Here is a 57,671-nt window from a genome sequence, read left to right on the forward strand (position 1 = left end):
GAGCACGACCTCAATACCCTGGTCAGCAAACGCCAGGCGGTGGATATGCTGCTCGGCGAAGCGCTGCAGATCTACAAGTCGCCTGCCAAGATCTCCCACGCCGGTTTTACCGCCAAGATGCCGAGCAATATGGAGCTGGTGACCGAGCGGCTGCTGGCCGCCTACCAGCTTGAACCCTACCGCACCGACCTGCTCATCTCGGCGGCCAACGCCCAGATCTACAACGGCAACCTGAGCCGCGCCATCACCTTGCTGGAGCAGGCGCAGGCCGTCGCCCCCGATGATCTCGACATCAACAGCTATCTCGCCATCTGGCAGCTGGTGAAGGGTAACAAGGAGGCTTCCCGCAGCTATCTGGCGAAAGTGGCGGATCGCAACAGTGGCCGCGCTGCCGATCTGGAGGAGATCATCGCCCGGGTGCAGCGGATCATCGCCGCCCCGCTGCAGACCGAACTGACCGAGGATCAGGTCAAGGCCAGCAGGGAGGGCAAACGCGCCATCGTCACTCTGGGCTACGCCCTCAATCCCGACGGCAGCATGGACAAGATCCTGCTGGGCCGTCTGCAAACCACCCTTGAGCTGGCCAAAGCCGACCCGGAAGCGCTGCTCATCCTGACTGGCGGCATGCCCCAGAACCGCCAGACCGAGGGCAAGCTGATGGCCGACTGGCTGGCCAACCACGGCATCGATCGCAGCCGCCTGATTGAAGAGAACTACGCCACCAGCACGGTGGATAACGCCCTCTACAGCGCCTATGCCCTCGCCCGCCACCAGATTGACTATGCGGTGCTGGTAAGCTCCGCTAGCCATGTACGCCGCGGTCAAACGGTGCTGGAAATCGCCTGCGACCAGATTGGCCCGGCCAACATCAAGGTGGCGAGCGTCAGCTACCCCGACAAACCCCTCGAGGAGCTGGCCACCCCGAGCGAGAGCGAGCTGCTCGGCATCTACCGCGACGCCCTGCGCACCTACGGCATGTGGAGCTACCGCTCCGCCCCGCTGATCGAGCGTTGATCGGCCATCAACACGAAAAAGAGAGGGAGGCGCGATGCCTCCCTCTCTTTTATTGACCGATGATTGGCCAAGCCTCGCCCGTTAGCTGACGATAAAGCCCTGTGAGGGGGCCGCTTTGGGATCGTCACCGAAGCGGTTTGGCCCCTGCTGGCCATTGCAAACCATAAAGTAGATAAGCACCAGGGTGCCGATAATGGGGATGAGCCCGAGCAGCAGCCACCAAGCGCTGCGGTCGGTATCGTGCAGACGACGGGCCGCCACCGCCAGCGATGGCAGCAGCACCGCCAGCGAATAGATGGAGCTTATCAGCTCATTGTCGCCGCCGATCAGCTTGTCCACCATGCCGAGCAGCAACATGACGATGACGTTGCACAGCACGAACATCCAGTATTCGGTGCGACGGGCCCGCCCGCTGAATACCGCATATTGCTTGAGGACCGAGATATACCAGTTCATTGCGCCTCCAGACTGTTTTCAAAAACAAGTAGTTGCAGATCCGAACCGAGCTTAGCGCGATCAGTGTCCGGCGTCGATCACCAGCAGCTCCAGATCCTGGCGACTGACCCGCTTGCTGTCCACCTTCACATAGAGCGAACGTTCCTTCCGTGCCAGCAGTACATCGTTCACCCCGTCGCAGGCTCGGAGTTTCTGCTCCAGTGCAGGGCTCGCCTCCACCCCTTCCGGTAACAGGATGCGCAGACTGCTCACATAGGGGGGCTCCTGCATGGTAAGGCTGACCCCGAGCCAGACAAGGGCCAGCGCAGAGCAGCCGCCAAACACCAGGGCGCCACCACCCAGACTGTAGAGCAGGCCCCCCAGGCTGCCACCGATAGCCACTCCGATAAACTGGCTGGTGGAGTAGATCCCCATGGCCGTACCCTTGTAACCCGGTGGCGACTCCTTGCTGATCAGGGATGGCAGCAACGCCTCCATCACGTTGAAGCCGATGAAGAAGAGCTGCAGGCCGGCGAGCAGGCCCCACAGCTGCAGGCCAGCCTGCCACAGCACCACTTCGGCGCTGAACATCACCAGCACGCAGATCTGGAACACCAACTTCATCTTTCTGCGCGTCTCGGCATAGATGATGAAGGGTACAACGCTGACGAAGGCAATCAGCATGGTGACCAGATAAGCCTGCCACTGGCTGTCCCGAGGCAGACCCGCTTGCTCCAGCAGCGGCGGCAACGCCACGAAGCTCGACATCAACAGGGTATGCACGCACAAAATGCCGAGATTGAGTTTGAGCAGGCGCGGATTGGTCAGCACAGTGCGCATCCCGCCCCTGACCATGCCGGACTCGCGATTGAGCAGATGAGTTGTCGGTGTCGGCACCAGCCAGAGGGTGACGGCAATGCCCCCCAGCGCCAGCAGGGCGATGAGCCAGAACAGGCCGGAGAGTCCCAGCGCATGAGTGATGAGGGGGCCGGTCACCATGGCGATGGCGAAGGTGATGCCAAAGCTCACCCCGATGAAGGCCATCGCCTTGGTGCGGTTCTGCTCGCGGGTGAGATCCGACAAGAGCGCCATCACGGCGGCCGAGATGGCGCCGCTGCCCTGCAGGGCGCGGCCGAGGATCACCCCCCAGATGGAGTGGGTCAGCGCCGCGATCACGCTGCCGAGGGCAAACATCAGCAGGCCGCCGACGATGAGGGGCTTGCGGCCCACCTTGTCGGAGAGCAGACCGAACGGGATCTGGAACAGCGCCTGGGTCATGCCGTAGATGCCGATGGCCAGGCCGATGAGCGCCTCGGAGGCCCCCGCCAGCGACATGCCGTAGGTGGTCAGCACCGGCAGCACCATAAACATGCCGAGCATGCGCAACGAGAAGACGGAGCCGAGCGCCCAGGTGGCACGGCGCTCGCCCCTCGTCATGGTGAAATCATTCATGATGGCCTCGATAGGTCAGGGAAAAGGAAGACTCAAGGGGTGGCCGACACGCGCCATGCCACACCCGACAGAGGGGAAAAGTACCCGATGGGCGGCCCCATAATAACAGAGCCGGGGAGGTTCCCGGCTCTGGATCTCATGCAATCGGAAGCAACGCACACTATCGGAGCAACATGCTCACCAGCGCCACAGGCTCGGCCTCTGGCTGGAAGTCTACCGACATCATGACACTCAGACAGGTAATGGTGACGATGGAAAACATAAACAGCTTGCGCGCCCAGAGAGCATCATCAACCAGCTGTTTGTAACCCGACAGCGCCATCCCCAGCCACCAGACACTCACCGCAGTGGCCACCACCAGATACTTGTAGCCGGCGTAACCGCCGAGGAACAGCATCAGGGTCGGCACCATAAAGGCCAGGATGTAGAGGGTAATGTGGTGCTTGGCCACCGAAATTCCCTTCACCACCGGCAACACCGGAATGTTGGCCGCCTGATAATCCTTGAAGCGGAAAATGGCGATCGCATAGGAGTGCGGCATCTGCCACAGGCTGAAGATCGCCAGCAGGATCAAGGCCCCCGAGTCGAACTGACCGCTCACCGCACAGTAGCCGATGACCGGCGGCGCGGCGCCGGAGAGGCTGCCCACCAGGGTGCCGTAGACCGAGTGACGCTTCATGTAGAGGCTGTAGACCCCCACATAGACAATGAAGCCCAGCACCGCCAGCAGAGCAGCCAACGGATTGGCCGCCCAATAGAGCAGTGCAATGCCCGCCATGCCAAGCGCGGTGGCGTACCAGAGCGATACGCCGGGGGCGATCAGCCCCTTCACCAGAGCACGGTTCTTAGTGCGCTCCATGATGCAGTCGATATCCCGGTCGATGTAGTTGTTGAACACGCAACCGGAGGCCACCACCAGCGAAACACCCACCATGGTCAGCATGAACAGGGGCAGGTCCAGGCTTCCTTTTGAAGCCAGCAGAAATCCCCCGATCACCGAGATGAGGTTGCCGAAGATGATGCCCGGCTTGGTCACTTGCAGGTATTGCTTCATCATTGCCAGCCTGCTCAGTGGACCATCATGTTGATGTTGAGGTTGTACATGATCCACAGGGAACCCACGACCACGATGGCAATGATGAGCACGGTAAAGACCAGTGCCACCAGGTTCCAGCGCTCCTCGGACGAGGTGTTCATGTGCAGGAAGTAGACCAGATGGACAAAGATCTGCACCACCGCCATGCCAACCACGGTGGCCAGCACGGTTCCGTGGGAGGCGGAGCCATCCATCACCATCCAGAACGGGATCGCGGTCAGAATGACTGACAGCACGAAGCCGGTCAGATAGCTCTTGGCGCTGCCGTGGCTGGCGCCGTGATTGTCAACGGAATGACTCATTTACATTGCCCCCATCAGATAGACCACGGTAAAGACGCAGATCCACACCACGTCGAGGAAGTGCCAGAACAGGCTCAGGCACATCAGGCGGGAGCGGTTGCGATCGGTCAGCCCCTTCTTGCTCACCAGCACCATCATCACGATGATCCAGATAAGGCCGCTGGTCACGTGGATACCGTGGGTACCGACCAGGGTGAAGAAGGCGGAGAGGAAGGCGCTGCGATCCGGGCCATAGCCCTCGGCGATCAGGTGATGGAATTCGTAGATCTCCATCGCGATAAAGCCGGCCCCCAGCACGAAGGTCACCAGCAACCAGCCGTTGACGGCGGATAGCTGGTTCTTGTTCATCGCCAGCATGGCAAAACCGAAGGTGATGCTGCTAAAGAGCAGCAGCATGGTTTCGCCAAACACGAACGGCAGCTCGAAGATATCCTTGCCGCTCGGGCCGCCGGCGGTGCCGTTGACCAGGACTGCATAGGTTGCAAACAGGCATGCAAACAGGATGCAGTCACTCATCAGGTAGATCCAGAAACCGAATACCTTGTTGGCACCGGCATCGTGGTGCCCATGATCATGGGCACCGTCGTGAGTGTGATGTAGAACGTCGGTCGCCATTGCTTCACGCCACCTTGTTGATATTTTCAAAATGCTGACGCTCGATCCGCTCGATCTCGTCAACCTGCACGTAGTAATCCACGTCGTCGTTGAAGCTGTGGATGATCCAGCTCGCAATCATGCCGATGAAGCCGGCGATGGCCATCCACCAGATGTGCCAGACCATGGCAAAACCAAACACGGTGGCAAAGCCTGCGATGATGACCCCTGCCCCGGTGTTCTTGGGCATATGGATCGGGTCGTAGTGCTCGGGCTGCTGATAGGCAGAACCGTCCTGCTTGGCTTCCCAGAAGGCATCCAGTCCCTTGATCTTCGGCTCGATGGCGAAGTTGTAGAAGGGCGGCGGGGAAGAGGTTGCCCACTCCAGGGTACGGCCACCCCAGGGGTCACCGGTCAGATCGCGGTTCTGCTCGCGGTCACGGATGCTGACCACCAGCTGGATCACCTGACACAGAACCCCCACGGCAATCAGCGCGGCACCACAGGCAGCCACCACCAGCCAGCCATGGAACTGGGGATCCAGATGCTGGCTGACGCGACGGGTCATGCCCATGAAGCCCAGCACGTAGAGCGGCATGAAGGCGACGAAGAAGCCGACAATCCAGAACCAGAAGGCGCGCTTGCCCCAGACATCGTTGAGCTTGAAGCCGAACGCTTTCGGGAACCAGTAGGTGATACCGGCGAAGCAGCCAAACACCACGCCGCCGATGATGACGTTGTGGAAGTGGGCGATCAGGAACAGGCTGTTGTGCAGCACGAAGTTGGCCGCCGGTACCGAGAGCAGTACCCCGGTCATGCCGCCGATGCTGAAGGTGATAATGAAGCCGACGGTCCACAACATGGGCGAGGTGAACTCGATGCGACCGCGGTACATGGTGAACAGCCAGTTGAAGATCTTCACCCCGGTCGGGATGGAGATGATCATGGTGGTGATGCCGAAGAAGGCATTCACGTTGGCGCCGGAACCCATGGTGAAGAAGTGGTGCAGCCAGACGATAAAGGAGAGCACGGTAATGGCGACGGTCGCCCACACCAGCGAGGTATAACCGAACAGCTTCTTCTTGCTGAAGGTGGCCACCACTTCGGAGAAGATCCCGAACACCGGCAGCACCAGAATGTACACCTCGGGGTGACCCCAGGCCCAGATCAGGTTGATGTACATCATCATGTTGCCACCCATGTCATTGGTAAAGAAATGGGTGCCTAGGTAACGGTCGGCGGTGAGCAGGGCCACCGTGACGGTCAGGATCGGGAAGGAGGCGATGATCAGCACGTTGGAGCACAAAGCCGTCCAGGTGAACACCGGCAGACGCATCATGGTCATGCCAGGAGCGCGCATCTTGATGATGGTGGCGAAGAAGTTGACGCCGGTCAGCAAGGTGCCCAGACCCGATATCTGCAGACTCCAGATCCAGTAATCAACCCCGACCCCCGGGCTGTACTCCAGCCCAGAGAGGGGCGGATAGGCCAGCCAGCCGGTCTGGGCGAATTCACCGACCCCGAGGGAGATGTTGATCAACACCACGGCAGCGGCGGTGAACCAGAAGCTGATGTTGTTGAGGAAGGGAAAAGCCACATCACGGGCACCGATCTGCAGCGGCACGACGATATTCATCAGACCGATCACCAGTGGCATCGCCACGAAGAAGATCATGATGACCCCGTGGGCGGTGAAGATCTGGTCGTAGTGATGCGGCGGTAAAATGCCGTCACCACCAGCCGAAGCCATCACCTGCTGGGTACGCATCATCACAGCGTCGGCGAAGCCGCGCAGCATCATGACCATACCCAGGATCAGATACATGACCCCAAGACGCTTGTGGTCGACCGAGGTAAGCCACTCTTTCCACAGATATTGCCACTTGCCGAAATAGGTGATCAGGCCGGCAACGGCCAGCCCCCCCAAAATGATACCGGCTACCGTCACCATGATGATGGGTTCATGGAACGGAATGGCATCGAGTGTTAATTTTCCAAACATCGGTTATTCCTCGGATCCTGCTTGCACAGCCTTGTTATCCAACGGCGCGTTCATATGTCCGGCATGCTCCTTCTGCCCGTCATGCGCCATAGCGGCATGGTCCATCTGCATATGTGCCATGTCATCGTGATTCATGGCGGCGCCATGCTCTGAGGGGGCTTTATGGGTCATCCCCTTGTGCTCGCCATGCCCCATGTCACCCATAAACTTGTTGATCAGCTTGACGAAAAGGGCCGGATCGGCACTTGAGAAATACTCTACCGGGTGGTTTTCGCTCTTCTTGGCCAGCGCATTGAACTCATCCATGGTGATCAGCATCTTGGGAGAGGCCTTGACTTTGGCAACCCAGGCATCAAAACCGGCCTGATCCTGCGTAGCAATCGCCTTGAACTTCATGCCCGAGAAACCGGCTCCGCTATAACTGCTGGAGATACCGTCATACGCGCCTGCTTCATTGGCAATGAGATGCAACTTGGTCTGCATACCGGCCATGGCATAAATTTGCCCGCCCAGCTTGGGAATGAAGAAGGAGTTCATGACAGTGTCTGAAGTCACCCGGAAATTGACGGGGGTATTGACCGGGAATGCTAATTCATTGACCGAGGCAATCCCTAATTCTGGGTAGACAAACAGCCATTTCCAGTCGAGGGAAATAACATCAATCTGGATCGGCTTCACCGTGGACTCCAGCGGCTTGTAGGGATCCAGTTCGTGGGAAGTTTTCCAGGTAATGGTTGCCAGAATGACGATGATAATAACTGGTACGGTCCAGACAACCGCCTCAATTTTATTGGAGTGAGACCAATCCGGAGTATATTTGGCATTGGTATTTGATGCCCGGTATTTACGAGCAAAGACCACCGCCATAATAATCACAGGGATCACCACAATTAACATCAGCCCCAAGGCGGTTAATATCAGTGATTTCTGTTCCAGACCAATCTGCCCTTTGGGATTCATCAAGGCCATGTCGCAGCCGGTCAGCAAGCTGGCCGATGCGATCAACAGCAAAGCACCCAAGCCCCTCTTTAATTCAAAAGGTCTCATGCAGTGTCCTTATGGTCGCAAGGCTAAAGTTGTAAAAACGGGCAACATTGTGATCAGAACCGGAACATGTAAACAACATGGAAAATTAATCTTAAGATTGTGCCAAACTTGGCCTCAGCATGTGAAAAATGTTAATTTTGCATCCGTATCACTATTAATGGCGCCTTTTCCCATAATTAATCAATGACACTCTCTTCTCAATTTATAATTGGACAGGGAGCATTATCTCGCCAACTAACCTTACATAGCATATGGGTATATATGACGAAAAATTAATCCTCCAGCATGAATAATAAACACCTGTCGACTTTGATGATCTGCGACAATTTGAACTCATCATCATTTACGTAATTAAACGCGACGAACAGAACACAGCACGATATTTTTTAGCTGGATTGTTTTTTAACAATTCGAACCCAAACAGATATGTCACTCCATACTCGTTTGATCAATCTGTTTAATAAGTTATTATCAACCCATATAGACGCCATAAAAATATGGCGGTAGGTTGCGTCCTCTTGCTGCTGGCCAGCTACCCTACTCTGTACTTTTCCATTTTTCATACAGCAGGTATTGCCATGAGTATTACACGCAGAGATTTTCTCAACGGCGTTGCCATCACCATTGCGGCAGGCGTCGCCCCCATCAATCTGCTCAAGGCTGCCGAAGGCGGCAGCACGCTGGCGGATAAAACCCTGGCCTACCCGCCCGCCCTCACCGGCCTGCGCGGCAACCACCCGGGCTCTTTCGAACCGGCCCACAGCATCGCCCGTGACGGCAAGCACTATGATTTTGCCAATATTCCCCTTGAGGGGGAGTACGATCTGGTGATCGTCGGCGCCGGGATCAGCGGTCTGGCCGCCGCCTGCTTCTATCAGCAACTGCTCGGCGCGGATAAGAAGATCCTGCTACTCGACAACCACGATGACTTCGGCGGCCACGCCAAGCGCAACGAGTTCACCACCCCCGATGGCCTGCGTCTGGGTTACGGCGGCAGTGAATCCCTGCAATCACCGCGTTCGGTCTACAGCCCGGTAGCGCTCGGGCTGCTCAAGGCGCTGGAGGTCAACATCGACGAGCTGGCCGCCGGTTTCCAGCAGACCTTCTATCCGGATCTGGGGCTGAGCCGCGGCGTTTATTTCGACGAGAAGCACTTTGGCGTCAACAAGATAGTGAACGGGGATCCGGGCCACAACGTAGCGGATGACATCCCCCGCGATCGCCTGAACGGCCGGCCACTGGCAGAGTTTATCGGTGACTTCCCCCTCGATGATGCCGACAAGGCCGCCCTATTGGCCCTGCACGAATCAAAAATCGACTACCTGAGCGGCATGACCCGCGAGCAGCAGGACGAGTGGGTGACCCGCAACAGCTACACCACCTTCCTGCGCGATAAAGTGGGTCTCAGCGAGCGGGCGATCACTTACTTCCAGCAGCGCACCAACGACTTCCAGGCAGTCGGCATCGACGCCACCGCCTGCGCCGATGCGCGTCTGTGCGCCTTGCCGGGGTTCGACGGCCTCAATCTGACGCCGCTGGATGCCGAGGAGCAGGCGGAGCTGGACGATCCCTACATCTTCCACTTCCCCGATGGCAACGCCGGTCTCACCCGCCTGATGGTACGCAAGCTCATTCCGCAGGTGGCGCCGGGTCACACCATGCAGGATGTGGTGCTGGCCAAGTTTGACTACAGCAAGCTCGACCTGCCGGAGCACAAGGTGCAACTGCGCCTTGGCAGCACGGCGTTGCAGGCCAAAAACGTGCGCCTCACCGACGGCAAGCTGGCGGTGGATGTCACCTACATCAAGGAGGGGAAACTGTACCGGGTGCGGGCCAAGCAGTCGATCATGGCTGGCTACAACATGATGATCCCCTACATGGTGCCCGAGATGCCGGAGCCCCAGAAGGAGGCGCTGCGCCAGAACGCCAAGGCGCCGCTGGTCTACACCAAGGTGGTGATCAAGAACTGGCAAGCCTTCGTCAAGCTGGGGGTACACGAGGTCTACTCCCCGGCAGCCCCCTACAGCCGGGTCAAGCTCGACTATCCGGTCAGCATGGGTGGCTACGAGCATCCCAAGAGCCCGGATCAGCCGATGTGCCTGCACATGGTCTATGTGCCGACCCTGCCGGGCAGCGGCCTCTCGGCCCGCGAGCAGTCCCGCAAGGGGCGCGCCATGATCCTCGGCATGCCGTTCGAGCAGCATGAACAGATGATCCGCGAGCAGTTGCAGGGGATGCTCGGCAGCGCCGGTTTCAACCATGAGCAAGATATCCTCGCCATCACGGTCAACCGCTGGTCTCACGGTTACTCCTATGTCACCAACACCCTGTTTGATGACGAAGCGCAGTGCGAAAAATGGATTGAACTGGGTCGCCAGCCGATCGGCAACATCACCATCGCCAACTCGGATGCAGGCTGGAGCCCCTACGCCCACGCCGCCATCGACGAAGCGTGGCGCGCCGTCAACGAGCTGGTTGCCATGAGCAAGGGAGGTGCCCAATGAGCCGCGCCCTGTCACTGACCGCCAGCGCCCTGCTGCTGGCCCTGCCCGCCCTTGCCGCCAACGCAGCCCCCGCCATGTCTGCGGGGGAATACGTGGCCAAGCTGGGCGATTGCGCCGCCTGTCACACCAGCGAAACCAGCAAGCCGCTGGCGGGTGGCAAAGGGTTCCCGACCCCCATCGGCACCGTATTTGCCACCAACATCACCCCCGACAAGACCCACGGTATCGGCAACTACAGCCTGCCGGAGTTCATCAAGGTGATGCGTGAAGGGGTGGCCCGCGATGGTCATCGCCTCTATCCGGCCATGCCCTACACCGCCTACGCCAAGATGAGCGATAAGGATCTCGAAGATCTCTATCACTACCTGATGAAGGAGGTACAGCCGCTGGCCATCGCCAACAAGGAGAGCGACATCCCCTGGCCCCTCAACATGCGCTGGCCGCTGATGGGCTGGAACTGGGTCTATCACGATGACAGCCGCTTCACCCCGGTCGCAGGCAAGAGCGAAGAGTGGAACCGCGGCGCCTATCTGGTGCAGGGTGCCGGTCACTGCGGCAGCTGCCACACCCCACGCGGATTGGGGATGCAGGAGAAAGCGCTGACCGAGGCGGATCCCGTCTACCTGAGCGGTGCGGCGCTGGATGGCTGGTATGCCCCCGACATTCGTGGCAGCCGTTACAGCAAGCAGGCGCTGATCGATCTGCTGAAAACCGGCCGCAGCCAACATGAAGCGGTCGCGGGCCCCATGGGGGAAGTGATCACTCACAGCAGTCAGTATTTCAGCGACGCCGATCTGGCCAGCATCGCCACCTATCTGACCGATCTGAAAGATGAGCCGATGGCGGAGAAAGGGGCCCGCGCCTACGCCAGTGCCAGCGGCAAGGCGGACTACGCCATGTACTGCTCCACCTGTCACGGGGTCAACGGCCAGGGCAATGACCACGTCATCCCCTCGCTGGTGAACAACCGCACCGTGCTGGCGAGCGATCCGTCAAGCCTGATCAATGTGCTGCTGCACGGCGCCGAAACACCGGTCACCCACGGCCATCTGGGTTACCACATGCCGGGCTATGGCTGGACCATGGATGACGAGCGGCTCGCCGAGCTGGTCAACGCCCTGCGCGCTTCCTGGGGCAATGAAGGCACCGCCGTCAAGGCGGCGGCGGTCAAGGCCCAGCGCGAGCTGCACGGCAAGGAGTAAGGGCGGTCAGCTCTCTCTTGGCCAAGTGCCATAAAAACGGGCCTCCACTGGAGGCCCGTTTGCTATTGATGAACCAGGTTCCGGTACTTATCCCTTGCGGGATTTTGGCCCCGGCAGTGGCGCCGTTGGCTGGCGGTAATCGCCATAGGGGAAGATATTGCGAAACCGCTGGGCCACCGGCTCGGGGATGGATCGGGAGAAGATCAGCTTGACGCCATCGCCATCGCGCTGCCCCACAATGCGACCGCGCACCGTGTCGTGGCGCAGGATCTGCTTGGCATGCTCAATAAAAGCGGGTGACACCTTGCCCTGCTTGACCACTACCTTGCCGGGGGCAAGGCGGATCTCGAACAGGGCGCCATGCCCCAGCTTCATCAACCACCAGATCAGCACAATCGCTACGATCAAGGAAATCCAGGCCATCTTCATCCCTCCCAAGCTCTTGATATAAGGCAGTATAAGCGGCCGTGCGCTCCGATTGTTTGGCGCCGATCACAGCCCCCGCGTCAGCGCAATAGCGCCCCTTTGCTCAGCAATCCTTGCCCCAGCCCACCAGCGTCTCGCGATAGAGCGCCAGCAAGGCTTCATCGCGCACCGCCACCCCGACCTGCTGCGGACGATATGCTGCCCAGTCATCGTGGGAGTGGCGCTTGCCATCGAACTTTTGCAGGGTGTGGCCGATGGCCGGGCCGCTGGTGATCACCCGCACCGGCCCCTCGCGCAGGGTAAAGAGGGTCGGGTCGATGACATAGGCGATGGCGGATGGATCGTGAACGTGGCAACCGGAGAGCCCCAGCTTCTCGGAGTAGAAGCGCAGGTAGAAGCGGCTGACATCCCACAGGAAACGGCCCGGCTCCCCCGCCTTGTCCCTGAGTTCATCCAGATAGGCGCTGCTGAAAAAGCTCTGCTGGGTCACGTCCAGCCCGATGATCACCACCGGCCAGTCGGCGGTAAAGACCCGGTCGGCGGCATCGGGATCGTCGTGGATATTGGCCTCGGCATAGGGGGTCACGTTGCCGCGATGGCCGTTGACGCCAAAGGCGCCGCCCATCACTACCACCTGTTTCACCAGAGAGACAATCTCGGGCGCCTGTTGTAGCGCCAGCGCCAGATTGGTGAGCGGGCCGATAGTGACCAGGGTGATCTCCCCCGGCGCGGCTTTCACCGCCTCGACAATATATTGCCAGGCGGGGCGAGGATCCGGAGCGATAGTCACCTCCCCCGCCTCCATGTCGCCAAAGCCGCTCGGGCCGTGGACTATGGTGGTGGGGCCGACCGGCTCGCGCAGCAGCGGCGCAGCTGCGCCTTTGGCCACATCCGCCTTCATGCCGTACTTCTGCTTGAGCCAGAGGGCGTTGCGGGTGCCATTGTCGATGGTGGCGTTACCAAAAACAGTGGTGATGGCGAGCAGCTCGATGGCGGGGTGGGCCTCGGCAAACAGGATGGCCATGGCATCGTCGATACCCGGGTCGGTATCCAGAATGATTTTATGGGTCATGAGAAATTCCTACGGTGACAAACCCTGCGACAAAAGGGAGAGTCTACCCGGCTGACGGTCTCGTATCCCGGCATGGGATCACAGAGCGGGCCTTTGCTCCCGGCAGCGGGGGCGCTGCTGGCGACAATCTGCACAAAGAACGGCGCGGCCCTGTTGCCAGCGCCGCGCTCTTTATCATTGTTCATTATCTGCTATCTGGCACCGATCTGCCTGACTACGCCCCTCAGTGCTTGCGATGCCAGCGCGGTGAGGTCGCCTTCTCCCCCCAGGGGGTGACGCAGGGGAGCAGCGCCCCTTCAATCACCATCTCGCTGCCTGCCAGCGCTTCGGCGATCTTCTGGTGCAGCACCCGCAGTACCTTGCCCTCGTGCTCGGCCAGAGAGTGGCCCGCGGCAAAGAACTCCGGCTGATATTGCAGTGCCAGCTTCTGGGCGAATTCGTAGGTGTTGAAGCAATCCGGCATCCGCTCAACCACATCTTCAAGCCGGGCCAACAAGCTGTTCAGTTCCCTGGTCATAGTGCTCTCTCCGTATAGGTTAATAACCAAAAACTACCCCTTATTGGATAAGTCACCAACGAGCAAACCACAAAAGTGTGGGGAGACACACAGTTCTCTCTTGCGTCCGGCTCGCGGTGAACGGCAGACAGCTTGCCAGCTTTACATTCCGGTAACAAACAGCTAGATTTAGACCGACTAATCAGTCGGTCATTTTTCATGCGGAGAACAACATGGGTGCGGCGCAGCTTCAACACACTCCTGAGGATATCCTCGCCATCAAATTGTCCCTGCCGGATCAGCTGGCGCGGCTCAAGCGGGCGAGTCTGGCTCACCCCATGCCAACCCTGGCCGAGCGCCGGGCGCAGCTGACCAAACTCAAGCAGGCGTTGCTCGCCCACAAGGGGCCGCTGTGCAAGGCGCTGGCGGCAGATTATGGTCAGCGCAGCCACTACGACAGCCTGATCGCCGATGTGCTGCCCTGCATCATGCAGATCAACTACACCCAGAAGCGGCTCAAGCGCTGGATGCAGCCCCACCGCCGTCACACCGGCCTGCTGCTGGCCCCCGCCAAAGTAGAGGTGCACTTCCAGCCACTCGGGGTGGTCGGCATTATCGTGCCGTGGAACTTTCCGGTGATGCTGAGCCTCGGCCCCCTCATCACCGCCATCGCGGCGGGCAACCGGGCGATGCTGAAACTCTCCGAGTTCACCCCCCATACCAATGCCGTGCTGCGCACCATGCTCACCAGCGTATTTGACGAAAACGAGATCGCCATCATAGAGGGGGATGCCCAGATGGCGGCGGCATTCAGCTCACTGCCGTTCGATCACCTGCTCTTTACCGGCTCCACCATGGTGGGCAAGCTGGTGATGGCCGCCGCCGCGCCCCAGCTCACCCCCCTCACCCTTGAGCTGGGTGGCAAGAGCCCTTGTCTCATCGCCCCCGACATGCCGGTCGCCACCGCGGTCGAGCGGATGATCTTCGGCAAGAGCCTCAACGCCGGACAGATCTGCGTCGCCCCCGACTATGTGCTGCTGCCCCGCAGCGAGGTGGATAACTTTATCGCCGCCTATCGCCGCCACTTCAGCAAGCTCTACCCGCAGGGGCTCAATAGTGCTGACTACGGCGCCATCATCAACGACCGCCAGTATCAACGTCTCGTCAGCTGGCTGGATGAAGCCGAGCAGGCGGGTGCCCAGCTCCACCCCTGTGGCAGCCCGGCCCGCGACGACCAGCGTCGCCTGCTGGTGCCCCACCTGCTGACCGGGGTGCCGAGTCAGTGTCAGGTGATGCAGCAGGAGATCTTTGGCCCGCTGCTGCCGCTCATCCCCTACGACACCCTGGAGGAGGCGCTCGCCTATGTGGCTGAGCGGCCCCGCCCGCTGGCCCTCTATCTGATGAGCTTTGACCCCGAGTTGCAGGCGCGAGTGACCCGGGAGACCCACTCCGGCGGCATGGCCATTAACGAGAGCCTGTTTCAGGTGGCGGCCGACGATGTGCCGTTTGGCGGCATCGGCGCCTCCGGCATGGGCCACTACCACGGCCACGAGGGGTTTCTTACCTTCTCCAAGGCAAAAACCGTGCTGACCCGCGGCAAGTTCACCACCGGCTCCCTGATCCATCCCCCCTACCACAGCTGGATCCAGAAGCTGATGATGGCCTTCTTCCTGCGCTGATGGAGATGACCATGAACCAGGCTATCCCGCAGCCACAAAACATGACCGACAAGCGCCGCCAGATCCTGGATGCCGCCCTCGCCCTCTGCGCCGAAGATGGCCTGCAGGGGGCCGCCACCGCCCGTATCGCCAAGGCGGCCGGGGTGGCCAACGGCACTCTGTTCCACCACTTTCCGAGCAAGGAGGCGCTGATCCTCGCCCTCTATCAGGATGTGAAAACCCGGATGGGGAGCGCCATCCATGAAGCAGATCCCACCCTGCCGCTGTACGACCAGACCCGCCACTACTGGCAGCTGGCGATGGAGTGGATGCAGGCTAACCCCAATGAGCTCAAATTCGTGCTGGGCTTCTTTCACTCCCCGCTGCTGGCCAGACCGGCCCGCAGCCAGATCCTGAACGATGCCCTGCGCTTTCTGCCTGCCCTGCTGGCAAAGGGGCAGGCCAGCGGCGAGCTGATGCAGGCTCCCGCACCACTGTTGCTGGAGGTGTGTCAGGGCCAGTTCCTCGCCTGCGCATCACTGTTTGTCGATCAACCGGAGCTGGGACAGGACGACTACTGGCAAGCCAGTGCCTTTGCCCTCTTCTGGTCAGCCATCTCAGGAGCCAATCCCCATGCGCCTTTCCATACCAACATGGACGTTTGAATCTGCGGCAGCCCTTGGCCGCCGCCTCTGGATCACCACACTGCTCTGGGTGGTGGGTCGTACCCTCTGCCGCGCCGCCCGCACCGACGAGGCAGTACGCCGTGAATTGGCACCGTTGCCGGACGGGTTGGCTATTCGCCTCGAAGTGGGCGGCATCGGCTACGCCATGAACATGCACAAGCAGGGGGGCCGCTGGTATCCCAGCGCGCCAGTCGCCCCCCATGCCACCATCCATCCGCTGCGGGTGCGCTTCAAGCACCCCAATATCGCCTTTCGCGCCCTGAGCTTTCGGCTCGGGGTCAATCAGGCATTTGGCGAAAACCGGCTGCTGGTGGAGGGGGATCTGACCGTTGCCATGCATCTGGTGCGGGGACTTGAGCAGTTGCAGTCCCTGATCCTGCCCGCCTTTATCGCGCGGCCGCTGCTGCGCCACTATCCCGCCCCGACCAACAAGCTTGGCCGGGCCTGCAACATCTATCTGGGTCTGGTGACCGGCTAACGCGCAAGGAGCCTTGAAATGAGCCGCTATTACGATTTTTTCTGCCCGGTCAAACTGCTGGCCGGTGAACAGGCGCTGGAGCAGCTGGCCAGCGAGCTGGCCAGCCTGGGTGCCCATCGCCCGCTGCTGCTGACCGACAAGGGGGTCAATGCCACCGGCCTTGCCACCCTGCTGGCCAATGTGCTGGCCGAGGGGGAGCTGCCGGTTGCCGCCATCTGGGACGAGATCCCGGCCGACTCTTCCACCGCCGTGGTGGAGCGGATCGCCAAACGCTATCGCGAGCTCGACTGCGACAGTCTGGTGGCGCTGGGGGGCGGCTCGGTCATCGACACCGCCAAGGCAGTCAACATTCTCACTTCCATGGGGGGGGATCATCTGCTCGACTACTCGGGCGCCGGTTGCCTGACCCGTCCCCTCAAGCCGCTGGCGGTGGTGCCCACCACGGCGGGCACAGGATCAGAAGTGACATTGGTTGCAGTGATCAAGGATGAGGCGAGCGGGCGCAAGGTGCCCTTCACCTCCCCCTTCCTGCTGCCCCAGCTGGCGGTGTTAGACCCGCGCCTGACCCAGGGGCTGCCCCTCAATATCACCGCCGCCACCGCCATGGACGCCATGACCCACGCCATCGAGGCCTTTATCGGTACCGCCAAGAACCCGGTGAGCGATGCGCTGGCCCTGATGGCAGTGGAGAAGATCGCCAGCGCCCTGCCGCAAATCATCCACGACCCGCAAAACAAACAGCTGCGGCTGCAACTGGCGGAAGGCTCCACGCTGGCTGGCATGGCTTTTTCCAACTCCATGGTGGGGCTGGTGCACGCCCTCGGTCACAGTCTGGGAGCCCGCTGCCATCTGCCCCACGGGCTGTGCATGAACCTCTTTTTGCCGACCGTGCTCGACTACAACCGCCCCGAGGTGGATAGCGAGCTGGCCCGGCTGCTGTTGCCGCTGGTGGGGGCAGAGCGCTTTGCCGCCACCCCGGCCCATCAGCGGGCGGAGGCGACCATCACAGCCATTCGCTCCCTGCGCGACACCTTGTGGCAAGCGGTCAAGCTGCCGCGCACCATGAGCGAGGCTGGGGTAAGCGATCGCTCGCTACTGACCGAGATCCGCGATCTGGCGGTCAACGACGGTGCCCTGCTGTTCAATCGCAAGGACGCCGACCGTGAGCAGTTACTCACCCTGCTGGAGCGAGCCTGGGTCTGATCCCTCCCCTTTGCCAGCACTCTTGTGCTGACACTAACGCGGTGCCCGACTCACCATCGGGCACCTTGATCTACATCGCGATATCGATGCGCCCTCTGTCAAAGGGGGATGATATTGACCACGGGCTCTCATTATCTGTTCTATACCTTGGCTAACAGTTATGTTGTGCCGAGAGACCCAACTTTATGCCAGAGGTGCCCACCATGAGCGACATCATCCATCAGGCCAACCAGCAGCAGTTCATCTGTATGGTGGAGGGTAAAGAGTCGAGACTGCGCTACCGGCGGCTCGATGCCAAGACCATCGACGCCTACAGCACCTTCGTGCCCCCCGAGCTGCGGGTGCAGGGGATTGCCGATCAGCTGGCGCGTGCCTTCTTCAACTGGACTCAGGCGGAGGGGCTCACTATAGTGCCGAGCTGCCGCTACATTGATGTCTGGTTACGCCGCAATGCCAACAACTGAACCTCTGAGCTCCGCCCTCGAACAGCAATTCCAAGCCAAAACAGAAGCCCTGCTGCGGGCCGATCCGCAGCGGATGGCCTGCCTGCAAGCCGCGGCCGAGCTCAATCTGCCCGACTGGGCGCTGGGAGCAGGCTTTATCCGCAACCTCATCTGGGATCACCTTCACCACAAGGCGGAGCCCACCCCGCTCAACGATATCGACCTTATCTATCTCGACAAAACCGATCCGCAAGGGCTGGCCGAGACGGCGCATGAAGCCTGGCTGGCAAAGCGGCTGCCAGATCAGCAGTGGGAAGTGCGCAATCAGGCCCGCATGCACACGCGGCAGCTGGTAACGCCGTTTGCCAGCAGCCTTGAGGCGCTGAGCCACTGGGTCGAAGTGCCCACCTGCATCGGCGTGCGCCTCACCCGAGATGGCGAGTTCGAGTGGCTTGCCCCCTACGGCTTTACCATCAACTGGTCGCTGCAAGTGAGTGCCAACCCCAGATGTCGTCAGGACAAACAGATTTTTACCCAGCGCATCAAGGAGAAACGCTGGCAGGCTATCTGGCCTGACCTTCAGGTAAACTGGCCATAACCTGATTGCAATCTTTCGATAACCTTGGGCACACTAGGGGAAAAGCTGGTTGTAACTCAATGGGTTAAATAATGCGCGACTTCTTCTCTCTCGAACGCTGGCTACCGGGCCTCGCCGCCCTGCTGCATTACCAGCGCGCCTGGTTGATGCCAGATCTTCGCGCCGGACTCTCGGTGGCGGCAGTGGCGCTGCCCGTCGCCATCGCCTATGCCGAGCTTGCCGGGGTAGGTGCCATCGTCGGTCTCTACTCCTGCATCCTGCCCATGCTGGTCTACGCCCTGTTTGGTACCTCCCGCCAGCTGATTGTCGGCCCCGATGCCGCCACCTGTGCGGTCATCGCCGCCGTGGTGACGCCGCTGGCCGCAGGCGACCCAACCCGTCACTGGCAACTGGTGATGACCATGACCGCCATGACCGGCTTCTGGTGCCTGATTGCCAGCCGCTTCAAGCTGGGGGTGCTGGCGGACTTTCTCTCCCGCCCCATCCTGATGGGGCTGCTCAATGGTGTGGCCATCACCATCATGGTGGGCCAGCTCTCCAAGATCTTCGGCTTCACTTTCAGCGAACGTTACCTCATCGAGCGGATCGCCAGCGGGGCTACCTATATTACCCAAACCCATCTGCCGACCCTGGCCATGAGTCTGGTGGCTCTGCTCACCCTGCTGCTGGCCAAGCGCTACAAACCGGCATGGCCCTCCTCCATGGTAGCCATGGTGGTGACCGCTGCGCTGGTGTGGGGCTTTAATCTCGGCCAGTTTGATATCGCCACCCTGGGGACGGTGGGCTCCGGCCTGCCCGCCTTCCAGATGCCGGAATTTCCCCCCGGTCTGATGCGGGAGCTGGTGCTGCCCGCCCTTAACCTGGCCATGGTGAGCTTCGTCTCCATGATGCTGACCGCTCGCAGCTTTGCAGCCAAAAACGGTTACGAAATCGACGCGGACAAGGAGTTTCGGGCCCTCGGTATGGCGAACCTCGCCTCCGCAGTCTCCCAGGGTTTTGCCATCAGCGGCGCGGATTCGCGCACTGCGGTCAACGACGCCAACGGCGGCAAGAGCCAGCTGGTCTCCATCATTGCTGCGGCGGTGATCGCCCTTATCACCTTCTATCTGACGGCGCCGCTCAAATACATTCCCACCGCCGCCCTCGGGGTGGTGCTGGTGATGGCCTCTCTGTCGCTCACCGATTTTCGCGGTCTCTGGGCCCTGCGCCACTCCGATCGCTCCGCCTTCTGGCTGGCGCTGATCACCTTTATCAGCGTGCTCACCATGGGGGTGATCCCCGGGATCACCCTCGCCGTGTTGTTGGGCTTGTTCCAGTTCCTGCGTAATGTGATGCGCCCCACCGACCAGCTGCTCGGCATGGATGACGAGGGGGTAGTACGTACCCTGGGGGACAACGAACAGGCCAAGGCGATCCCGGGTATTCTGGTCTATCGCTTCAACTCGCCGCTCACCTACTTCAATGCCCCCTATTTCAAGCGGCGGGTGCTGGCCCTGCTGGTGCAGGATCCCCGAGCCCCCAAGTGTCTGGTGATCGATGCGGTCGCCTGCTTCACCCATCAGGACATCAGCGTGATGAGCATGGTGGGGGAGCTGCACAAAGATCTGAAACGGCGCGGCATCCATATGGTGATGGCGGGTCGCCACGGCCAGATGACCCACTGGCTAAAGCAGGCGGGTGTGCGGGTGGACGATGAGGGGATCATCCTCTGCCCCGATATGTATCAGGCGCTTCGCCTGACCCGCTGCTACCGCGAGCCGGTGTTCAAGGATGATGCGGTGGTGGAGAGCACCACAGATGCCATCCGCTCCAACTGGCCGCAGGATGATGCCCTGCCCGACTCGGCGCGCCTCACCCTGCCAAGCGAACAGGAGGCGGGCGCCACGCCTGCCTGACCCCTTGCTCTGCACCCCTGGCCGGTGCAATCCTGCACAAGGATTGCACCGGCCTTGGCCTTGGTGTTAAATGCGCCCCCAGAGGGCACTCCCCCGTGCCCTCCCAGCTGTTGGACGTGCCATGCAATCTCAATCCCATGCAGGCCCGGGCACGCTATTTGCGCTGACCTGGCCACTCTTTATCGATCTCGCCCTGCACTTTCTGACCGGCGCCCTCAACACCTTCATGGTGGGTCACGTCTCCTATCAGGGAGTGGCGTCGCTGGCGGTCGGCAATCAGGTGTTCGATCTCGCCATCACATTGTTCAGCTTCGTCAGCATCGGTACCAGCGTGGTGATCACCCAGTATCTGGGGGCAGGCGATCGGGAGAAGAGTCGGGTGGTGATCCACACCGCTATCGGCTTCAACCTGCTGATCGGTCTGGTAGCGGCCATTGGCGTGATGGCGGGGGCCAGCACCATGCTGGCGCTGATGAACCTGCCTGCCAACCTGATGAGCGACGGGACGCTTTACTTGCAGATCATCGGTCTCTGCCTGTTGCCGGAGGCCGCGGCCCTCTGTCTGGCGGCGACCCTGCGCGCTCACGGCCACACCCGTCAGGCGATGTATGTGACCCTGATCGTCAACCTCATCACCTTCGTCGGCAACCTGCTGCTGCTCTACGGCTGGTTCGGCCTGCCCCAGCTTGGCGTCGCCGGTGTCGCCATCAGCACGGTCGCGGGCCGACTGGTCGGCGTGGTGCTGCTGGTGTGGCTGGTAGCCCGCAAGACCGGCATTCGACTGGTGGTGCGCGATATCGTCCACCCCAGCCGGGAGATGCTCGGCAAGGTACTCCATATCGGACTGCCGGCGGCGGGGGAGAACCTCTCCTGGATGCTGCAGTTTATGGTGGTGACAGCCTTTGTCGGACTGCTGGGGGACAAGGCGCTGGCGACCCAATCCTACTTCTTCCAGATCTGCCTGTTTATCCTGCTGTTTGGCCTATCCATCGGCCTTGGCAACGAGATCATCATCGGCCATCTGGCGGGAGCAAGACAGTTCGATCGCGCCTATCAGCAGCTGCTCAAGAGCCTCAAGCTGGGGCTGGCGGTCACCTGCGTCATCGCCGTGGCGGCGGCCCTCAACGGCCGCACCATCATCAGCCTCTTTACCGATGATGCCGACATCATCACCCAGGTGGCGCAACTGTTTCTTATCAGCCTTATCCTCGAGCCCGGCCGCACCTTCAATCTGGTGGTGATCAACGCCCTGCGGGCCACCGGGGATGCCCGTTTCCCCCTCTACATGGCGTTGCTCTCCATGTGGGGAATTGCCGTGCCACTATCCTATTTCCTCGGTATCATGCAGGGTTATGGACTGGTCGGTATCTGGCTGGCGCTGGCCTGCGACGAGTGGGTGCGCGGTCTGGCTATGTTCTGGCGCTGGCGCAGTCGTCGCTGGCAAAACAAAATTCTTGTTGAAACAAAAGCGGAATCACAATGAAGAAGATAGGACTCTTGCTGGCTGCCATCCTGCTCAGCCCCCTGGCCATGGCACAAACTGCCCCTGCCGCTCCCAAGGCTCAAGCCACCCAGACCTGGTATGTGGCCCCCATCGCCATCGATGAAACCAGCGACGCCCAGAAGGCGCTGACCAAGGACTTCATGGCCCAGATGATCAAGACCATCAAGATCAACGAGTACCAGACCGGCAAGGCGGTGGGCAACACCAAAAAGCCCAAGTGGCTGATCCGCACCAAGCTGATCCCCGCCAGCAACGAGCCGCTGGTCGGCAAGAAGCACCCGCAAGGTCTCACCTACGGCAAGGGCAATCCAACCCAGGAGATCGTCGGCGAGCTGTTGATGAACGGCACCCTGGTGGCCCACATCGGCCAGGGCTGGCGCGAGCCTATCGTCCCGGGCACGCCGGTGGCCGAAAAGCTCTCCATCGCCAACTATCGCTACGCCATCGGGGATCAGGCCAAGTCGGCGGATCTGGAGGAGCTGGCGGCCCAGATTGGCTTTGAGGCGGGCAAGGTGATCCACCGCGACGGCAAGCCGCTGCCCGAGAAGAAAAAGAAAAAAGAGCAGGCGGATGAAGATAAAGAGTAACGTTGCCTGCATCCATAAAAAGGGGCCACTCGGCCCCTTTTTTGATCCTGCACCCTCACGCCAACCCTGCCCCTGTTGTGACTTGTCGCACAGTTTGGCTCACCATTCAGATTGACAAATCACTTATCTTGTTTTGATTCAACAAGTTATAAATATCCCGCCGAATACCCCAAATCATTGCCCCCAAATCCGATCAGGATCACATTTATCCCCGGCACTAAGGGGTAGCTTTGGTCTTACAGGCACAATCAAACGAAACCAAGGAGGCTCCATTACATGTTCCCAGAGTACAGAGAACTCATCTCGAAACTGAAGAGCAGTGATGTCCATTTCCAGAAGAAGTTTGACTTGCACAACGACCTGGATGCGGAGATTAGAAAGTTGGAAAAGCATCACGCCAGCGACTATAGCGCCGAGGTGAGAGATCTGAAAAAACAGAAACTCAAACTGAAAGAGGAGATATACGACATCCTCAAACAACATCCACAATAGATGCCTCGAAGAATATGCGGATAAGCAATTTATCCCCCAGCCCGGCCCACGCGCCGGGCTTTTTGTTGTTTCAGTCAATTAGTTGACACCCGAGCCTACCGATCTTGCCGGTAGTTTGTTACATTTTTCCCTTGGAATTCAGGGAATAACGGTGATGATAACATGAGCAGAAAACGATCTTTTTATCATCTCTTGCTGCTTTGCCTGTTCGTATTGAGCCACCCCCTGCAGGCTCAGGAGCCTGAACTGGAGCTGTGGCACTCCCAGCAAGCCGGTTACGTGATCGACGACGTGATCGCCCGTTTCAATCAGGAGGGGAACCACAGAGTGCGGGTCACCCAGATTGAGCCGGGCAAGATCAAGGCGGATCTCCTGCTGGCGGCTCAGGCCAGGGGGCTGCCCGACCTGATGCTGATCCCCTCCGATTTTATCGGCCTCTATCGCCAGATGACCCTCGCCCCCCTCCCGGCCGAGTGGTTTTCCCCCGCGCTAATGGCCAGTGCCTTGCGTTATGTCACCCTGGATCGGCAACGCTGGGGCATGCCCATGATGCAGGGCAACCATCTGATGCTGTTTTACAACAAGGCGCTGGTCTCGACTCCGGTGACCCAATGGCAGCAACTGACTGCTATCACCCCGGTCCTCAAGGCCAAGGGGGTCTACCCCGTCAGCTGGCCCTATCACGACATGTACTACTTCGCCGCCTTTTTACACACCTTTGGCGGCTCGCCGGTGACCGAAGGGCGCATCACCCTCGACAACCCGGCCATGGTGCAGGCACTGGAGGCCTACCGCACCGTCGCCAGCGAACAGTGGGTCGATCCCGAGTGCGACTATGACACCGCCCTCGCCCGCTTCAATGAGGGCAAGAGCGCCTACCTCATCAATGGGGACTGGGCGTTCAATGATCTGGTGAAGAACATGGGGGAAAAGCTGGGCGTCGCCCTGCTGCCCCGCTGGCAAAGCCATCCCATGCACTCCATGAGCGGCGCCTACGTGATGGGAGCCTCCCGCTGGGCGATGGACGATGAGGATCGGCAACCCGTCATCAAGGCATTGATGGCCTTTATCCAGCGTCAGGATATTCAGCAGTCCATCTATCATCAGGGGGCGCTGCTGCCGGTCAATCAGCAGGCTTTTACCGCCATCAGCCGCCGTCCCACGCCTCAGGAAAAAGTGCTGCTGGAACAGTTCACCCTCAGTACCCCCATGCCCTCCGACAGCGCCATGTCCATCGCCTGGCAAGCGATGGAGAAAGGGTTCGAGCGCTTTAAAGAGGGGATCAGTGCCGCCGACACCGCCCGCTATATGCAGCAGCTGGCCGATCAGCAGTACCGGCAGGTCAAAACACCATGAAACATCGTACCTTTCGGCTCGGCCCCACGCTCATCGTCATCCTGTTCACCGTTGCCCTGCTGCCTGCGCTGCTGGTGAGCGGCATATTGCTGGCTCGTCAGCACCAGATCATTGCTCAGAGCGAACAATCCCAGCTGGAACGGGCCCTCACCAGCATGACCCGTGAGGCACGCTTTCGCAGCGAGCTGATCGGCACCCAGCTTCAGCAACTCAGCAACGACCGGGTGCTCAATCAGGCACTCGAGAATTTTCTCTTCTCCAGTCATGCCCGGCTGGCGCTGGCTACCTTCATCAAGTCCAACAGTTTACTGACCTCGGCCTACCTAATCGATGATCAGGGTCGGGTAGTGGAGTACATCAACGGCCGGGCCTCCCACCTTGAATCGAGCAACCTGATGCCACAGCTGATGGCCTGGAGCAAGACGCGGGAAGCCAAACAGGGTAAACATCTGCTGATGCCTGTGGATGATCCCCTGCTGATCGGCGATATGGAGCAGGACCGCAGCGGCGGACTGGCGCTGGTGGCCCCCATCTATCGCAATCACCAGCGTGCTGGCGTGATGCAGACCCCTTCCGGCTTCGTGATGGCTATCCTCCCCTGGCGACAGATGGCCCAGCTGCTGGAACCCTATCTCAAGGGGAGCGAGTATCTGGTCATTTCACAAGGAGATACCCCTCTCTACGAGGGCTCACATGACAACACCAGAGACATGGATGACCGGGTCCCCAGCCAGATGGCGCAGCTCTTGACCATCGGCTGGCCACAACTTGCAGAGATGATTACCCCCACCATCACCCTCTACAGCTACAGCGATGACAGGGTTAGCGAGCTGAACAAATCCCAGCAGCTGCTCACCATCAGCATCGCCGTCATGTTGCTGCTGGTGGCCATCGGCTGTGTCTGGCTTACCCGCTGGCTCACCCGACCGCTGCGCTCGCTGGCCGCGCTGGTGCGCAGCTATGGCAAGGGCAACTACCAGCAACGGCAGGCACCGCTGCGCTTTGTGGAGTACGACGAGGTGCGCCAGTTGCTGCAGGAGATGGCCAGCACCATCTCGGATCAGGTGCGGGCGCTCTATCAACAAAATGAACAGCTGCAACAGGCCAATAGCGAGAAAGAGGCCTTCAACCAGCGGCTGCTCGGCTTCAACGACGAACTGGAGCAAGAGGTCGCCTCACAAACGACCGCCCTGCGCTCTGCCCTGAGCCGGGAGGAGCGCAGCCGCCATATCCTGCAATCCTGGTTGCAGTTCGGTCTGCACCAGCAGCTGGATATCGATATTGCCGAGCTGGCCAGCTCCGCCCTGCTGCAGCTCTCGCAGCTCTATCCCGGTCACCGCTGGGGGCTGGTGATCCGCCGCGATGGCCAGCCTCACTACTCCCTGACCCAGGGGGTCGATTCCCCCTTGCGGGATGCCCTGCAGGAGAAACTGGCTCAACTGATGGATGAGGAGGTCAAACACTCCGAATGCCAGTGGGATAACGCACTCTGGAAGATCATGACCCTGCCCGGCAGCCAAAGCGGCGTGCTGTTTGGCTATCTGATGGTGAGCGCCGAAGGGCTGGAGTCCGAAGACAGGGCCATCTTGCGGCTGTTTGCCAAGCAGTTGGCGGTGGGCATCGAGGGGCGCCTCTTCACCGACGAGCTGGCGCGGGTCGCCCGCACCGACAACCTCACCGGGCTGCCCAACCGGCAGGCGTTCGAAGAGGCCTTCCACCACTATCAAGCAGTGCTGGCGCGCCATCCGGAGCGTCACCTCGCCCTCTTCATGCTCGACCTCAACGGCCTCAAGCGCACCAACGACCAGTATGGGCACGAGGCGGGCGACGCCCTGCTGATCCAGATGGCTCGCCAACTGCGCACCCTCTGCCGTCAGGATGAGAAGATTTTCCGTATCGGCGGCGACGAGTTCGTCCTGCTGGCGGAGGCGGATCACCTCGCCAGCCAGCAGCTGGCAGGCAGGTTGGAGGCAAGCCAGCAGCACGCCATCGTGCAGCATGGGGAGCACAGCTTCCCGCTGCGTTTTGCCATCGGCTGGAGCAGCAGCGACCAGACCCCGCTGGCGGAGCTGAGCCGGGTGGCTGACGACGCCATGTATGCCAATAAGGCGCGCTTCTATCAGGGGCAGCGATAAAAAGCGGAGGTCTGCGGCGTTGGCGAGCCTTTCGCCAACGCCCTGATCAGCTCGCAAAAATGGCGCGCAACGCTAGACGCGGCGCGGACCATGACTAAGATAGGGGCTCTTGATGTCTCGATTTGGAAGGGAGTAGGAAATGGAGTTAGTACTTGGCCCGCTGGAAGCCCGCGTCATCGGCTGTCTGATTGAAAAAGAGATCTGCACCCCGGATCAATATCCCCTCTCCCTTAATGCATTGGTCAACGCCTGCAACCAGAAGAGCAACCGCGAGCCGGTGCTGGAGCTCTCCGAGCTAGATATCCGCGCCGTGGTGGACGAGCTGATCCGCAAGCGGCTGGTGGTCAACACTGCAGGCTTCAACGCCCGGGTGCCCCGCTACCAGCACAGGTTCTGCAACACCGAATTTGGCGAGCTGAAATTCAGTGCCCAGGAGCTCGGCATCGTATGCGAACTGCTGCTGCGCGGCCCGCAAACCCCGGGGGAGCTGCGCTCGCGCACCAACCGCCTCTGCAGCTTCGATGATGTCACCGAAGTGGATGCGGTGCTGACCCAGCTCATCGAACGTGGCCCCTACGTGGTCAAGCTGCCGCGCGAGCCGGGCAAGCGCGAATCCCGCTACGCCCACCTGTTTAGCGGCGAAGTGGATATTCAGGCGATGATGGATGCCGCTCCCGCCGCGGCCTATGCCTCCCCTGCCGCCGACCGTCTGAGCGAGCTGGAGCAGGAGGTAAACGAGCTCAAGAGCCGTCTCGCCGCCATGGAAGCGCGGCTGGCTGCGCTGGATGGTCAGGGCTGATCGCCTTTACCATCACCCATCTCTATCAGGGAGCCGGGGCTGATGTCCCCGGCTCCCTGCGTTTTTTTATCGTGAGGAAGTGCCCGTGATCACCCTGATTAAAGAGTCTGACCACCAGAAGATGCCCTGGAAAAACCAGCAGGGCACCACCAGCCAGATCCTCATCTCCCCCAAGGGGAGCAGCCTTGCCAAACTCGACTTTGACTATCGACTGAGCTCGGCACCCATCAAGAGCGCGGGCCCCTTCTCCCCCTTTCCCGGCTATCAGCGCATTTTGCTGCCGGTGAGCGGGGCTGGCTTTGTGCTCAACGGCCACCCCTACGCCACCTTCGAGGCGGCGCATTTTAGCGGCGACGAGGAGACCCACTGCGAGTTGCTGAAAAAAGAGGTGACCGATCTGGGGCTTATCTACCATCCGGCTCGCATCAGCGCCAACGTGCGGGTGCTGAACCTCCCCTTCCCGCTGACCCTGACCCTCGAGCCAGGGAAGACCTACCTCTGTCACCTGCTGAGCGGCCAGCTGACCTTGCAGGGCAAAGAGGTGGCCATCAACGAGACGCTGGTGGTGACCGGTGAAGAGAGCATTCACTTCGAATGCCAGAAGAAGACCGCCATCGCCTTCTTTACCCTGCAGGATGTTCTCAAATAGGATCTGCCGCGGTTAAAAATCACTCACGAATATTGAAAGTTATATATCTCGGAGTAATATGGGTCTCTCATGGCTTTTGTGATGAGAGATCCTATGCAATACACACTTGATGGATTCGAAACACCACCAGAACTCACCACTGAAGAAGAAAAAAGTAATCAACAACTACAGAAAAGAATTAGAGAGATTTTGAATGAATTTGGTTATGTTGAGGATAATAAATTAGTTAACGCCAAAACATTCAAATGCAGAGTTCCTTACGAGGATCTCTATGGGCTTAAAGCAATCAGTGCTTTTGTAATTAACCATCCAATTGATGGGTTAACTCGTATTGAGCCTCATCAGCAACAAGTTTCCGGCTCTGTAGACCGTAAATTTCCTTTCTTTTTACAAAGCGCAAACAAAGCTCCTGAACAAAATGTCATCATTTTGATTGAAGGCCAAGGCCATAAAAAAGCTGCATTTGAATGGCTAAAATCCGAGGCGAAAAAATGCGCTACCAAAAATGTCAAATGCTATGATTTGGCTGAGTTTTCACTCTGGCTCTAATTTGATTAACGTTTGGGTGCCCGCCCTCCACTATCGAGGCATGCTTGCATTGTGTCATAAGGGATATAATGCTTGGTTCGGTTGTAATAAGTCCCCCCTTTCGGATGACATATACCACTACGACTTTTCTTTACCGGAGGTTCTGCTGCCAAGGCGATGGTACACACCAAGATTAAACAACAACTGAGAACCAATTTTACTAATTGCATTTCCGTGTATCTTCCAGCGTCTTTAGAACAAAAACCTCGTCTGATGCCAGCCAATTCTGTCAGATATATAGCTCAATAGAAAAGCCGGGAAATCCCGGCTTTTCTATTGAGCCAACCGGCTCGTGCCGGTCAGCACCTTAGTTGACCTTGAAGGAGCCCTTCATCATGGCGAAGTGGCCGGGGAAGGAGCAGAAGAAGGTGAGATCCTTGCCCGCCAGACCGTCGGTCTTGAAGGTGACGCTGCTGCTCTCGCCGCCGCCGATCAGCTTGGTGTGAGCCAGCACACGAGGATCATCCTTGGGCAGATAACCGTTCTCGGCCCCGGCGCTCATCCCGGCAGTTGCCACGGTCTGATAGTCGGCGGTGCTGGCCAGCACCCAGTTGTGACCCATGGCGGTCACGGGCAGCTTGCCGGTATGGTTCAGGGTGACCGTCACCTCCTTGCAGGTGGCCGGCACGCTCATCTCTTTGAGGTTGTACTGCATGGCATCATTGCCTTCGATGACCAGTGCACACTCATCCGCCAGCACGGGGGCAGCTAGGGTACTCAGAAACAGCAGGGTAATCGCCTTTTTCATCATCTTCTCCTTTGATTGGCAATGGATGGCAACGACTTGGCGGATGCGGTGAACGCTTCGCAAAGATGCCGTCTAAATCGACCTTCATTTTACTCAATTGTCTTCAATCGGCTATGGCTTTTGGCCAAAGCTGCGGGCCAGGTCACCAGACGGTGCTCTACTCGCCACTCTCTCCCTCACGGATGGACGATACGACCCGCTCCCGCCACAGGTTCAAAACTGTTTAATTTTTTCTGCTCTTTTCCCTCCGATTGCCCCTATCAGGGCTCGCCCGGCGGGCGCCCCTTGGCTAAGCTAGCGCCCCGATATGAACCTTCTCCAGATGAGAGCGCCGGATGATTGCGATAACCCCCGTGGCGGCCCTGCGCGGCCTGCTGCTGACCCTGCTGCTGGCGCTGGCCGGCTGCCAGCCCACCCCGCCTGCCCAGACCCGTATTCAGGGCAAGACCATGGGCACCTACTATGTGGTGACCCTGAGCGATAGCTACCCCGGTGGGGAGCCCGCCCTCAAAAGTGACGTAGAAAGTTTGCTAGCCCGGATGAACAAGGAGATCTCCACCTACGATCCGGGCTCCCTCATCTCCCGTTTCAATCAGGGACCCGCCAACACCCCGTTTGCCATCCCGCCCGCCATGGCCATCATAGTCCAGCAGGGGATTGATGCCGGTAAGCTGACCGACGGCAAGCTGGATGTGACCGTGGGGCCTCTGGTCAATCTGTGGGGCTTTGGCCCGGACAAACGGCCGGTCAAGCGGCCCGATGAGGCGGCCATCGCCGCCGCCCGCCACAAGGTGGGCATCGACAAGCTGACCCTGACCCCGCAGGGGGATCACTTCCTGCTCGAAAAAACGATCCCGGATCTCTATCTCGACCTCTCCACCCTTGGCGAGGGGGCCGCCTCTGACGAGATTGCCGCCCTGCTCGACGGCAAGGGGGTACACAACTACCTGATCGAAGTGGCCGGTGCGGTGCGCAGCAAGGGCAACAACAGCAAGGGCTCGCCATGGAAAGTGGCCATCGTCGAACCCTCCGATCAGCCGGGGGCGTTTTCCGATATCGTCATCCCCAACGGTATGGCGCTCAGCACCGCAGGCAGCTATCGCAACTACTACGAGCTGGATGGCCAGCGTTACTCCCATATCATCGATCCTGCCACCGGCCAGCCGGTCACCCACAAGCTAGTCTCCGCCAGCGTGATCACCCCGACCGCGCTTGAGGCTGACGCCCTCGATACCGCGCTGATGGTGATGGGGCCCGAAGCGGGTATGGCATTTGCCAAACAGCACAAGCTGGCGGTCTATCTCATCATCAAGACCGAACAGGGGTTCAAGGCCAAGTACACGCCCCAATTCGCCCACTATCTGGCGAAGCAACCGACAGAAAAGCACTGATAAACAGAAGGCCCCGATAACGGGGCCTTCTCATTACGGTTGATGATGAACTTGTCACGGGCTATTCGATGGTCACCCGGTGAGGGGCTGGCGTTTCCACCTGCTTGGGCAGTTGCAACGTGAGGATACCGTTCTCGAACCTGGCGCTGACCTTGTCCAGCGCCACCTCGACCGGCAACTCCAGAGTGCGTGAAACACTGCCAAAATAGCGTTCACTGCGCAGTGTTCGCTCATCCTTGTTCTGGCTGTCAATCTGGCGGATCTCCGCTTTCAGCGTCACCTGTTTACCATGGATATCCACATGGATGTCCTCTTTGGCAACCCCCGGCAACTCGGCTTGCAGCACATAGTTGCCATCACTCTCCTTCAAATCCAGCCTGATCTGGCTCGGCAAGGGGTCCCCGTGCAAGGGGCGAATATAGAAGCCGGACGCCATATCGCGAAACAGGTCATCGAACAGACTGGTACGGCTTGGTAGCAAACTCATCTCTGATCCCTCCGTGATTCATGGACTGACAGAGGCAGGCCCTGATACCTGCCTGATGGGGCCTATATGTGACCGAGGCTTGTCTTTGCCCCCTCTATCAGTCTAAAAAGTGTGCCGCGTGCTGCCACCCCATCTGAGCTTTATTTGATATGGATCAACCACATCGCCCTGGCCACCAGGCACAGAGCGTGACATGGAAACTGAAAGTTGCGTGACAAAAGCACATTGATTGCCACTTGACACGCTTTGGTGGCACACTTTCTCCCATCAACCCGTAGCGCCTCGACCCAGAACAATGCAGACACCGGAAAACGCGTCAGAAAAGAAGAGCCCTGCCAAGCCACAACGCATTCTGATGGTCAATGAGCAGCGCTCGTTTCAGGTGATGATGAAGGCGATGCTGATCAATCTGGGTATCAGCAACATCACCTACTCCAATACCGCCGAGGATGCACGGCGTCGCTGCCAGAAGGGCAGCTTCGACATCTATCTCATCGATTACGATCTGGGGGTCGGCGAAAATGGCCGCCAGTTGCTGGAGAGTCTGCGTGACCAGAGCCTGATCCCGCCCCAGAGCGTGGTGATAATGGTGAGCAGCGACAGCTCCCGCGCCATGGTGCTGAGTGCGCTGGAGGCCGAGCCCGACGAGTACCTAATGAAGCCCTTCTCCCAGGAGCAGTTCTCGTTTCGCCTCAGACGCGCCCTCGCCCGGCGTCATGCCCTGGCACCGGTATTCACCGCCCTGGCCGACAACAACTTCCAGGCTCTCATTACCGCCTGTGCCGAGCGAGCCGATGCGGTGCCCCGTTTTGCCAACTACTGCCGCTGCTTGCAGGCCGATACCCACCTCAAGTTGGGTGAAGCACAGGAGGCTCGCGCCTTGATGCGCCAGCTGCTGGCCGGCCAGGAGAACAGCTGGGCCCGCCTGACGCTGGGCAAGGCGTGCAACACTCTGGGGCTCCATGAAGAGGCGGTCAGCCATCTGCAGGCGACCCTCAAAAATACCCCGCTGATGGTGGAAGCTCACCTCTGGCTGGCGGAATCCCAACTCGCCCTCGGCAATGACGAGCAGGCGCAGCAGGAGCTCAGGCGGGCGGTGGACATCTCCCCCCAGTCGGTGCAACTCTCCCGCCGACTGGCGGAGGTGTGCCTGCTGCGCCACGACTATGCCCAGGCCAAGGATGTGTTGCTGTCGCTGATCGACCTGTCCCGCAACTCCATTCACCGCACCCCCCACTATCTGGGGGCCTATATCCAGACCCTGACCCTCTACGCCCTCAACAGCAACGACAGCTACCACATCGCCAACCTGCAAAAGCAGGTCAATTCTGCCCTGTCGCGCATCCGCGATTCGCTGATGATGTCGGAGTTCAACTACCCGGTGTTCGAGCAGATCTGTCAGGCCCGGGTGCAGATTGCGCTGGGCGAGCTGCTCAAGGGCAAGAAGATGCTCTATCGCGCCAATCAGAACTGGCTTGATGAACCGGCCACCATGCCCCCCGCCCTGCTTGGCGAGACCATCCTTGCCCTCTACCAGCTCGGCGAGTTTGAATATGCCGAAAGCCTGCAAGGGCTGCTGGCGGAGGACGAAGACCGGCTGCTCACCACCTGTATTCAGGCAACCCGGGATGACAAGACGGTACTGGAGCGGCGTCAGCGCTACCAACAGCTCAACGATCTGGGGATCAAAGCCTATCAGGCCGGGGAGCTTGAACAGGCACTCGGTCACTTCCGCGAGGCCCTGCGCCGCGCGCCCGCCAATACCGGTGCCGCCCTCAACAAGATCCAGGTGTTGCTGCAACTGATGCAGAAAAACCGCAAGAGCCCGGAGTTTGGTGCCGAATGCAAGGAGACCCTGGAGGTGCTCGACGGCATCCCCCTCAACCCGGCCCAGCAGGAGCGTTTTCGCAAGCTGCGCCAGGAGTTCAACCAGTTCAGCTAAGACGCCGCCGTGCCCCCTTTTCCCCGCCTATGCTGAAACCAGTTCGGCAATGCGAGGGAAACGAAGATGGCGATGTGTCGTTATCTGGTGGCCGATGGCCGCCACTGCAGTGAAGAGGCTGGCGAGCACGATCTCTGCCACTGGCATGATCCCCACCATACCCATCAGGAAGCCCACACCGCCGAGGCGCTTGAACAGTACGTTCGCGCTGGCGGACTCTGCCACGGCCTGCAGCTGTCACGGGCCAATCTGGCGGGCCTCAATCTGGTCAACAAGGAGTCCGATCAGGGATTTTTGCTGGAGCAGTGCAACCTCTATCGCGCCAACCTGCGCGGTGGTCACCTCTACGGCCTGCGCATGAAGGGCGGCAGCCTGATGAAAGCCGATCTCAGTGATGCCAACCTCCAGTGCGCCACCCTCGATGACGTCAACCTGCTCGGCATCCGCTGGCACAACACCCGGCTCGACAACATGCAGACCGGCAAACGGGTGATGCAGGATCGCAAGGGGCGCCGCGAACGGGATCCCAAACAGGCGCGCATCTGGTTCAAGGAGGCGGAAGAGACCTACCGGGATCTACGCAAAGCCTCCGAGGCGCAGGGGATCTTCACCATGTCCGGCAACTATATCCAGCAGGAGCTCACCATGCGCCGCCTGCAACTGCCGTTCTGGTCGACCCAGCGTTTTACCTCCTGGGTGGTCGATCTCTTCTGCGGCTATGGCGAGGCCCCGATGAGGGTGGTGCTCTTCTCTCTGCTGCTCATCTTTATCTGCAGCATTTTTTACTTCTTCTGCGGCCTCAACTTCGCGGGTAACTACCTTATCTATCGACCAGAGGCGCCCCTTGAAGAGAACGCCATCTTCCTGCTCGAATGCCTCTACTACAGCGTGGTCACCTTCACCACGTTGGGGTACGGCGACTTCACTCCGGTCGGGCTCTCCAGGATCTTTGCCGCCTTCGAAGCCTTTACCGGCAGCTTCACGCTGGCGCTGTTTGTGGTGGTATTCGTCAAAAAGATGACCCGCTGACGCCTCTCCCTGCCAAGCGGGTCGGCCACTGGTGCTGACCCGCGCCCCGAACTTGCATCCACCGCCGATTCCTAGTCCAATAGCCACTTATAAAAATGACATGAGCATCCCGGACATGAAGATCATCTCTTTCAATATCAACGGCCTGCGCGCCCGCCTGCACCAGCTGCAAGCCATCATCGACAAGCACCAACCCGATGTGATCGGCCTGCAGGAGATCAAGGTACACGACGAGGCTTTCCCGCTGGCCGATGTGGAGGCCATGGGCTATCACGTGGAGTTTCACGGCCAGAAGGCCCACTATGGGGTCGCCATCATGAGCAAGCAGAAGCCGGTCAAGGTGGAGAAAGGCTTCCCCACCGATGACGAAGAGGCCCAGCGCCGGATGATCATGGCGACCTTCGAGCGCGAAGACGGCTCTCTCATCAAGGTGATGAACGGCTACTTCCCGCAGGGTGAAAGCCAGGATCACGAGACCAAGTTCCCGGCCAAGCAGAAGTTCTACGAGGATCTGCAGCACTATCTCGAAACTCATCACACGCCGGACGACCAGCTGGTGCTGATCGGGGATATGAATATCTCCCCCACCGATCTCGACATCGGCATCGGCGAAGCGAACCGCAAGCGCTGGCTGCGGGATGGCAAGTGCTCCTTCCTGCCCATCGAGCGGGAGTGGATGGAGCGCCTGAAAGGGTTCGGTCTCACCGACACCTTCCGCGCCGCCAACCCTACCGAGTGCGAGCGTTTCTCCTGGTTTGACTACCGATCCAAGGGCTTTGACGAGAATCGCGGCCTGCGCATCGACCTCATCATGGCCTCCGACGCCCTCAAGGACAGCGTGACCGAGACAGGTATCGACTATGAACTGCGCGGCATCGAGAAACCCTCCGACCACGCTCCCATCTGGGCCTGCTTCGCCTGATTGAGTGCGGGCGAGGGCTCCTCTCGCCCGCTACAATTCTCCCCCCTTTTTCCTCCTGCCTATTGTCATCGCACACACTATCCTGTCGGCAATATCGTTCTCATATGATACTCTTTACTCCATTTTTCAGCAGCAGAACGGCTTCTGTTGTGAAGAACAGAGAGAACTTTTTCGATCAAGCAGCTTGGGTTCAATATTCATGCTCTATGATTGAAAAACTTCAATAATCCAATGAGTTAATTTGTAATCATGAAGTTAATCACGTCAGCCGAAAAAAAAGGTGTGCATGATGGCCGCAATCGGGCCAACAGGAGTGAAATGATGATGGAGCCAAACACCAGAGCAGGATTATTCAAACAGGGGATGCTCGCTCTGACGCTGGCCGGTGCACTGGCCGGCTGTGGCGGGGAAACAAACCAGACGGTGCAAACCATGCCGGCCGTGCCCGTGGTAGTCAACGAGGCGACCCTGACCGATGTGCCGCTCACCACCGAGATGGTGGGCGAAACCGCCGGTTTTCGCGAGATCGATGTCCGCTCCCGGGTCAGTGGCATCCTGCTCAAGCGCACTTATGTAGAAGGCCAACCGGTTACCGCCGGCCAGCAACTGTTCCTGATCGACCCCGAGCCCTACAAGGTGGCGCTGGAGCAGGCCAAAGGCACCCTGGCCCAGGAGCAGGCCAGACTCAACAAGGCTCGCGCCGATCGGGATCGCATCATTCCCCTCTTCAAGCGCCAGGTGGTAAGCCGCAAGGACTATGACGACACCATCGCCAACTATGAAGCGGCCATCGCCAGCCATCAGGCCGCTCAGGCCAAGGTGAAGGAGGCCGAGCTCAACCTCAGCTATACCAAGGTCACTGCCCCCATCAACGGCATGGCGAGCAAGAGCTCCCAGTCCGAGGGGAGCCTTATCTCCACCAGTGGCGACAACGGCCTGCTCACTACCATCACCCAGTTTGATCCGCTCTACGTCAACTTCTCCTACTCGGAGCAGGATCGCCTCGATTTCGAGAACTCGGTCAAGAGAGGGACCATTGAAGCCAAGGACGCCACCAACTGGCGCACCCATATCCGCCTGGCCGATGGTTCTGTCTACCCACAAGCGGGCAAGCTCAACTTCTCCGACAACCGGGTCGATCCCCAGACCGGCACCATCCGTGCCCGCGCCATCTTCGATAACAAGGACGGCGTGCTGCTGCCCGGCCAGTTTGTCCGTATGACCATCGATCTGGGCACCCGCAAGAATGCCATAGTGGTGCCGCCCCGCGCTATCGTCCAGTCCCAGGCTGACCGCATGGTGATGGTGGTCGATGCCGAGAACAAGGTGATCCCCCGTCCGGTCAAACTGGGCCCGGTGGTCTCCGAGGGGGTGCTGATCGACAGCGGCCTCAATGCCGGTGACCGTTACATCGTCGAAGGCTTGATGAAGGCTCGCCCCGGCAGCGTGGTGAAACCTGTCTCTGCCGACGAGATGAAAGCCATCACCGCCAAGATGGTCAGCCACTCAGCGGCCAAGTAAGGAGCTCGTATGTTTTCCAGGTTTTTTATCGAGCGTCCCATCTTCGCCAGCGTGATTTCCATCATTATCGTGCTGGGCGGATTGGCGGCAATGCGCTCGCTTCCCATCGAGCAGTACCCCCAGATCACCCCGCCGGTGGTCTCGGTGACCGCTTTCTATCCGGGGGCCACTCCGGAGGTGATCTCCCAGACTGTCGCCGCACCGCTGGAGCAGCAGATCAACGGCGTCGAGCGGATGATCTATATGCAATCGGGTTCGGCCTCCAACGGCCAGATGAACCTCAACGTCTACTTCGAGATCGGCACAGATCCGGATCAGGCCACCATCAACGTCAACAACCGGGTATCGGCCGCCATGGCCCAGCTGCCGGAAGAGGTGAAAAAGCAGGGGGTAACGGTCAAGAAGAAATCGACCTCCATCCTGCAGGTGGTCACCCTCCAGTCGCCGAACGGCTCGTTTGATACCACCTATCTGTCAAACTATGCCCTGCTCAACATCATCGACGAGCTCAAGCGGATTCCCGGCATCGGTGATACCACTCTGTTTGGCGGTACCGACTATGCGATGCGCATCTGGTTGCGGCCGGATCGACTGGCCCAGCTCGAACTCACCCCGAGTGATGTGATTAGCGCCATCCGCGAGCAGAACACCCAGTTTGCGGCAGGCAAGATCGGCGCTCAGCCCACCTCGACCCCCATCGACTTCACCTACACGGTGCAGACCAAGGGTCGCCTTGAAGATGTGAAAGAGTTCCAGAACATCATAGTTCGCTCCATGCCCGATGGCTCCAAGATCCGGGTCCGCGATGTCGCCCGGGTCGAGCTGGGGGGCAAGGATTATGATCTGGTGGCCCGCGCCAACGGCAAACCGGCCATCGGTATCGCTACCTATCTGCAGCCCGGTGCCAACGCCGTAGCAGTCGCCGATGCGGTGCACACCACCATGGAGCGGCTCAAGGAGCGCTTTCCGCAGGATATCGAGTACCAGATCCCCTACGACACCACAGAGTTTGTGAAGATCTCCATCGAAGAGGTGGTACACACCCTGTTCGAGGCGATCGTGCTGGTGTTCGTGGTAGTCTACCTGTTCCTGCAGAACTTCCGCGCCACCCTGATCCCCTGTATCGCGGTGCCAGTGTCGCTCATCGGGACCTTCGCCGGCATGCTGGTGCTCGGTTTCTCCATCAACCTGCTGACCCTGTTCGGCATGGTGCTCGCCATCGGTATCGTGGTGGATGACGCCATCGTGGTGCTCGAGAACGTCGAGCGGATCATGAGCGAGAAGAAATGTTCGCCCAAAGAGGCTGCCATCCTCGCCATGCAGGAGGTCTCAGGTCCGGTGGTCGCCATCGTGCTGGTGCTTTGCGCCGTGTTCCTGCCGGTCGCCTTTATGGGTGGCATGACAGGGGTGATGTACAAGCAGTTCGCCATCACGGTCGCGGTCTCGGTGGCCATCTCCGGTCTGGTGGCTCTGACTCTCTCTCCGGCCTTGTGCGCCGTGTTGCTGAAAGAGGGACATCACAAACCGGCCCGTTTCTTCGTCTGGTTCAACGATAAATTTGACCAGCTGACCCGCGGCTATGTACGGGGTGTGGCCTTCCTGAACCGTCGGGTGGGGGTCGCTTTTGCCATCATCGCCGTACTGCTGCTCTCCATCTACGGTCTCTTCCTGAAAGTGCCGGGCGAGCTGGTACCGAACGAAGATCAGGGCTACCTCATCTCCGCCGTCATGCTGCCGGATGCCGCCGCCATGAGCCGGACACAGGCAGTGGCGGATCAGTTCGACAAGCTCGCCATGGCCAATCCCAATGTGAAGGATGTGATCACTTTCTCGGGCTTCGACATCCTCTCCAACGCCATCATCAGCAACAGCGGTCTCACCTTCATTACCCTGAAGGACTGGAGCGAGCGCAAGGGGACAGGCCAGGACTCCTTCGAGCTGGCCAAAACTCTGCAGGGGATGAGCCTGATGGGGCTGGCTGACGGCTTTGTTGCCTCCTTCAACCCGCCCCCCATCCAGGGAATGTCCACCACCGGCGGACTGGAAGGCTACCTGCAAAACCGGGGTTCCGGCAGTGCCCAGGAGTTTTCGGGCGAAGTACAGCGCTTCCTCGCCGCCGCCAAGGAGCGCCCCGAGTTTGCCAGTGTCACAACCACATTCCGTGCCAATGTGCCGCAGGTCTATCTCGACCTGGATCGCGAGAAAGCCAAGGCGCTGGGGCTGCCGATCAATGCGGTGTTCGACACCATGCAGGCCACCTTCGGTCAGGTCTATGTCAACGACTTCAACCAGTTTGGCCGAACCTACCGGGTACAGTTGCAGTCCGAAGCGGACTACCGCGCCAAGAAGAGCGATATCCGCAACGTCTACGTGCGCTCCAACACCGGCGAGATGATCCCGCTCAGCAGCCTGGTGACGGTCCGTGATGCCACTGGCCCCGAGCTGGTAGAGCGTTTCAACATCTTCCAGGCAGCCAAGATCATGGCACAGCCGGCACCCGGCTACAGTTCGGGTCAGGCGATCGCCGCACTGGAAGAGGTGGCCAACAGTACCCTTGGCAACGATGCCAAGCTGGAGTGGACCGGTTCCGCCTATCAGGAGAAGGCCTCTGCCGGTAGCGCAGGCATGGCGTTCGGCTTCGGTATTGTGATGATCTTCCTCATCCTGGCAGCCCAGTACGAACGCTGGAGCCTGCCGTTTGCGGTGATCACAGCCGTACCGTTCGCCCTGTTCGGCGCCCTGCTGGCCACCTGGCTGGTAGGACTCACCAACAACGTCTACTTCCAGATCGGGCTGGTGACCCTGGTGGGTCTTGCCGCCAAGAACGCCATACTGATTGTGGAGTTCGCGGTGATGAAGCACGAAGAGGGGATGAGCCTCATCGAGTCGGCACTGGAGGCGGCGCGCCTGCGTTTCCGTCCCATCGTGATGACCTCGCTGGCCTTCATCCTCGGCTGTGTGCCGCTGGTCACCTCCAGCGGCGCTGGTGCCGCAAGCCGTCACGCTCTCGGCTGGCCGGTGATCGGCGGCATGCTGGCGGCCACCTTTATCGCCATCTTCTTTATCCCGCTCTTCTTCCGCCTCATCATGAAAGGGTCGGAAAAGCGCGCCAAGCCGTAACGCTCTCCACGGGCGTTCCACCGATAACAAACTACCCCCGCCCGTGCGGGGGTATTTTTTTGTCTGCGGTGTGCTTCAATGACACACATCGAGACTTTTTTGCACAGGATCCGGATATGCTGGCTCAGCTCTGGCTCGCGACGACCTTGACGACCACTACCCTCTCCGCCTGTGGTCATCACGATTATCCCCCCTGGAACTGGCTGAGCGATGGCAAGATCATCGGCGTTTGTGCCGAAGTAGTCAGTACCCTCTATCAACGGTTGGGTTTCAATGTGGATCTCTCCTATGTGGGCCCCTGGGCCCGCTGTCAGCAGAAAGTGGCGAAAGGAGAGGTCGACATCAATATCTGTGCGCTGCGCAACGAAGAGAGAGCACACTACTCCCGCTTTACCCGAACGCCCATGGCCATCAATGACATGGCGGTGTTCGTGCGCCAACCCGGCAGCCGCTTGCTGCAGCGACGGGAGGATCTGACCGGACTGCGGGGAGCCATGATGATAGGCGTCAGCCTTGGCAGCGAAATGGATGATTTTTTGCAAGCAAATACCCGCATCTACAGGGTCAACTCCCTCAAGCAGGTATTTGGCCTGCTGGCCAGTGACCGGGTCGACTTCGTTCCCTATGGCCGCTCTTCCGGTCGCCTGTTTTTGAGCGAAAATTACCCGAGCAGCGGAATGGTTGATCTGCAGTGGCCACTGCAGCGCGGTGAGCTCTATATTTCTGTTTCACTACAATCTCCCCATCTTGGCACCCTCGAACAGCTGGAACCCATGCTGCAAGCGCCGGGCATGAGGCAGTGGATAGATCAGCTGCTGGAGAAATACAGCGACATCTATCTGCAACAACAGCGCCAGCCCTCGCCTTGACCTTCTCCCAGAAGCAAGGTTTAGAGTCTGGATACCAGATCCTGAAGGATGACCGGATTGTCACTCACCCAGCTTGCGACAAGATTGCCCTCTGCCCTGCTAGCCCGGCTATTGCTGGCGCTGCTGCTCGTGTGCAATCTGACTCTCTGCATCAGCTGGCATGGTTCTCCCCTCTCCTCCGAGACGACCCAAAGCAGCCCCCTGCCAATGGTGATGTTGGATTCATCCATGGCGATGGCGGATGGCGAGAGCTCTCATGCGATGCCCGCAATGTCTCACCCGAGCGATACCATGGCCCTCTCCTGCCATCAGGGAGACGAGGGGTCGGCCATGGGCGATGAGTGCCAGATGCAGACCGGCGTCAATGCCCTCTCCTTCGGCGCGATAGCTCTGCTGGGTGTATTGGTCGCCCTGCTGATCTTCCCCCTGCTACTTGGCAGTAACTTCGCAACTGCACTGCTTGATAACTGGTTGCGGGATCCCTTCCTGCGATCACGCGGTACCCATCCCCCCTCCTGGCCGCGCCGACACCTGATGTTGTCGGTGCTGCGACACTAGAAAGATCTTCTCTTGCGGCAGCGGCAAGCCTCGGCTTGCCCGTCTCCTGCCGCCTTGCCTGACCCTGTGCCCCGGCCAAACCGGCCCGCTCACTGGGAGCCGTGCGCGCTGATACAGCTGCGCCCCGTTTGCCGCCAATCCCTTAGGTGATGCCTTGTCCATCTCCGATCCGGCGGCCTGCACAAGAGAAGAGATATGATGTCACTTGTCCCTGTTACCGGCCTTATCGCCGCCAAGAACTTTGCCACCCTGCCACTAAGTGGGGGTGTGCGATGAGCCAGAAACTGCTGGTATCAGCCCTGCTGCTGGCCCTCGGCGCCGGTGGCGGCTACTGGGCTGCCAAACAGACCACTGCTAGCACCGTGGCCAAGGAGAAGACGCCGCTCTACTGGGTCAACCCCATGGATCCGCGCGACAAGCGCAATGCCCCGGCCAAGGACAACATGGGGATGGACTTTATCCCCGTCTATGAGGAAAAACAGGGCGGCTCACCGGGCACCGTCACCATCAGCCCCGAGATCCAGCAGAACCTGGGGGTGCGGCTTGCCAAGGTGGAGAAGCTCCCTATCCACCAGCAGATCGAGACGGTGGGCTACGTCGGCTATGACGAGGACAAGCTGGAGGCGGTCAACGCCCGCATGGCGGGCTGGATCCGCACCCTCGCCATCAAGAGCGAAGGGCAGCAGGTGAGCAAGGGGAGCCTTATTTACGAGCTCTACGCCCCGGATCTGGTCAACGCCCAGCACGAATACCTGCTGGCCCTCAACACTGCCAACCCGCTGCTGCTGCGCGCCGCCGAAGGCAAGCTCAAGTCCCTGCAGGTACCGGCAGATCAGATAGCGGCCCTCAAGCGCACCCGTCAGGTGCAGGAGACGGTGCGTATCTATGCCCCCAGCAGCGGTTATGTCTCCGAGCTGAAGGTGCGCGAAGGCCAGTATGTGGAGCCCGCCGCGGCCCTCTTTAACATCAGCACCCTCAAGCAGGTGTGGGTGAGTGCCGAGGTGTTCGAGCGCCAGGCCGCCCAGCTGAAGGTGGGGGATCCGGTCACCATGACCCTCGACTACGCCCCCGGCCGCCACTGGCAGGGCCGGGTCGATTACCTCTACCCGACTCTGGATGCCACCACCCGTACCCTCAAGGTGCGCCTGCGCTTCGCCAACCCGGACGAGTTTTTGAAACCCAATATGTTCGCCAAGGTGACGATTCAGGCGGGCAAGGGAGAGCCGCAACCGGTGGTGCCGAGCGAAGCGGTGATCCGTACCGGCAGCCAGGACCGGCTGGTGCTGGCGCTGGGGGATGGCAGCTTCAAGTCGGTGGCCGTCACTCTGGGTCCCCAGTTTGGCGACAAGGTGGCCATCAAGGAAGGGGTAGAGGCGGGGGATAACATCGTCAGCTCGGCCCAGTTCCTGCTCGACTCCGAGTCGGCCATCGATTCAGACTTCCAGCGTATGACGGCAGTGCGCCCTGCCCAGGTATGGACCCAGGGCGAGGTTGAAAGCATCGATCTGTCCAACCGTACCCTGATGGTCTCCCACCAACCCATCCCCGAGTGGCAGTGGCCCGCCATGGAGATGGAATTTACCGTCGCCGAAGGAGTCGACATCAGCAAGCTGGTCGAGGGACAGCCCCTCCATCTGCAGGTGATGCAGGAGGGGGATGAGTACCGCATCACCACCATCCATCAGCAGCAAACGCCGGCAAGCGGTGACACCGCCAAGCCTGCGGCAGATGAGATGGAGAAGATGGAAGACATGGACCATAGCCAGCATCAGATGGCGATGCCCGAGGTGGAGAAGAAATCATGATCCCTTCCATCATTCGCTGCCTGACAGGCAACCGCTCTCCGCTCTCTGCACCCAATGAGCAAGGAGCCCAACCATGATCCCCTCGATTATTCGCTGGTCCGTGGGCAACCGCTTTCTGGTGCTGCTATTGACCCTCATGCTCACCGCCTGGGGGCTCTGGTCGGTCAAGCAAACCCCGGTGGACGCCCTGCCGGATCTCTCCGACGTGCAGGTGATCATCAAGACCTCCTATCCAGGCCAGGCGCCCCAGGTGGTGGAGGATCAGGTGACCTACCCGCTCACCACCGCCATGCTGGCGGTGCCGGGGGCCACCACGGTGCGCGGCTACTCCTTCTTCGGCGACTCCTTCGTCTATGTGCTGTTTGACGACAACACCGACCTCTACTGGGCCCGTGCCCGGGTGCTGGAGTATTTGAGCCAGGTCGCCCCCAACCTGCCCGCCTCCGCCCGTCCCCAGCTCGGCCCCGATGCCACCGGGGTGGGCTGGGTCTATCAGTACGCGTTGGTGGACAGAACCGGCAAGCATGACCTCAGCCAGCTCACCTCGCTGCAGAACTGGTTCCTCAAGTACGAGTTGCAGACGGTGGACGGGGTCTCCGAAGTTGCCACCGTGGGCGGCATGGTGCGCCAGTATCAGGTGCGGGTCGACCCGGACAAACTGCGCGCCTACGGCATCCCGCTCTCCCTTATCGAGACCGCCATCAAGCAGGGCAATCAGGAGACCGGCGCCTCCGTCATCGAGATGGCGGAAGCGGAGTACATGGTGCGCTCCAACGGCTATCTCAAGAGCGTCGAGGATCTGAAGCAGATCCCGCTCGGCACCAATGTGCGCGGCGCCCCGCTGCTGCTGGGCGACGTGGCGGATGTGGTCACCGGGCCCCAGAGCCGGCGCGGCCTGGCCGAGCTCAATGGCGAAGGGGAAGTGGTGGGCGGCATTATCGTCATGCGCTATGGCGAGAATGCTCAGCACACCATCGACGGGGTCAAGGCGCGGCTCGCTCAGCTGAAGAGCAGCCTGCCGGAGGGGGTGGAGGTGGTCACCGTCTACGATCGCTCCGACCTTATCCAGCGCGCCATCGATAACCTCTCCGGCAAGCTGCTGGAGGAGTTCGCCGTGGTGGTGCTGGTCTGCCTCGCCTTCCTGTTCCACCTGCGCTCGTCACTGGTGGTGGTCATTACCCTGCCCATCGCCATTCTGGTGGCCTTTATCGTGATGCACCTGCAGGGGATCAACGCCAACATCATGTCGCTGGGGGGCATCGCCATCGCCATCGGCGCCATGGTGGATGGCGCCATCGTGATGATCGAGAACGTCCACAAACACATGGAGCAGGAGGCGCTCACCGACAAGAACCGCTGGCGCATCATCACAGAGGCGAGCATCGAAGTGGGGCCTGCCATCTTCTTCTCCCTGCTGATCATCACCATCAGCTTCCTGCCGGTGTTTGCGCTGGAGGCGCAGGAGGGGCGGATGTTCCACCCCCTCGCCTTCACCAAGACCTATGCCATGGCGGCGGCTGCCGCGCTCGCCATCACGCTGGTGCCGGTGATCATGGGTTACTTCATCCGTGGCAAGGTGCTGGCGGAGCAAGCCAACCCGCTGAACCGCTGGCTAAGCCAGGGCTATGTGCCGCTGCTCAAAGCCGTCTTGGCCCGCCCGAAAACCACCCTGGCCATCGCCGCCGTGGTCACGGTGGCGGGCTTCTGGCCGCTCAAGTACCTGGGCTCCGAGTTCATTCCGCCGCTGGACGAGGGGGACATCATGTATATGCCCACCACCGCAGCCAATATCTCGGTGGGCAAGGCGCGGGAGATTTTGCAGCAGACCGACAAGCTCATTCGTACCGTACCCGAGGTGCAGAACGTGTTCGGCAAGGCGGGGCGCGCCGAAACCGCCACCGACCCTGCCGATCTGGTGATGATGGAGACCAGCATCCAGCTCAAGCCCCGGGATCAGTGGCGCCCCGGCATGACCCCGGAGAAGCTGAAAGAGGAGCTCGACTCCCTCATCCGCTTCCCCGGCCTCACCAACGCCTGGGTGCCCCCCATCAAGACCCGCATCGACATGCTTGCCACCGGTATCAAGACCCCGGTCGGCATCAAGATAGCGGGGCCGGATCTCAAGGTGATCCAGCAACTCGGCCAACAGCTCGAACAGATCGTTGGCAAGGTAGAGGGCGCCTCATCGGTCTACGCCGAGCGGGTGGCGGGTGGCCGCTACGTCAAGGTAGATATCGACCGGCTCAAAGCGGCCCGCTATGGCCTCAACATCGCCGATGTACAGGCGGTGCTCGCCACCGCAGTGGGCGGCATGGAGGTGGGCCAAACCATCGAGGGGCGCGAACGCTATCCCATCAACCTGCGCTACCCCCAGAGCTATCGCGATTCTGTAGCCAGCTTGGAGCTGCTGCCGGTGGTCACGCCAAGTGGCGCTCGCATCGCGCTGGCGGATGTAGCCCAGGTCTACATCAGCGATGAAGCCCCCATGCTGCGCAGTGAAAACGCGCGGCTCAACGGCTGGGTCTACGTCGATATTCGCGGCCGCGATATCGGCTCCTTCGTCGATGAGGCCAAAGCCGAGGTGGGCAAGCAGCTGGTGCTGCCGGCGGGCTACGCCCTCACCTGGTCTGGCCAATACGAGTACATGGAACGGGCCAAGGCGCGCCTCGCCTACGTGGTGCCGCTGACGGTCGCCATTATCGTGCTGCTGCTCTATCTGGCGTTTCGCCGCGTTCAGGAGGTGCTGCTCATTCTCACCACCTTGCCGCTGGCGGTGGTGGGGGGGATCTGGACCCTCTGGCTGCTCGACTTCAACCTCTCGGTGGCGGTCGGGGTGGGCTTTATCGCTCTGGCGGGGGTGGCGGTAGAGACCGGCGTCTTGATGCTGGTCTACCTCAACCATGCCTGGGATGACCTGGTGGCCAGTGGCAAGCCGGACAAGGCGGGTCTGCACCGGGCGGTGATCCACGGCGCCGCCCTGCGCCTGCGCCCCAAGATGATGACGGTGGTCACCATCATCGCTGGCCTCTTGCCCATCATGTGGAGCCACGGCACCGGATCCGAGGTGATGCAGCGCATCGCCGCCCCCATGATCGGCGGCATGGTGAGCGCGCTGGTGCTGACCCTCTTGGTGCTGCCCGCCGCCTACTACCTGTGGCGCAGTCGCAGCCTTGGCAAGAGCGCGTACCCGCAATCCGAGTAACCCGATTTCACGATCCATATTGACTGAACGATAAGGAAACCATCATGAACTACAAAACGCTGACCCTGACCCTGCTGCTTGGCCTTGCCACCCAGACCAACCTGCAAGCCGAAGAGATGATGCACCATGAAGGGCACGATATGAGTCAGACGGGTGAGATGAGCGAACAGGCCGCAATGGTGATGACCAAGGGGGTCATTACCCGCCTCGATGAGGGGCGCGGCAAAGTCGGCATCAAGCACGAGGCGATCGAGAACCTCAAGATGCCCCCCATGACCATGGTCTTTCGAGTAGCTAACCCGGCCCAGCTCCAGGATCTGAAGGTGGGGGATGCGGTGCGTTTTCACGCCGAGAACCCGGATGGCAAGCTAACCGTAACCACTATCCAGAAACAGTAATCAGAGTCATTTCAAAAAAAAACGGCGGGATCATCCCGCCGTTTTCTGTTATTGCACCATCCGCCGAGCGGTCTCCTCAGCCGTTCGGATAGGCTTGGGCTATGTTGGCCTGCGCCACCCCCATCAACTGAACCGAGATATCCTGCAGCACATAGAGGTCGCGGCGACGGGTCCAGGGTTGATCGGATTGCTCGTCGTACCAGACGGGCAGTTCGATCCCCTCCGGGGCATGGCTCGCCACCTTGCGGGCACGGCAGGTGATGATGCAGCGCTTGACGTGGTCGCGGTGACCGATAACGGCCGCCGTGCCAAGGGCGGCGGCATCTCCGCCGGCATAATCCCTGACAATGGCCTCCACCACGCCGTCCGTGCTGAGGTAGACCAGCTTGCCTTCATTATCCCAGTAAGGCTCGATGGAGATGACATCCCGGGCTGGAATGTCCGGATAGCGGGCCGAGTCGAGGAAGCGGGCAATCTCCCATTGCACGTACATGGGCACCGGCTTTTGCCGATAGAGGGCCGCACAGCAGGCAGCCAGAGCCTCGTTCATGGGGCCGGGCTCGGCCAGTTCATCCGGGTTGCCCGAGGCGTTGGGGCGGTTGCCGAAGGCAAAGGCGATGACGCAGTGGGCCTGGTCGATGGCGACCCGGGACGGGGTCATGTTGAAGCAGGCCTCCTCGATGAAGGGGGCCAGCTGGCGGGCCGTCTGCTCGTCGTGCAGCTCGGCGCTCAGCCGGTCGGTCAGGGTGGTGCGAAAATCCGCCGCACTCCCCTGGCTGTCATTGCTGCTGTTGCAGCCGGTGAGGGTGGCGACCAGGGGGGTACTCAACAGCCCCAGGGTGACTCTACGTCGACTCTCGTTCATTTAGATTCCTCTTTGGTAGCAAGCACTTAACGGGAACAAGCAGCAATTAACCCTTGACCCAATAAACGCTCATACCATACGGAAAAACGGGGGCGACAAAAGCCATACCGCGAGGCTCGTACCCAGAACGTGCAGCAATTCACACATTAATCAATAAACGAAAGCACTCTTTTGCGAATGAGCCAATAAAAGAAATTAACATCCACATTAATGAACCACTGATAGATAGATACTCTATCTGTGGTTCATTCGCACAGATTTCATCCCTCAGATAACGCGCTCGTTCAGCTGCGGGTTGCCAGCAACTGCTCCACATCCTCGATCACCTTAAGGGCCGCCTGCGGGCCGCCGCTGGAGGTCCAGAGCGACCCGTCAACGGCGCCAAAGCGCTTGGCCTTGATCACCGGCAGTTGCTGGAACGCCGGGGTCTGCTCCGCCTGACGCATGGCATCCACCGCATCACCGCTGGCGCTCAGAGTGCCGACCACCAGCCAGTCAGCATCCAGCAGGTTGAGGGACTCCAGACTCAGCGCCGGTGAGTGGGGTGCGCCAGTCCCCTGCTGCTTGCTTGGGCGTACCAGCCCCATCGACTCCACTACGCTGCTGGCAAAGGTGCCCTGATACATAAAGCTCGGCCCCTTGGGGTTCCAGCGCACTATGCTGATGCTCTCCCCCTGATGCTTGGCCAGCTTGCTGCGGGCCTGAGTCAACCGCTCGGCATACTGCAGCAAGAAAGTATCCCCTTGCTGGTCGCGGTTGAGGGTGTGGGCGGTGCGGCGGAAGCTATCCTGCCACGGTTCACCCCACTTGCTGGTCACCACGGTCGGCGCGATCTCCCCCAGCAAGGTCAGCAGTTCGGGACGGGTCTGGCCGGTCAGGATAAGGTCGGGCTCCAGCGCAATCAGCGACTCCAGATTGGGGCTGTCGAGATCGCCGATCACCTGGATACCCATGCCCGCCTTGTTCAGCAAATAGCGGGGCAAGGTGGGTTGACCACGGCCATTGACGGCGCCTATGGGGGTCAGCCCCAGGGTCAGGGTGCTGTCGAGTTCGAGCTCGCTCAGCACCACCACCCGCATTGGCTGGGCTGGCACCTGCACCTTCTGGCCAAACGCATCGGTCACTTCACGCATCTCCTGCGCCTGAACCTGCGGCGCGGCCAGCATCAGGATGGCTGCTGCCAGGGCGGCAAAACGCTTCATCATTTCACTCCTTCTCGTTGCACGGCACGGATAATCGGCCGCGTGAATACACTCGGTGGGCCCACAGAGCAGGCCCATATGACTCAACTCGCCGAACGCAGGGCACGGCCATGTTCGTGGCGACGGGGCACGATAATGGGCGCCCCGTCGCCGGGGGCATGCAGAATGTCGACACTGGTCTGGTAGAGCCGGTCGATCAAGGACTTGGTCACCACCTCCCGGGCCGGGCCCATGGCGGCAATGGTCCCCTCGCCGATGGCGATCAGCTCGTCACAGTAGCGGGCCGCCATCGCCAGATCGTGGATCACCAGCAGCACGGTTTTGCCCTCGGCGGTGATGCGATGGATCGCCTCCATCACCTCGGTCTGGTGACCGATATCGAGGGCGCTGGTGGGCTCGTCGAGCAGCACCATGTCGCTGTCCTGCGCCAGGATCATCGCCAGCCACGCCCGCTGTGCCTGCCCGCCGGAGAGGGACGCAGCGCTCTGCTGCCAGATCCCCTCAAGCTGCATTCGCTCGCAGGCAATACGCACCATGCGGGCATCCTCCTCACCCCACTGATTGAACCAGCCCTGATGAGGGTGACGGCCATACTGCACCAGCTGCTCCACCAGAATGCCGGCAGGCAGGGTGGGCCGCTGGGGCAGATAGGCGAGCTCCCGCGCCAGCCCCTTCATGGGGTAGCTGGCAAGCGGCTTGCCTTTGAGCAGGATCTCGCCGCGTTGGGCTTTCATCTGGCCAGATAGCAGCTTGAGCAGGGTCGATTTGCCGCAGCCGTTGGGGCCGACGATCCCCACCAGCTTGCCCCTCGGCACGCTGAAGGAGATGTCCCGCAGGATGGGAGTCTGCTGATAGGCGAAGTGGAGGCGATTTACGGTGAGCGTCATCAGTCAGCCCTCTGGCGATCGTTAACGAGAAGAAACAGCAGCAACAGGCCACCGAGAATGCGGGTCATGATACCGGTCGCCACCTCGTGGGGGCTGGCCAGCCCCCGAACCAGGGTATCACTGGCAAGCAGCAGCAGGGCGCCGCTGAGTGCCGCCAGCCAGAGCGGCACCACCCGGTCTTTTACCAGCCAGGAGGCAAGAATGGGGGCCGCCATGGCGATAAAGACCACGGGGCCGCCGATGGCGGTGCCGAGCGCCGCCACCAGAATGGCCTGGGCCAGAATGCCCAATTGCACCCGATCGCCGTTGACGCCAAGCCCTCTGGCCATCTCGGGGCCAAAGCGCAGCACCGCCAGCGAGCGGGAGAGATAGACGATCCAGGGGCAGAGCAGCAGCAACAGGATGGCGATGGGGGTGATGGTGCTGTAACCCACGGCGATAAAGCTGCCCATGTTCCACAGATAGAGGGAGCTCAGGTGCAGCAGGGCCTGAGTGGACATCACAAACTGGCCGAGCGCCTCGAACAGCTCGGAGAGGCCGATACCGATCACCACGAACAGATAGCCCTGCTCACCCGGTTTGCGGCAGAGGGCATAGAGCACCAGCGCCGCGAAGATGGCGCCGATGGGGGCCGCCCACCAGGGCCAGCTGCCCACGGTCAGATAGAGGGAGAAGATGATGATGGCCAGAGAGGCGCCGTTGTTGACCCCCACCATGTCGGGGGTGGCCAGCCGGTTGCGCACCAGCGTCTGCACCAGACAGCCTGAGAGCCCCATTGCAGCCCCCGCCACCACCACCCCAAGGATGCGCGGCAGCCGGATCTTGAACAGGGTGAGCTGCTCAAGCCGCGTCCCCTCCCCCATCAGGGTGTTGACCACCCCGGCAAAGCCGAGCTTGCCGCCGCCAACGCTCAGGGCCAGCAGAGCCAGGGCCAGCAACGCCACGGCCAGCAGAGCCAGCCCGCGCCAGCTTGGCAGATGGAGCAGCAAAGAGCGGTTGCCGGCCCGCAGGCAGAGCATATCGGTAGGTGTACGCATCAACCCCTCACTTGACGGTCAGCAGGGTACGAAAGCCCCCGCGATGAACAATGGCGATCAGCACAGGTGCGCCAATCAGGGCCAGAATAACCCCGTTGGGCAGCTCGAACGGCTGGATCAGCCAGCGCGCCAGAATGTCTGCCAACAGCAGAAACAGCATGCCGAACAGGGCGGAGAAACAGACCTGCACCGACAGCTTCACCGGCTCCACCAATCGGCCACAGTAGGCGGCCAGAAAGCCGACAAAGCCGATAGGGCCGGCGATGGCGATGGCACTGGCGGTAAACAGGGTGGCGGCCAGCAGCACGCCAATCCGCACCCGGTTGGGGCGGATCCCCAGCGCCTGGGCCTGACTGTCCCCCATCTGCATCAGGGTTAGCTGGCGACAGAGCAGCAGGGTGATGACAAACGCCGCCAACACGAAGGGCAGCACGGCAATGATGGCATCGAGATTGGCCGCCGACAGGGAGCCGAGGTTCCAGAAGCGGTACTGCTCCAGCACCATCTTGTTGGAGAGCAGCAGAAAGCTGGAGAGACCGCCGAAGGTGGCGGAGAGCGCCACCCCGACCAGAATGAGCTTCAGCGGGTTGGAGCGGCCAATCATCATGCCAAGCCCCAGCACAATCACGTTGCCGAGCAGCGCACCGAGTCCGGCCCAGAGCAGATAGCCGTAGGCGGACTCCACCCCGAACCAGGTGAGCCCCACCACCAGCGCAAAGACGGCCCCGGCGTTGACGCCGAGCAGGCCGGGCTCCGCCAGCGGATTGCGGGTCGCGCTCTGCAACAAGGAGGCAGCCAGAGATAAAGAGGCGCCGACCACCATGGCACAGAGGGTGCGCGGCAGTCGCAAGGTATTGAGCACCATGGCGAGCTTCTGGTCGCCAGCCCAGCGGGCATCCCCCATCAGGTAGCCGAGCACCTCGCGAGCACCATAGACACCCGCACCGGTGGCGAGCGAAAGAGAAAGCAGTACGAACAGGAGGAACAATCCCAGCCAGAACAGCGAGGTCTGGTCTCTAAACACCCTTTAACTCCTTATGATTGCAATGCCATCTTGTTGACACAAAAGCCGTCATCCGAGGTGATACCGTGGCAACAACGGAAGCCCGCCAGGGCGGGCTCCCGCTCAGCCATTACAGCTTGTAGGCCACACCGGCATAGACAGTGCGCCCGTCGAGGATCTGATCGGCCTCGGTGGCAACCCAGTCACGCTTGGTATTGGTCAGGTTGTTGAGCCCGAACTTCAGATCCAGTGCCCGAGTGGCGTTCCAGACTGCCCCGATATCCAGGGTGTGGAATCCGGCGGTGGTCTCATAGGTGGTGCCGCTCATGCGCGGAACCGGAAGGATCTGGCTGCCGGTGTAGTTCCAGCCGAGCTGGGTACTCAGGCTCTCGATGACCTGCCACTCCAGCTTGGCGTTGACGGTATGCTCCGGCGTCCGATAGAGATCCTTGCCGCTGGTCTTGTCCTCCCCGTCGATCAGGGTGACGTTGCTGGAGAGGGTCAGGGCATCGGTGATATCAAACCAGCCGCTCAGCTCCACCCCCTTGATGCGGGCCTTGCTGACGTTCTGATAGGTCATCACCGCCGGACGCCAGGTGGAGGTCCATGCCTCGCTCTGGATCTTGTCCTTGATATCGTTGTGGAAGACGGTAACCCCGGCGCCCCAGAACGAACCATCATAGGCGGTGCCCAGCTCGTAGCTGACGGCGGTTTCCGGCTTCAGATCCGGGTTGCCCACCACGGCGCAGCGACCGCGACAGGCGGCTACGGCATAATCCGGGTTGGACTGGGCAATGGTCGGCGCCTTGAATGCCTTGCCAATGCCGCCCTTGACCACCCAGTTGTCAGTCAGGCTGTAGAGGGCATAACCGCGGGGGCTGAACTCGGTGCCATAGGTCTCGTGGTGATCGACCCGGCCACTCAGGGTCAACGCCAGATCGCCAAAGCCAAACTCATCCTGCAGATAGAGCGCGCTCTGGTTGACGCTGACATCGCCCCCCTTGAGGTTGACATTATGCTTGAGTTCGGTGATGCGGTACTCGGCACCGCTGGTCAGCAGGTGGCTGCCCAGATTGCCGCTCAGCTGGCCATCAAAGGTGTGGTTGGTCTGGCTCACATCGCCGCAGGTCTTGCTCAGCGCCGTCATCAGTTCGGAGTCATCAAAGAGATCAACCTGCTCGAAGGCATAGCCGACCCGGCTGTCGAACTGATCCCAACGGCCGACATGGGTGGCATTGAGCCCCAGTCGCTCCATCTGCTGGATATTGCGCGGCGTCTGGCCGTAGTTGTTCCAGTGGGCCTCCCGATCGTCTTTGGCGTAGTTCATCCCCACATCCAGATCCTGACGATCGTCGATCAGCCATTTGACGTTGGAGAGGATCCCCAGCTTTTCACGCTGCTCGATGGCATCGGCCTTGGGGTTGATGCTCTGCTCGCTCTGCCAGGCGTCCCGGTGGTTCCCTTCTACCACCAGGTTGGCCAGCAGCTTGTTGTCGATCAGTGCCCCGCCCACATAGGCACTCGCCTTGTTGATATCCCCGCCGTGACCGTCGGTGGGGTCGCTGAAGGTATAGGTGGCCGCCGCTTCGGTCTTCTCCCCGGGTTGGCGCAAGATGACATTGACCACCCCACCCAGCGCATCTGCGCCGTAGAGGGAGGAGATGGGGCCACGGATCACTTCGATACGCTCGATGGCCGCCATGGGGATGGCGGAGAGATCGAAATCATTGCCATAACCGGAGGTAAGAGCATCGCGGGAGCTGATACGCCGCCCATTGACCAGCAACAGGGTGTAATCCCCCTCCAGCCCGCGCAACTTGATCTCGCTGCGGCCGTAGCTGGTCGCAGGGCTGATATTGACCCCCGGCAACTGTTTCAGAGCGCCGGTGAGGTCATTGACATTGAGCTTGTCGAGCTCGGCCCGAGTCACCACAGAGACGCTGGCCGGGGCGGTCAGCTCGCTGTGCCGGGTTTTACTCGCCGTCACCACCATAGTTTCATGAACGGTGACAGGCGCAGTCCCTTGGGCCAGAACTGGCAGGGCAAAAAGGGACAACACCAGCGGATGCACTGCAAATCGTCGGGATGATGTACGCATCATCAACACTCCACATAAAACAACCAAGGCCAACACCACCGACATCCCTGTCTGACCTCACCAGACCCGGTGCAAAGTGATGGAGTTCATTGGCATGAACAGTCGTCCATGCCCCATCACCCCGAACATCAGTGCATTACGGCAGGCCCTGCGTTGTGCTATGCCACTCGCAGCCATCAATAACAAAAGCGCCGTACCGACTGACATCGGGACGGCGCAATACTAAATGCAAATCATTTTTATTTGCAAGAGTGAATCAGGTATTCTTTCGCATCCGCTTAATTATCCATCACATCGTGGCGAGTCTGGTGATAGGCCTCTTCACTCTTGCCCCGGCGCCAGTACGGCACGGCGTAGAGCGACTGGCGATCCACCTCGAGCACAGACCGAAAATGGCGGCGCAGCGGCAGCACCAGCGCCTCTTCCCCACCCAGCCAGAAGAAGCCACCATCGCGCACCAGCGGCAGAGCAATCACATGCTCCAGCAGGCCGCTGGACTCGGGCTCGCCGACAAACCAGTGACAGCGCACCCCGACCGGCAGCGTCAACGGCTGAGCATCGGCCTGATCCGGCACCAGAATCGCAATTTCCCCTCTGGCATCGGCAGGCATCACCTCGCACATCGCCATGATGGCGGGCAAGGCGGTGAGATCCCCTACCAGACAGTAGTGATCGGCCGGTTGCAGCATAGGGTTGGGACCACCCGGCCCGGAGAGGATTACCTTCTCTCCCGGCTTGGCATGGGTAGCAAAGGCGCTGGCGGGCCCGCCGTCACCGTGCAGCACGAAGTCGATATCAATTTCCTGCTCATCACGGCGAAACGCGCGGATGGTGTAGGTGCGGATCACCGGCTTGTCAGCCGGGTCACTCCAGCGCGGGCCGCTCGGGGTCATTGCAGGCAGCACCGGCTCTACCTGATGGGGCTGGGCCAGCATCACCTTGATATGGGCCCCACCGCAGGTGAAGGGATAGTCAGCCAGTTCGCTGCCACCAAAGGTGATACGACGCAAATGGGGGGTGATCTGGGTAATGGCTTTGACAGTCAGCAGACGGGGACGATTGGGAGGCAGAGATGGGGACACAATGAGGCTCCTCGTTGAGTGTGTTGCCTATGCTACACACAAATGGGAATCACTATCAAATGCGATTATTTCTCGTCTATCCGGCTCAAACATCACTAATCACTACCATCAGCCCCCGAACAGAGAAACGGGCTTATGCACGCTAGTCCCATGATTGGACGAAGAAAGCAGCCGGACAACAACACTGTCACGCAGGGTTCCATTTGCCTATTTCGACCATAGTTTTTCGAGATCAAATTTTATTTCTCAATAAGTTTCCTATCCTTAGTGAAGCAGTTAATGTAAGCACAGGATGCCAAACAGGATTGTATGATGGATGACCAGATCCTGATTATTGATGATGACGAGCTCTCCCTCCCCGACGCGCAGCAAGCAGGCTGGAGGGTGATGATTGTTGACGATGAACCGGAAGTGCATCGCATCACCAAGATCACTTTAAACAAATTCGAGTTTGACAATCGTCCCATCGAGTTTCTGCATGCCTATTCGGCTGCAGAGGCAAAAAAATTGCTGGCCACCACCCCGGATGTTGCACTGCTGCTGCTGGACGTGGTGATGGAGGTCGATCACGCCGGTCTTGATGTTGTCAAATATGTCCGTGAAGAGCTGCAAAACAAGATGGTACGCATCGTGCTGCGTACCGGCCAACCCGGCCAAGCGCCGGAAGATGACGTGGTGACCAACTACGACATCAACGACTACAAGGATAAAACCGAGCTCACCTCCCAGAAGCTGCGCACCCTGCTGCGGGCCAGCCTGCGCTCCTATCGGGATATCCGCACCCTGGAAAGCAACCGGCAAGGGCTGGAAAAAGTCATCGAAGCCTCCAAGGGGATCTTTGAGAAACGGGCGCTGCGTCAGTTTGTCGAAGGCGCCCAAGAGCAGCTGAGCGCCCTGCTCCATCTGGGAGAGACCCAGATTTACGATGTAAAACAATATGCCTACGAAGTGAAGGATCAACTGCTGGAGCCCCTGCTGCCAGGTCATCCCCCGGTGCGGTTGACAGAGGCACCCGAGATACTGCGTCAGGCCATGACCCGGGGCTGCAATATCTACAACACCAACCAGATGGTGCTCTACTGCCAAAACCCGCGCCACCACCTGTTGTTTCATATCGAGACCACTCGCCAGCTCAGTCAGATCGATACCAGCCTGCTGACCCTGTTTACCGAAAACATCATAGTGGCACTGGAAAATATCCGGCTCAACGAGGTGATCGCCGACAACCAGCGGGAGATCATCTATCGCATCGGCGAACTGGTCGAAACCCGCTCCAAGGAGTCAGGGTTACACGTCAAACGGGTCGCGCTCTACACCGAGCTTTTCTGCCATCTGCTGGGGATGAGCGAAGAGCAGAGCGAGCTGGTTAAACGGGCCTCACCACTGCACGACATTGGCAAGGTGGGGATTCCCGATGCCATTTTGCACAAACCGGGCAAGCTGACCCCGGAAGAGTGGGAGATCATGAAAACTCATGCCCAACTCGGTCAGGACATGCTCTCCGGCAGCGATCTGGCGTTGTTCCAGATTGGCGCCACCATAGCAGGCAATCACCATGAGAAGTGGAATGGCAGCGGTTATCCCCGCGGTTTGAAGGGGGCCGATATCCCACTGGAAGGACGGATCGTGGCACTGGCCGATGTGTTCGATGCCCTGGGTTCGGATCGCTGCTACAAGAAAGCATGGCCGCTGGACAAGGTGCTGGCCCTGATTGAAGAGGAGAAGGGGCAGCATTTCGACCCCCAGTTGGTCGAGCTGATGATGGCCAATCTGGACAAGTTCCTCGAAATCCGCGAGCAGAACAAGGATGTCTATATCGGCGATCACTGATTGCTGCCAATCCCTTATCCTAAGGGGTCGAGCTAAAAAAACCGCCCTGCTTATCGAGGGCGGTTTCTTCTCTCTGGTGTATCGTTTTTCCCGAGTCTGGGCTACTGCTCTGGCAAGTTGAGATCTAGCTTGGCTGCCGGTTGGCCGTTTTGTTGATTTTCAGCCTGAGCTGCTGCTAGCGCACGTTTAAAAGCACGCCGTTTTTGCATCACCACAAAACCTGCGCCTCCCAGCAACACCAGTAGTACCCCACCCCCAACCAGAACCCAAAGTAGCCACCCCATTCCCTCTTCAGGCTGCTCTTCGGTAGACTCGGCGCTGGAGGCCTGAGCGGCGGCCGACACCACCTCTACAGGAGGCGGCGGTGGCGGGAAGACATTGAAGGTTTTCACCGGCAACTCGATTTTCAGCTCACGGCCGAGGCGAGTGGTGCCATAGAGGGTTGCTTTCACCTCATGCTGACCGACCTCCTTGAGGTTGGAGAGATCGATATCAAGCTTGGGGTCGCTGGCGGTCTCGCTGAACTCGTAGAGGCCGCCCACATTGCTGGTCACACTCCCCTTGACCACCACGGAGGCGGGATGCAGCTCATCACGGTCGATTAGCAGTGAGAGCTTGGCACCCAGCTCATCCGAAGGCGGCGACAAGTTATAGCTGAACGGATAGGGGTAAAGCAGCACATCCTGATAACGGGCACGGACAAAAACCTGATTGCCCGTGCTGAACATGGCGCGGTACTTGCCACCGGGAATGTCATGCAGCGTCACTTCCGCCGTCATGATGCCATCGCCCGGCACTTCGTCGAGCCCCTTGCCATCATCGCGATAGTGGCCAAGTACTTGATCCAGCACGACCTCTTTCTTATCGGCATCGCTGAACGATTGCAGCTTGACGGTCATGCCAAGATCAGAGAGATAGTATTTATCTTTCGGCGGCTGACCATTGATCAGCAACCACGCCTT

The 57,671-nt window shown here is 60.1% G+C and carries 51 protein-coding genes (2 of these 51 cut by a window edge); 30 read left to right on the plus strand and 21 right to left on the minus strand.

Annotation, left to right across the window (positions count from 1 at the left end; translation table 11 throughout):
- Positions 1–1,014, plus strand: partial view of an ElyC/SanA/YdcF family protein gene (locus G5315_RS15370; RefSeq protein WP_421333303.1) — the 3' portion only. The gene continues 90 nt to the left of window position 1, outside the view; only the last 1,014 of its 1,104 coding nucleotides appear in the window; its start codon lies beyond the left edge, outside the window; its stop codon occupies positions 1,012–1,014.
- A gap of 81 nt (positions 1,015–1,095) precedes the next feature.
- Here the strand turns inward: G5315_RS15370 and G5315_RS15375 are convergent, their stop codons facing one another.
- The 7 genes from G5315_RS15375 to cyoA form a co-directional block, all read right to left on the minus strand.
- Positions 1,096–1,470: a DUF805 domain-containing protein gene (locus tag G5315_RS15375; RefSeq protein WP_005337730.1), complete on the minus strand. Its 375-nt coding sequence runs from the start codon at positions 1,468–1,470 to the stop codon at positions 1,096–1,098.
- A gap of 60 nt (positions 1,471–1,530) precedes the next feature.
- Positions 1,531–2,901, minus strand: coding sequence for an MFS transporter (locus G5315_RS15380; protein WP_421333304.1), 1,371 nt, complete (start codon positions 2,899–2,901; stop codon positions 1,531–1,533).
- A gap of 160 nt (positions 2,902–3,061) precedes the next feature.
- Positions 3,062–3,958 (minus strand): heme o synthase, encoded by an 897-nt coding sequence (gene cyoE / locus G5315_RS15385; RefSeq protein ID WP_216953248.1) that lies wholly within the window; start codon positions 3,956–3,958, stop codon positions 3,062–3,064.
- 11 nt (positions 3,959–3,969) lie between these two features.
- The gene (locus tag G5315_RS15390) at positions 3,970–4,299 is read right to left on the minus strand and encodes a cytochrome o ubiquinol oxidase subunit IV (protein ID WP_421333305.1); all 330 of its coding nucleotides are present in this window, start codon (positions 4,297–4,299) and stop codon (positions 3,970–3,972) included.
- The gene (locus G5315_RS15395; RefSeq protein ID WP_041208604.1) at positions 4,300–4,914 is read right to left on the minus strand and encodes a cytochrome o ubiquinol oxidase subunit III; all 615 of its coding nucleotides are present in this window, start codon (positions 4,912–4,914) and stop codon (positions 4,300–4,302) included.
- Positions 4,915–4,918: 4 nt separating this feature from the next.
- Positions 4,919–6,895, minus strand: coding sequence for a cytochrome o ubiquinol oxidase subunit I (gene cyoB / locus G5315_RS15400; protein WP_421333306.1), 1,977 nt, complete (start codon positions 6,893–6,895; stop codon positions 4,919–4,921).
- Positions 6,896–6,898: 3 nt separating this feature from the next.
- Positions 6,899–7,942 carry a cytochrome o ubiquinol oxidase subunit II gene (cyoA, locus tag G5315_RS15405; RefSeq protein WP_227342352.1) on the minus strand — a complete coding sequence of 348 codons (1,044 nt, stop codon included), beginning with the start codon at positions 7,940–7,942 and terminating at the stop codon, positions 6,899–6,901.
- Between the two features lie 578 nt (positions 7,943–8,520).
- On the opposite strand from cyoA, the gene G5315_RS15410 reads away from it, so the two are divergent.
- Together G5315_RS15410 and G5315_RS15415 are read left to right on the plus strand one after the other, a co-directional pair.
- Entirely contained in the window at positions 8,521–10,446 is a 1,926-nt protein-coding gene (locus G5315_RS15410) for an NAD(P)-binding protein (RefSeq protein ID WP_421333307.1), read from the plus strand.
- Positions 10,443–11,648: a c-type cytochrome gene (locus G5315_RS15415; protein WP_421333308.1), complete on the plus strand. Its 1,206-nt coding sequence runs from the start codon at positions 10,443–10,445 to the stop codon at positions 11,646–11,648. Before G5315_RS15410 ends, G5315_RS15415 begins: the two co-directional genes overlap by 4 nt.
- Positions 11,649–11,735: 87 nt before the next feature.
- Here the strand turns inward: G5315_RS15415 and G5315_RS15420 are convergent, their stop codons facing one another.
- The 3 genes from G5315_RS15420 to G5315_RS15430 all read right to left on the minus strand — a co-directional run bounded on the left by G5315_RS15420 (position 11,736) and on the right by G5315_RS15430 (position 13,663).
- Positions 11,736–12,071 carry a DUF3634 family protein gene (locus G5315_RS15420; protein ID WP_421333310.1) on the minus strand — a complete coding sequence of 112 codons (336 nt, stop codon included), beginning with the start codon at positions 12,069–12,071 and terminating at the stop codon, positions 11,736–11,738.
- A gap of 106 nt (positions 12,072–12,177) precedes the next feature.
- Positions 12,178–13,146, minus strand: coding sequence for a nucleoside hydrolase (locus G5315_RS15425; RefSeq protein WP_005337734.1), 969 nt, complete (start codon positions 13,144–13,146; stop codon positions 12,178–12,180).
- Between the two features lie 223 nt (positions 13,147–13,369).
- Positions 13,370–13,663: a hypothetical protein gene (locus G5315_RS15430; protein ID WP_005353197.1), complete on the minus strand. Its 294-nt coding sequence runs from the start codon at positions 13,661–13,663 to the stop codon at positions 13,370–13,372.
- A 212-nt stretch (positions 13,664–13,875) separates the two neighbouring features.
- Here G5315_RS15430 and G5315_RS15435 point away from each other — a divergent pair, with 212 nt between their 5' ends.
- The 15 genes from G5315_RS15435 to G5315_RS15505 all read left to right on the plus strand — a co-directional run bounded on the left by G5315_RS15435 (position 13,876) and on the right by G5315_RS15505 (position 28,674).
- Positions 13,876–15,321: a coniferyl aldehyde dehydrogenase gene (locus tag G5315_RS15435; protein ID WP_164536459.1), complete on the plus strand. Its 1,446-nt coding sequence runs from the start codon at positions 13,876–13,878 to the stop codon at positions 15,319–15,321.
- Between the two features lie 11 nt (positions 15,322–15,332).
- The gene (locus tag G5315_RS15440; RefSeq protein ID WP_047439265.1) at positions 15,333–15,965 is read left to right on the plus strand and encodes a TetR/AcrR family transcriptional regulator; all 633 of its coding nucleotides are present in this window, start codon (positions 15,333–15,335) and stop codon (positions 15,963–15,965) included.
- Positions 15,934–16,464, plus strand: a complete 531-nt coding sequence (locus tag G5315_RS15445; protein ID WP_263717514.1) for a hypothetical protein — start codon at positions 15,934–15,936, stop codon at positions 16,462–16,464. Before G5315_RS15440 ends, G5315_RS15445 begins: the two co-directional genes overlap by 32 nt.
- Before the next feature lie 18 nt (positions 16,465–16,482).
- Complete coding sequence (locus G5315_RS15450; RefSeq protein ID WP_374884645.1) at positions 16,483–17,667, plus strand: iron-containing alcohol dehydrogenase; 1,185 nt, start codon at positions 16,483–16,485, stop codon at positions 17,665–17,667.
- 203 nt (positions 17,668–17,870) lie between these two features.
- Complete coding sequence (locus G5315_RS15455; protein ID WP_005337747.1) at positions 17,871–18,131, plus strand: GNAT family N-acetyltransferase; 261 nt, start codon at positions 17,871–17,873, stop codon at positions 18,129–18,131.
- Positions 18,118–18,708, plus strand: a complete 591-nt coding sequence (locus G5315_RS15460; RefSeq protein WP_421333313.1) for a nucleotidyltransferase family protein — start codon at positions 18,118–18,120, stop codon at positions 18,706–18,708. Before G5315_RS15455 ends, G5315_RS15460 begins: the two co-directional genes overlap by 14 nt.
- Positions 18,709–18,779: 71 nt before the next feature.
- Positions 18,780–20,603 (plus strand): SulP family inorganic anion transporter, encoded by a 1,824-nt coding sequence (locus tag G5315_RS15465; RefSeq protein ID WP_421333315.1) that lies wholly within the window; start codon positions 18,780–18,782, stop codon positions 20,601–20,603.
- Positions 20,604–20,724: 121 nt separating this feature from the next.
- Entirely contained in the window at positions 20,725–22,086 is a 1,362-nt protein-coding gene (locus G5315_RS15470) for an MATE family efflux transporter (protein WP_421333317.1), read from the plus strand.
- Positions 22,083–22,694 carry a hypothetical protein gene (locus G5315_RS15475; protein WP_021230678.1) on the plus strand — a complete coding sequence of 204 codons (612 nt, stop codon included), beginning with the start codon at positions 22,083–22,085 and terminating at the stop codon, positions 22,692–22,694. Before G5315_RS15470 ends, G5315_RS15475 begins: the two co-directional genes overlap by 4 nt.
- A gap of 276 nt (positions 22,695–22,970) precedes the next feature.
- Positions 22,971–23,186: a YdcH family protein gene (locus G5315_RS15480; RefSeq protein ID WP_005337763.1), complete on the plus strand. Its 216-nt coding sequence runs from the start codon at positions 22,971–22,973 to the stop codon at positions 23,184–23,186.
- A gap of 162 nt (positions 23,187–23,348) precedes the next feature.
- Positions 23,349–24,542 carry a sugar ABC transporter substrate-binding protein gene (locus tag G5315_RS15485; protein ID WP_421333319.1) on the plus strand — a complete coding sequence of 398 codons (1,194 nt, stop codon included), beginning with the start codon at positions 23,349–23,351 and terminating at the stop codon, positions 24,540–24,542.
- The gene (locus G5315_RS15490; protein WP_421333321.1) at positions 24,539–26,677 is read left to right on the plus strand and encodes a diguanylate cyclase domain-containing protein; all 2,139 of its coding nucleotides are present in this window, start codon (positions 24,539–24,541) and stop codon (positions 26,675–26,677) included. Before G5315_RS15485 ends, G5315_RS15490 begins: the two co-directional genes overlap by 4 nt.
- Before the next feature lie 139 nt (positions 26,678–26,816).
- Positions 26,817–27,476 (plus strand): YceH family protein, encoded by a 660-nt coding sequence (locus G5315_RS15495; RefSeq protein ID WP_064336484.1) that lies wholly within the window; start codon positions 26,817–26,819, stop codon positions 27,474–27,476.
- Between the two features lie 85 nt (positions 27,477–27,561).
- On the plus strand, positions 27,562–28,125 hold the full coding sequence (locus G5315_RS15500) for a HutD family protein (protein ID WP_421333323.1): 564 nt from the start codon (positions 27,562–27,564) through the stop codon (positions 28,123–28,125).
- A 93-nt stretch (positions 28,126–28,218) separates the two neighbouring features.
- Positions 28,219–28,674 (plus strand): PD-(D/E)XK nuclease superfamily protein, encoded by a 456-nt coding sequence (locus G5315_RS15505; RefSeq protein WP_069529010.1) that lies wholly within the window; start codon positions 28,219–28,221, stop codon positions 28,672–28,674.
- 5 nt (positions 28,675–28,679) lie between these two features.
- On the opposite strand, the gene G5315_RS15510 is transcribed toward G5315_RS15505, so the two are convergent.
- Entirely contained in the window at positions 28,680–28,883 is a 204-nt protein-coding gene (locus G5315_RS15510; RefSeq protein WP_421333324.1) for a hypothetical protein, read from the minus strand.
- Between the two features lie 137 nt (positions 28,884–29,020).
- Complete coding sequence (gene azu, locus G5315_RS15515) at positions 29,021–29,461, minus strand: azurin (RefSeq protein ID WP_005337768.1); 441 nt, start codon at positions 29,459–29,461, stop codon at positions 29,021–29,023.
- 335 nt (positions 29,462–29,796) lie between these two features.
- Here azu and G5315_RS15520 point away from each other — a divergent pair, with 335 nt between their 5' ends.
- Positions 29,797–30,852: an FAD:protein FMN transferase gene (locus G5315_RS15520; protein ID WP_421333325.1), complete on the plus strand. Its 1,056-nt coding sequence runs from the start codon at positions 29,797–29,799 to the stop codon at positions 30,850–30,852.
- 61 nt (positions 30,853–30,913) lie between these two features.
- Here the strand turns inward: G5315_RS15520 and G5315_RS15525 are convergent, their stop codons facing one another.
- Positions 30,914–31,339 (minus strand): Hsp20/alpha crystallin family protein, encoded by a 426-nt coding sequence (locus tag G5315_RS15525; RefSeq protein WP_421333327.1) that lies wholly within the window; start codon positions 31,337–31,339, stop codon positions 30,914–30,916.
- A 295-nt stretch (positions 31,340–31,634) separates the two neighbouring features.
- Here G5315_RS15525 and G5315_RS15530 point away from each other — a divergent pair, with 295 nt between their 5' ends.
- The 10 genes from G5315_RS15530 (at position 31,635) to G5315_RS15575 (ending at position 46,705) form a co-directional block, all read left to right on the plus strand.
- Positions 31,635–33,281: a response regulator gene (locus G5315_RS15530; protein ID WP_421171808.1), complete on the plus strand. Its 1,647-nt coding sequence runs from the start codon at positions 31,635–31,637 to the stop codon at positions 33,279–33,281.
- A gap of 66 nt (positions 33,282–33,347) precedes the next feature.
- On the plus strand, positions 33,348–34,310 hold the full coding sequence (locus tag G5315_RS15535; RefSeq protein ID WP_201937181.1) for an ion channel: 963 nt from the start codon (positions 33,348–33,350) through the stop codon (positions 34,308–34,310).
- Positions 34,311–34,425: 115 nt separating this feature from the next.
- Positions 34,426–35,232, plus strand: a complete 807-nt coding sequence (gene xthA, locus G5315_RS15540; RefSeq protein ID WP_100653387.1) for an exodeoxyribonuclease III — start codon at positions 34,426–34,428, stop codon at positions 35,230–35,232.
- Between the two features lie 363 nt (positions 35,233–35,595).
- Positions 35,596–36,753 (plus strand): efflux RND transporter periplasmic adaptor subunit, encoded by a 1,158-nt coding sequence (locus G5315_RS15545; protein WP_421171953.1) that lies wholly within the window; start codon positions 35,596–35,598, stop codon positions 36,751–36,753.
- Positions 36,754–36,762: 9 nt separating this feature from the next.
- A complete protein-coding gene (locus G5315_RS15550) occupies positions 36,763–39,873 on the plus strand; it encodes an efflux RND transporter permease subunit (RefSeq protein ID WP_421171806.1) in 3,111 nt (1,036 codons plus the stop codon).
- Between the two features lie 116 nt (positions 39,874–39,989).
- Positions 39,990–40,742: a substrate-binding periplasmic protein gene (locus G5315_RS15555; RefSeq protein WP_058055876.1), complete on the plus strand. Its 753-nt coding sequence runs from the start codon at positions 39,990–39,992 to the stop codon at positions 40,740–40,742.
- 57 nt (positions 40,743–40,799) lie between these two features.
- On the plus strand, positions 40,800–41,300 hold the full coding sequence (locus tag G5315_RS15560; protein ID WP_058055875.1) for a hypothetical protein: 501 nt from the start codon (positions 40,800–40,802) through the stop codon (positions 41,298–41,300).
- Between the two features lie 272 nt (positions 41,301–41,572).
- Positions 41,573–43,105: an efflux RND transporter periplasmic adaptor subunit gene (locus G5315_RS15565; RefSeq protein WP_421208667.1), complete on the plus strand. Its 1,533-nt coding sequence runs from the start codon at positions 41,573–41,575 to the stop codon at positions 43,103–43,105.
- Between the two features lie 73 nt (positions 43,106–43,178).
- Positions 43,179–46,307, plus strand: coding sequence for an efflux RND transporter permease subunit (locus tag G5315_RS15570; protein WP_421333330.1), 3,129 nt, complete (start codon positions 43,179–43,181; stop codon positions 46,305–46,307).
- Positions 46,308–46,351: 44 nt separating this feature from the next.
- Positions 46,352–46,705: a copper-binding protein gene (locus G5315_RS15575; RefSeq protein WP_227342327.1), complete on the plus strand. Its 354-nt coding sequence runs from the start codon at positions 46,352–46,354 to the stop codon at positions 46,703–46,705.
- Positions 46,706–46,781: 76 nt separating this feature from the next.
- On the opposite strand, the gene G5315_RS15580 is transcribed toward G5315_RS15575, so the two are convergent.
- The 7 genes from G5315_RS15580 to G5315_RS15610 form a co-directional block, all read right to left on the minus strand.
- Positions 46,782–47,570 (minus strand): hypothetical protein, encoded by a 789-nt coding sequence (locus G5315_RS15580; RefSeq protein WP_227342325.1) that lies wholly within the window; start codon positions 47,568–47,570, stop codon positions 46,782–46,784.
- A 284-nt stretch (positions 47,571–47,854) separates the two neighbouring features.
- Positions 47,855–48,772: an ABC transporter substrate-binding protein gene (locus G5315_RS15585; RefSeq protein ID WP_100645523.1), complete on the minus strand. Its 918-nt coding sequence runs from the start codon at positions 48,770–48,772 to the stop codon at positions 47,855–47,857.
- A gap of 83 nt (positions 48,773–48,855) precedes the next feature.
- Entirely contained in the window at positions 48,856–49,659 is an 804-nt protein-coding gene (locus G5315_RS15590; protein ID WP_100645522.1) for an ABC transporter ATP-binding protein, read from the minus strand.
- Complete coding sequence (locus G5315_RS15595; RefSeq protein ID WP_100645521.1) at positions 49,659–50,696, minus strand: FecCD family ABC transporter permease; 1,038 nt, start codon at positions 50,694–50,696, stop codon at positions 49,659–49,661. The genes G5315_RS15590 and G5315_RS15595 overlap by 1 nt, the downstream gene beginning before the upstream one ends.
- Positions 50,697–50,703: 7 nt before the next feature.
- Complete coding sequence (locus G5315_RS15600; RefSeq protein WP_421221399.1) at positions 50,704–51,720, minus strand: FecCD family ABC transporter permease; 1,017 nt, start codon at positions 51,718–51,720, stop codon at positions 50,704–50,706.
- Between the two features lie 109 nt (positions 51,721–51,829).
- On the minus strand, positions 51,830–53,797 hold the full coding sequence (locus tag G5315_RS15605) for a TonB-dependent receptor domain-containing protein (protein WP_421333342.1): 1,968 nt from the start codon (positions 53,795–53,797) through the stop codon (positions 51,830–51,832).
- A 278-nt stretch (positions 53,798–54,075) separates the two neighbouring features.
- On the minus strand, positions 54,076–54,879 hold the full coding sequence (locus tag G5315_RS15610; protein ID WP_069526731.1) for a siderophore-interacting protein: 804 nt from the start codon (positions 54,877–54,879) through the stop codon (positions 54,076–54,078).
- A 312-nt stretch (positions 54,880–55,191) separates the two neighbouring features.
- Between G5315_RS15610 and G5315_RS15615 the strand changes: the two genes are divergently transcribed.
- Entirely contained in the window at positions 55,192–56,709 is a 1,518-nt protein-coding gene (locus G5315_RS15615; protein WP_216954328.1) for an HD domain-containing phosphohydrolase, read from the plus strand.
- A 101-nt stretch (positions 56,710–56,810) separates the two neighbouring features.
- On the opposite strand, the gene G5315_RS15620 is transcribed toward G5315_RS15615, so the two are convergent.
- Positions 56,811–57,671: the 3' portion of a TIGR03503 family protein gene (locus tag G5315_RS15620; RefSeq protein ID WP_421333332.1), read on the minus strand. Its footprint extends 402 nt past the window's final position; only the last 861 of its 1,263 coding nucleotides appear in the window; the start codon falls outside the window, past its right edge; its stop codon occupies positions 56,811–56,813.

The sequence above is a fragment of the Aeromonas sp. 603607 genome, assembly GCF_049171595.1.
In the GTDB taxonomy this organism is placed as follows: domain Bacteria; phylum Pseudomonadota; class Gammaproteobacteria; order Enterobacterales; family Aeromonadaceae; genus Aeromonas; species Aeromonas veronii.

Bases quoted from the DNA above. Each gene is read 5' to 3' on its own strand.
- G5315_RS15375 (WP_005337730.1), bottom strand. From the start codon at position 1,470: ATGAACTGGTATATCTCGGTCCTCAAGCAATATGCGGTATTCAGCGGG.
- G5315_RS15380 (WP_421333304.1), bottom strand. From the start codon at position 2,901: ATGAATGATTTCACCATGACGAGGGGCGAGCGCCGTGCCACCTGGGCG.
- cyoE (WP_216953248.1), bottom strand. From the start codon at position 3,958: ATGATGAAGCAATACCTGCAAGTGACCAAGCCGGGCATCATCTTCGGC.
- G5315_RS15390 (WP_421333305.1), bottom strand. From the start codon at position 4,299: ATGAGTCATTCCGTTGACAATCACGGCGCCAGCCACGGCAGCGCCAAG.
- G5315_RS15395 (WP_041208604.1), bottom strand. From the start codon at position 4,914: ATGGCGACCGACGTTCTACATCACACTCACGACGGTGCCCATGATCAT.
- cyoB (WP_421333306.1), bottom strand. From the start codon at position 6,895: ATGTTTGGAAAATTAACACTCGATGCCATTCCGTTCCATGAACCCATC.
- cyoA (WP_227342352.1), bottom strand. From the start codon at position 7,942: ATGAGACCTTTTGAATTAAAGAGGGGCTTGGGTGCTTTGCTGTTGATC.
- G5315_RS15410 (WP_421333307.1), top strand. From the start codon at position 8,521: ATGAGTATTACACGCAGAGATTTTCTCAACGGCGTTGCCATCACCATT.
- G5315_RS15415 (WP_421333308.1), top strand. From the start codon at position 10,443: ATGAGCCGCGCCCTGTCACTGACCGCCAGCGCCCTGCTGCTGGCCCTG.
- G5315_RS15420 (WP_421333310.1), bottom strand. From the start codon at position 12,071: ATGGCCTGGATTTCCTTGATCGTAGCGATTGTGCTGATCTGGTGGTTG.
- G5315_RS15425 (WP_005337734.1), bottom strand. From the start codon at position 13,146: ATGACCCATAAAATCATTCTGGATACCGACCCGGGTATCGACGATGCC.
- G5315_RS15430 (WP_005353197.1), bottom strand. From the start codon at position 13,663: ATGACCAGGGAACTGAACAGCTTGTTGGCCCGGCTTGAAGATGTGGTT.
- G5315_RS15435 (WP_164536459.1), top strand. From the start codon at position 13,876: ATGGGTGCGGCGCAGCTTCAACACACTCCTGAGGATATCCTCGCCATC.
- G5315_RS15440 (WP_047439265.1), top strand. From the start codon at position 15,333: ATGAACCAGGCTATCCCGCAGCCACAAAACATGACCGACAAGCGCCGC.
- G5315_RS15445 (WP_263717514.1), top strand. From the start codon at position 15,934: ATGCGCCTTTCCATACCAACATGGACGTTTGAATCTGCGGCAGCCCTT.
- G5315_RS15450 (WP_374884645.1), top strand. From the start codon at position 16,483: ATGAGCCGCTATTACGATTTTTTCTGCCCGGTCAAACTGCTGGCCGGT.
- G5315_RS15455 (WP_005337747.1), top strand. From the start codon at position 17,871: ATGAGCGACATCATCCATCAGGCCAACCAGCAGCAGTTCATCTGTATG.
- G5315_RS15460 (WP_421333313.1), top strand. From the start codon at position 18,118: ATGCCAACAACTGAACCTCTGAGCTCCGCCCTCGAACAGCAATTCCAA.
- G5315_RS15465 (WP_421333315.1), top strand. From the start codon at position 18,780: ATGCGCGACTTCTTCTCTCTCGAACGCTGGCTACCGGGCCTCGCCGCC.
- G5315_RS15470 (WP_421333317.1), top strand. From the start codon at position 20,725: ATGCAATCTCAATCCCATGCAGGCCCGGGCACGCTATTTGCGCTGACC.
- G5315_RS15475 (WP_021230678.1), top strand. From the start codon at position 22,083: ATGAAGAAGATAGGACTCTTGCTGGCTGCCATCCTGCTCAGCCCCCTG.
- G5315_RS15480 (WP_005337763.1), top strand. From the start codon at position 22,971: ATGTTCCCAGAGTACAGAGAACTCATCTCGAAACTGAAGAGCAGTGAT.
- G5315_RS15485 (WP_421333319.1), top strand. From the start codon at position 23,349: ATGAGCAGAAAACGATCTTTTTATCATCTCTTGCTGCTTTGCCTGTTC.
- G5315_RS15490 (WP_421333321.1), top strand. From the start codon at position 24,539: ATGAAACATCGTACCTTTCGGCTCGGCCCCACGCTCATCGTCATCCTG.
- G5315_RS15495 (WP_064336484.1), top strand. From the start codon at position 26,817: ATGGAGTTAGTACTTGGCCCGCTGGAAGCCCGCGTCATCGGCTGTCTG.
- G5315_RS15505 (WP_069529010.1), top strand. From the start codon at position 28,219: ATGCAATACACACTTGATGGATTCGAAACACCACCAGAACTCACCACT.
- G5315_RS15510 (WP_421333324.1), bottom strand. From the start codon at position 28,883: ATGCAATTAGTAAAATTGGTTCTCAGTTGTTGTTTAATCTTGGTGTGT.
- azu (WP_005337768.1), bottom strand. From the start codon at position 29,461: ATGAAAAAGGCGATTACCCTGCTGTTTCTGAGTACCCTAGCTGCCCCC.
- G5315_RS15520 (WP_421333325.1), top strand. From the start codon at position 29,797: ATGATTGCGATAACCCCCGTGGCGGCCCTGCGCGGCCTGCTGCTGACC.
- G5315_RS15525 (WP_421333327.1), bottom strand. From the start codon at position 31,339: ATGAGTTTGCTACCAAGCCGTACCAGTCTGTTCGATGACCTGTTTCGC.
- G5315_RS15530 (WP_421171808.1), top strand. From the start codon at position 31,635: ATGCAGACACCGGAAAACGCGTCAGAAAAGAAGAGCCCTGCCAAGCCA.
- G5315_RS15535 (WP_201937181.1), top strand. From the start codon at position 33,348: ATGGCGATGTGTCGTTATCTGGTGGCCGATGGCCGCCACTGCAGTGAA.
- xthA (WP_100653387.1), top strand. From the start codon at position 34,426: ATGAAGATCATCTCTTTCAATATCAACGGCCTGCGCGCCCGCCTGCAC.
- G5315_RS15545 (WP_421171953.1), top strand. From the start codon at position 35,596: ATGCTCGCTCTGACGCTGGCCGGTGCACTGGCCGGCTGTGGCGGGGAA.
- G5315_RS15550 (WP_421171806.1), top strand. From the start codon at position 36,763: ATGTTTTCCAGGTTTTTTATCGAGCGTCCCATCTTCGCCAGCGTGATT.
- G5315_RS15555 (WP_058055876.1), top strand. From the start codon at position 39,990: ATGCTGGCTCAGCTCTGGCTCGCGACGACCTTGACGACCACTACCCTC.
- G5315_RS15565 (WP_421208667.1), top strand. From the start codon at position 41,573: ATGAGCCAGAAACTGCTGGTATCAGCCCTGCTGCTGGCCCTCGGCGCC.
- G5315_RS15570 (WP_421333330.1), top strand. From the start codon at position 43,179: ATGATCCCCTCGATTATTCGCTGGTCCGTGGGCAACCGCTTTCTGGTG.
- G5315_RS15575 (WP_227342327.1), top strand. From the start codon at position 46,352: ATGAACTACAAAACGCTGACCCTGACCCTGCTGCTTGGCCTTGCCACC.
- G5315_RS15580 (WP_227342325.1), bottom strand. From the start codon at position 47,570: ATGAACGAGAGTCGACGTAGAGTCACCCTGGGGCTGTTGAGTACCCCC.
- G5315_RS15585 (WP_100645523.1), bottom strand. From the start codon at position 48,772: ATGAAGCGTTTTGCCGCCCTGGCAGCAGCCATCCTGATGCTGGCCGCG.
- G5315_RS15590 (WP_100645522.1), bottom strand. From the start codon at position 49,659: ATGACGCTCACCGTAAATCGCCTCCACTTCGCCTATCAGCAGACTCCC.
- G5315_RS15595 (WP_100645521.1), bottom strand. From the start codon at position 50,696: ATGCGTACACCTACCGATATGCTCTGCCTGCGGGCCGGCAACCGCTCT.
- G5315_RS15605 (WP_421333342.1), bottom strand. From the start codon at position 53,797: ATGCGTACATCATCCCGACGATTTGCAGTGCATCCGCTGGTGTTGTCC.
- G5315_RS15615 (WP_216954328.1), top strand. From the start codon at position 55,192: ATGGATGACCAGATCCTGATTATTGATGATGACGAGCTCTCCCTCCCC.